The organism is Cyanobium sp. Lug-B, from assembly GCF_024345635.1.
Lineage (GTDB): Bacteria > Cyanobacteriota > Cyanobacteriia > PCC-6307 > Cyanobiaceae > Cyanobium > Cyanobium minutissimum.
In genome coordinates, this window is record NZ_JAGQBM010000019.1 from 1 (window position 1) to 47,873 (window position 47,873).

Below are 47,873 nucleotides of genomic sequence, written 5' to 3' on the forward strand. Positions count from 1 at the left end.
TTCTGTTGGCCAGCACATCGGACAGCGCAGCGGACAGCCCAGGGCAGCGGGCGGCTGAGGGGGCCGGCGGCAACGGCCAGGCCAGGCTCCTGAACAGGCACAGCGCTGGGCAGGCCAGGATGCGGGAATGCTGCAGCTCCCACCCTTGATGATCGGTCTGTTGTGAAATGGCGTCGTCGCCTCCGTCCGTTCTGGAAGGCCTATCTGTTGTGGCTGCGGGCGGACTGCGTTGATCTGAGCGCCGCTTTCGCGTACCACACACTGCAGTCGTTCTTCCCCGCCCTGCTGATTGCGCTGTCGGTGGCCTCGCGGCTTCTCGGCCGGGACGTGGAGCGTTTCGATCGGCTGATCGTGCTGGTGGGCCAGGTGCTGCCCGCGTCTGCCCTGCCGGGCTTCGAAGCCACCCTGCGGCGGTTCACCAACCAGGGATTCGGCGCCGGCATCCTCGGCCTGGTGCTTCTGGCCCTTAGCGCCAGCAACATCTATCTCACACTCCAGCGTGGGGCCGATCGGCTCTGGTGGAATCGGCCCTTCGGGTTCGACCACCTGCGCTGGCAGGAGCATGTGCGCCGGTTTTTGGCCCTGCGGTTGAAGGCCCTGGTGCTGCTGCTGTTCGTCGGCCTGCTCATCGTTGTCGACCAGCTCTTCAGCACGGTGCGCCTGTTCGGCTCCAGGGGCTTCCATGACCAGCTCCAGGCCTTCCTGCCCGGACCCCTGCTGCAGCTGAGCTCCCTGTCCTTCGGGCTGGATCTGCTCGTCTCCCTGCTGATCGGCTTCGGCGCCACCCTGCTGTTCCTCTGGATGCTGCCGTCGCGCCGGATCCCTTTCCGCCCGCTGATCCCCGGCGCCCTGCTGGTGAGCGGCAGCCTCACCCTCTCCAACCTGCTGCTGGGCAGGAGTCTGCTCGCCCTCGGGTTCCGCTTCCAGGCCTACGGGGTGGTGGGGGGCGTGCTGCTGCTGACGCTCTGGGTCTGGCTGGTGGGTGCTGTGCTGTACTTCGGCCAGTGCTTCAGTGTGGTGCTATCCGGCGGGGCGGCTGGGGGGCCATCGACACCTCTGCCCCGCTGAGGATCGGCCCGTTTCGGGTCAGGATGGAAGGGTCTGATTGGATGGACCCTTGGCCAAGCCTGCCCTCCGGATCCCCCCTCTGCCGGCCAGCCTGGCGCTGGTCTCGATGGCGGTGGGCGCGGTCGTGCTGATCGGTCTCACCACCCTGGCGTTGATTCCGCTGCTCGTGGGCCTGGGCCTGCTGGCGGCCTGGGTCGTGGCGGCCCTGCTGCTGGGCTGGGCTGGCCTCGAGGGCCTGGCGGCTCTGGAGCGCTGGATCGAGAACGATCCACGCTTCCAGCGCTGATGGAACGGCGCATCCCCTGGCTGTGGATCGGCGTGGCGGCGGCGCTGCTGTTGATCCCCACCTCCGCCGGCCGCCTGCTGCTTGACGTCATCGGCGGACTCACCCTCACCCTGCTGCTCCTGCCCCTGCTGGCGGGAGGAGTCGCCCTGATCGGCTGGCAGCTGCTTCGGCGCCGCCTGCGCACCTGTCCCAGCTGCGGCTTCGCCAGCCTCGGCACCGACGTCTGCCCGGCCTGCGGCAGTCCCTTCGCCGCTGGCGATACCCCTGCATCGGCGCCGGGGGAACCGTCCGGTTCCATCTTCTGGGGACCCCGCTCCCCTGCCGAGATCGATGCCCGCGACGTGACCATCAATGTCGACGCGGTCGATGTGGAGACCACGTCCAGCGGCGATACGGGTGGTCGCCAGGGTGATGGGTCCTGAGCCCTAACCAGCCGACTCCGGCACGGCCGGGCTGAGGCGAGCCAGCTCCAGCAGCCGACGTTCGCGCAGATGGAGGAACAGGGGCGCCCCGAACGCGAAGGCGATCGTCACGCAGCTCAGCAGGACCCAGCCCAGCCCCCGCATGCCGAGGCGGCGGCTCTCGCGCAACATCCAGATCGTGACGGCCGTTGCCCCGATCGCCAGATCGCTGGAGAGGGAGCGGGCGGCTGGATTGGCGTTGGCCTGGCGGATGAACAATCCCAGATCGAAGGCCGAGCCTGCGCTGCGGATGAACTCCAGATTGGCCAGCCAGGGGAGCACCCCACCGGCGACGGCCAGCAGCAGATAGATCCAGGCGATCCAGCTGAGGCCGCCGGGGCCGCTCCGGGTGGACGTGGCGTCGTCACTCATGGGGTGTAGGGCGTGGGGGCCAGATCTGGCTGGCCGGGATCCCATTGCATCACCTGCTGCTCCACCCGGGCCAGCACCGCCTCGCAGCGTTCGGCATAGGCCAGGGCCCGGCGGTAGAGACCGGCCATCGCCTCCACGTCCAGATCCTGGTCCTGCAGCTGGGCCAGGCAGAGCTCGAGAGCCGTCTGGGCTTCCCGGAAGCTCAGCCCCTGGGCCACGCCGCTCCCATCATCTTCCTCGTTCGCCCCGTGTCCTTGGGTTCCACCGGTCCGAGCGCCATCGGCGTCCAGGCCGGAGAGCTGGACCTTGGCCTTGGCGGAAGCGCCGGCTCGGGGGGAGGGTTTGGCCATGGGAGTGGGCAAGGACGGAAACGGTGGGAGCCAGCCGGAACGACGGGCAGATGGGAGAAAAGGACGCTGGGGCGCTGTCCCGGGCCCGGTCTCAGGGACCTGGCCCGTCCGGCTCGATGGCCTGCACCTGCAGGGTCACCCGACCATCCGCCAGCTCGGCGGTGATACCTGCCCCTGGCCGCACCTGGCTCACAGAGCGCAGCAGGCGACCATCGCCATACCGAAGCAGGCTGAAGCCCCTGGCCAGGAGATGCCGCGGCGAGAGCGCCTGCAGCAGCTGCCGTCGCTGGTCCAGCCACTGGCGCCGCTGGTTCAGCAGACGGATGGGGTGCAGCAGGTGCAGCTGCTCCTGCCGTGCGCTCAGCCGTTGACGGGCCGAGGCGACGCGGAGTGCCAGGGTCCGTTGCAAGTGGCCGCGTTCCTGCTCCAGGGCCCGGATCACCTGGCTGCGATCCGGCAGCAGGGCCACCAGGGCGGCCGTGGGCGTGGCCGCCCGGTAGTCGGCCACCAGATCGGCAATGGTCACGTCATCTTCATGGCCGATGCCGCAGATGACGGGCCAGCGACAGGCCGCCAGGCAGCGGGCCAGGGACTCCCCGTCGAAGACGGCCAGATCCTCCCGGCTGCCTCCGCCGCGGGCCAGCACCAGGGCCTCGATGCCGAGGTGGTCGGCCTGGGCGCCCAGGCTCTCGATGGCGGCCACGATCTGGGCTTCCACGTTCCCCTGCACGGGGATCGGCACCACCAGCAGGTCGGTGGCGGGCCAGCGTTCCCTGCCGGTGCGCAGCATGTCGGCCAGGGCGGCGCTGGGCACGCTGGTGAGCAGGGCGATGCGCCGGGGCCAGCGGGGCAGCGGTCGCTTCCGCTTCGGGTCGAGGAGCCCCTCCGGCTCCAGCCGGCTGCGCACCTGCTCGAACTGGCGCAGGACGGTGGTCAGGCTGGGGCGCACATCCAGCACCTGCACCGTGAGGCTGGCCCGAGCGGCCCAGAAGTTGAGCTTGCCGACCACCACCACCCCATCCCCCTCCTGGGGCACGAAGCTGAGCTTCTGCAGCTGGGACGACCAGATCACCCCCTGGATGCTGGCCTGGCCGTCGACGAGGGTCAGCCAGAGATGGCCCTTCTTCTGCTGGGGGCGCCCCACGGTGGCCTCCAGCAGGAAGCGGGGGGCGAAGCCCCGCTCCAGCAGGGCACAAATGGCCTGGTTGAGCTCGGCGACCGTGTAGCGGGGGATGCCGTCGTGCTGGCGGGGGGACGCACTGCTGCCAGGGACCGTGAGCATGGATTCAGTGCTTGAGCTGGCGGTAGCAGAGCCACCAGTAGAGGCTGAGCAGGCCAGCCACCAGGGCCACGGCCCGGCCCATGGGATGGTCGACGCGCAGCAGCCCGGCGCCGGCGATCACCAGGGCGCTGCTGAGCAGCCTGGCGCCGTCGCGACGGTTTCCCACATAGAAGCGGGGAGCGGTGGCGGAAGGGGCCATCGGAGGGCGCTGCGTGGCGAAGAGTTCAACCTAGGACCGCCCGGCGCAGCCTCCTGGCCCACGAAAAAGCCGCCGGTGGGCCGGCGGCCTGCCCCTTGGACGGGTCCCAGGGGCGATGGTGCTGGGGGAGACAGCCGGGCCTCAGCCGAGGCCGACCTGGGCCAGAATGCCCTGGCCGGTGAGAATTTCGGTCGCCAGCCCGATCACGAAGCCCATCATGGCCAGGCGGCCGTTCCAGGTTTCGGCGAAGTTGACGAAGCCGAAGCGGGGCTGGGAAGCGTCAGACATGGAAGGATCCCTCGGTGGAGTCCTGACTGTAACGAAACATGGAGCGGACTTGACAGTGGCAGGGGCTACAACGGCGGGTGTGGGTTGCACGGTTGACAGTCGGGCCTGGCCATGGCAATGAGGCCTCTGCCGGGGCAGGCCTCGGGCGCGGATGCCGGCCCCGGCACCGTCTGGGGGCCCGGGCTGGAGGAGCGCCGGCGGGCGCCCCGGACCCGCCTCCAGGGCCATCTCGCCGCCCCCCTGCCCAGGCAGAGCGAACTCGTGCTGGTCACCGACCTCGATGGCACCCTGCTGGAGGGGACCGTCCCGACCCGCCGCCGGCTCTACCGATGGCTGGCCTCCCAGCGCCACCGGGTGCTGCAGGTGTTCAGCACCGGCCGGGACCTGCGCTCCGTCGCCCGGCTGCTGGCTTCGGAGGCCGCCCTGGGACTCCATCCACCCCACGTGGTGATCGGCGATGTGGGCTGCACCGTGGCCTGTGGTGCCAGCCTCACCCCCCTGCCCCTGGCCCTGGAGCCGATCGAGGCCCTCTGGCGCGGCCGGGCGGAGAAGGTGCTGCCCCTGCTGGCGCTGCTGCCGGGGCTGTCACCCGAGCCCCTCAGCACCGACCGGCGCCTGGCCTACGGCATCGACCCCCTGCGGCTGGACACCAGTCGGCTGGCGGCCATCGAGGCCCACGGGGTGGATTGCCTGGTGTCCGGCGACAAGTACCTCGACGTGCTGCCGGCCGGCGTCAACAAGGGCAGCACCCTGCTGGGCCTGCTGGAGTGGCTGGAGCTGGAGCCCGCCCGGGTGGTCACCGCCGGGGATTCCCTCAATGATCTGGCCATGTTCGAGACCGGCCTGCAGAGCGTCATGGTGGGCAATGCCGAGCCCGGCCTGGTGCGGGCCCTGCCGGGGCTGGCCCGCACCTACCGCGCCCGCGCCCATGGCTGCCTGGGCATCCTGGAAGGACTGCGCCACTTTGGCTTCGGCCATCTGCTTGACGGTCTGCCCTAGGGAGGGCCCCCTCAGCGACGCTCCCCGCGCGCTTCCCGCGCCAGGCCCGCCTTGGTGCGGGCGCTGGCAACGCCCTGGCGGGGATCCTCGGGCCAGGGGTGGCGGGGGTAGCGGCCGCGCAGCTCGCGGCGCACCTCGGCGTAGCCCTGGCTCCAGAAGCCGGCCAGGTCGCTGGTGACCGCCGCCGGGCGTCCCGCCGGTGACAGCAGCTCCACCCGCACCGCCAGCCGGCCGTCCAGCACCGTCGGCCCTTCAACACAGCCGAACATCTCCTGCAGCTTCACGGCCAGCACCGGCGTGCCGCTGCCGTAGTCCAGCGGCACCCGGCGGCCGGAGGGCACTGGCTGGCTGAGGGGCAGCAGCCGATCCAGCTCACGGCGCAGGGACCAGTCCAGCTCCCCCCAGAGGATTTCCGAGAGGTCGAGCTGCTGCAGATCCTGGAGACTGCGCAGGCCGCCGAGGTGGGGCCCCAGCCAGGCCCCCGGGTCCTGCCCGAGCCGTTCCGGCGATCGGTCGGGCCAGGGCGCCCCCAGGTGCCGGTGGGCCAGCATCAGGCGCTGCTGCAGCTGGCGGCTGGTGCGGCACCAGGGGAGCACCTCCAGTCCGAGCCGTTCGAGACCCTCCAGCAGGGCCCGCTCCACCACCTCGCCGCTGGCATCCGGCCAGGGGCGGCGCTCCAGCACCAGCGCCCCGCTGCGCCGCAGCCGCTCGCAGCGCACCCGCTGGTCGGTGCCATCCCAGCGGGCTTCGGTCACCTCCTCGATCTCCTCCGCCACCAGCTCCTCCAGGCCGCTGCGGGAGAGGGCCACGGCCAGCCGCACCCGGGCCTCCTGCCCCTGGCCGTCGACGCTGGCGATCGCCAGGGCTTCGGCGGCGGCCAGGGGATCCCCCGGGGGGAGCACGGCGCCGCGACCGCTGCGCATCAGGAAGCGCCCATCGCCCCGGCCCCGGCCGAGGGCCAGCCGTTCCGGGTAGGCCCAGGCCAGCAGCTGGGCGGCACGAACGTCGTCAGACCCGTCCGGGGGATCGTCGCGGCCGCCGCTGCAGGAGCCATCGCGGGATGTGCCGCCGTCGACCACCGCCGGCTTCGACGCGGCCGACCCCTGGCGGAGCTGGCGCAGCAGCTGGGCCTGGAGGCTGCTCCAGGGGCCCCGGCCCGCCGACGGCCCGCTCCCCTCCGGCCCGGGGCGGCGCAGCAGCCAGTCGAGGCGCCGCATCAGATCGCTGCCGGCCTCGCGGCGATCGAGGGGATCGCGCTCGCTGAGCAGCACGGCCACCGCCGTGGCGAGCGACTCCCAGCCCCTGTCGGCGGCCCGCAGCAGCATGTGGGCCAGACGCGGATGCAGGCCGAGACGGGCCATGGCCCGCCCGTGCGGGCTGATGCGCCCCTGGCCATCGACGGCCCCGAGCTGCCGCAGCAGGCCCTGGGCCTCTTCGAGGGGCCGGCGGGGGGGCGCGGTGAGCCAGGGCAGGCCGTCGTCCTCCGCGGCACCCCATTCCGCCAGCTGCAGGGCGATCGGCAGGGGATCCACCTCGAGCAGCTCCGGTGGATCGAAGGTGGGCCGTCGCTGCTGCTCCGCCGGCGACCAGAGCCGTACACATCGCCCGGGCCCCAGCCGGCCGGCCCGACCCCGTCGTTGCTCGGCACTGGCCTGGCTCGCGGGCTGGGTGACCAGCCCATCCATACCCGTGGCCGGGTCGAAGCGGCTGCGTCGGCTCAGACCGCCGTCGATGACCAGGGTGACCGCCGCGATCGTGAGCGAGCTTTCCGCCACCGACGTGGCCAGCACCACCTTCCCCATCCCCCCCCGGGGGGCCGCGATCGCCTGGCCCTGGGCCGCCAGCGGCAGCTGGCCGTGCAGGAGGGCCACCTCCAGCCCCTCGCCCCAGGGGGTGGTCTCGATGGCCCGCCGTGCCGTCTCCAGCTCCCCCAGGCCGGGCAGGAACACCAGCGCGGTGCCCCTGGGCTCGGGTTCGACCAGCCAGTGGCCTTCCAGCGCCCGCAGCACCTGGCGCTCCAGCCGCTCGTCCGGCCGCGGCGGCTGGTAGGCCACCGCCACCGGATGACTGCGGCCTTCGCAGCTGATCACGCTGGCCCCATCCAGCTGGGCGGCCAGGGGCGCCAGATCGAGGGTGGCGGACATCACCAGCAGCCTCAGCTCGGGACGCAGCAGGCTGCGGGCCTGACGCACCAGGGCCAGGGCCAGATCCGCCTCGGCCTGGCGCTCATGGAATTCGTCGAAGATGACGCAGGCCACCCCGTCGAGGGCGGGATCGGCCTGGAGCCGGCGCAGAAACAGCCCCGCAGTGACCACCTCCAGCCGGGTGGCCGCCGAGGTGCGCGACTCCAGTCGCACGCTGTAGCCCACACGCCCGCCGACGTTTTCACCGAGGCTGGCGGCGAGGCGCTGGGCGGCATTCCGGGCCGCCAGCCGCCGCGGCTCCAGCAGCAGCAGGCGGCCCTCCGGGCCGAGGCTCTCCAGCAGGGCGAGGGGAACCCGGGTGGTCTTGCCGGCGCCGGGTTCGGCCTGGAGCAGGAGGGTGGCCCCGGGCCCGAGGGCCGCGGTGATGGCCGCGAGGCGACCGTCGATGGGCAGGGGCGGGTTCAGCGCACGTGGCGGATGCCATCCACCGGGTGGTAGGCCTCTCCGGTGGTTTCTTCGTAGACGATCGCCGGCAGGCCCGTCTCGAACATGGTCTGGAGGGCCTCCTTCAGGTACGGGTTCCAGCCGCCCGTGGTGACCTTGCCGTGGCGCACCGTCCAGTCCCAGGTGCCCTGGAGATCACGGGGAATGCGACCCTCCCGGTCGCGCCGGGCCACCAGGTCCTGGGATTCGACGATGCCGACCAGGATCGGATCCTTTCCGTAGGACGGCGTCAGGCTGAGCTCGAGCCGGATGGGGTCGTCCTTCACCATCTTGAGTCGAAACCGTGGCGGCAGCTTCAGTGCCCCGAGCACAGCCGCCACGATTCGCGTTCTCTGATCCACCATCGATCTCCGCCGGTTGGCGCATTCACCTCAGGGAGCCTATTCAGCGGCCGGCCGGCTGCGCTCAGTTGGGATCGGTGGGGAAAGCGGGCTGTTCGTTGTCGCCGCTGAAACGCACCGTCAGCAGGTCCTCCTGGGTGAGCTGGCCGTCCGCGTCCAGGAGTTCCGGGTGGATGGTGAGGCGACCGGTGCGATCACCGACCGGGCCACCGCGCTCCGTGGAGGCGGCTCCCGCATCGCCGGGACGGGGAATGGCGCGGAACCCCTGCCCCATGACCCGGAACGCCTGCCACAGCAGCACGAGGAAACAGGCCCCGTAGACGATCGGGAAGATCTGCGAGAGGAGGGAGGTCATGGCGCGATGGGAACCCCGCAGTCCGCGGACTTCCCCCCATCATCACCCGTCTGACGGAGCGGTGGTGGTGGCCAGCATCCAGGCCCAGAGGGAGGTGCAGGCGGCTCCGAAGGCGAGAAAGGCCAGCAGCAGGCGGCTTGTGTCCATGACCCGATAAAAAACTTTACAAATCATAGCCGGTCAGGCCGGTTTGCCTCCCCTTTCTCGTTCCCGGGGACTTGCCTACGGTTTTTCCATCTGAGCTTCTTCACGATGCGTTCCTCCCGCGTTCTTGCCGCGGCCGCCGCCGGGCTGGCCACGGTCACGGCGGCGGCCACCGCCACGGTCACGGCCACCACGGCCCTCGTCAGCCCGACCCTCACCTCCCCCGGACTGGCCCAGCCCGCCGCGGCCGTGCTCGGGCGGCAATCCTTCGTGGCGGCGGCGATCCGTCGGGCGGGCCCGGCGGTGGTCACCATCGACACCGAACGCACCGTGCAGTCGGCCGCCACCGGCGGCCTGCCCCGGGGCCTGCTGAACGACCCCCTGTTCCGTCAGTTCTTCGGCATTCCCCAGCAGGGGGCCCCCTCCCGGCGCACCGAACGGGGTCAGGGCAGCGGGGTGATCCTGCAGTCCGACGGGCTGGTGCTCACCAACGCCCACGTGGTGGACCAGATCGACCGGGTGACCGTGGGTCTCGAGAACGGCCGGCGCTACGAGGGGCGGGTCGTGGGTCTCGACAAGCTCACCGACCTGGCGGTGGTGCGGCTGGTGGGGGCGGGGCCCTGGCCGGTGGCCCCCCTGGGCAACTCCGATGCCCTTCAGGTGGGCGACTGGGCGATCGCGGTGGGGAACCCCTTCGGCCTCGACAACACCGTCACCCTGGGGATCATCAGCAGCCTCAACCGCAACGCCAGCAAGCTCGGCATCACCGACAAGCGGCTGGATCTGATCCAGACCGACGCTGCCATCAACCCGGGCAACTCCGGTGGGCCGCTGCTGAACGCCGACGGCGAGGTGGTGGGCATCAACACCCTGGTGCGCTCGGGGCCGGGGGCCGGCCTGGGCTTCGCCATTCCGATCAACCGTGCCCGCGGCATCGTCAATCAACTGGTGGCCACCGGCCGGGCCACCCACCCCATGATCGGCGTGGGGCTCGATGAGGTGCGGGCGGGAAGCGGCTCCGGCGTTTCCCAGGGAGCGGTGGTGGTTTCCGTTCAGCCCAATGGACCGGCGGATCGGGGCGGTCTGAGGACCGGTGATGTGATCGTCGCGGCCCAGGGAGCCGCGGTGAGGGACCCGTCCCAGGTGATCAATGCCGTCGAGCGGGCCGGGGTGGGGGGAACGCTCAATCTGACGGTGAACCGTCAGGGGGCGACGGTCAACCTGCGGCTCATCCCTGGCGACATGGCCCTGCTGCGTCAGGGATGAGGAAGAGGCCCGGGCTCGCCCTCAACAGGAGGCCCGAGCTCGGCTCTCACAGGACATCCATGCCCCCCTTGCTGCTGTCGGGACGGAGTGCGTCAAGCAGGCCGGCGTCCATCGTGAGCTCGGCGCCGAATCGGGCGGGAGACCCCAGCTGCTGGCGCATGACCCACTGGGTGGCCGCCTTCTGGCTCTGCCAGGCCTGCAACAGCTGTTTGGCCAGACCCCGCAGAACCTGGGGGTCGCCCGTGGCGTCGATGGCCCGGGTCATGCGCTCCAGCTCGAATTTCTGACCGAGGCTGAGGGCGAGGGGTTCGGACATGGTGGGCTGTGCGATGGGGCGTTTCTGACCGGCCCAAAGCTACGAACTGTTTCAAGATGCCACGTAGCGGCTGTTACAGGGCCTGCGCCATGGTCAGGAAATCCGCTCAACCCCTGCTTCTGGCCCGGTCCCTCTGGCGCAGGGCCGGGAAGGGCGCTACGGAGGACGCCCATCCTGCCCCCGACCTGTGGCGGCCCTGCCCTGAGAAGCCCTGCTCTCGGAGGCCCTGCCCCGGAGGCCCAGTTGCGTCAGTGGCGCTCGCGCAGCTCTTCCACGCAGCGGGTGACGCATTCACCGTCCTCCAGGGAGCAGGTGGTGATGCACTCGAAGTACACCTCCATGGCATCGCTGGTGCCGGAGGTCTCTTCGCGCTCCGCAGTCCAACCGTCGGTGACGACGTTCTGGATGGTCATCGCTGCTCCTGGATGGGTGACCCTGTCAGCCTATGCACACAGAAACGCCCACACCAGAGAAATGAGTCTTCCTGCCTAGGCAACCATGAAGTTGTATTTTGCGCCGCGCCGATGACGGCACCGCGTCAGCGGCCAGTCTTCCCTGCCGCTTTCCCCCCGGACGCTCCGCCGGCCTTGCCGGCGGCCTTGGCCTTCTGCTTCTGCCGCTGTTCCTCCCGTCTGGCGGCGAGGCGGCGCTCCTCCTCCAGCCGCTCGTTCTCCAGCGCCTCTTCCCGTTTCTTCTCCTGGTAGTAGGCGTAGTCACCGCGGTAGAGCACCAGTTCGCCGTCGCGCACCTCGACGATCCGGTTGGCCACCCGGCCGATGAAGAAGCGGTCGTGGGAGACCAGCAGAGCCGCGCCCTCGTAGGCCATCAACGCCTCTTCGAGCATCTGCTTGGCGGGAATGTCGAGGTGGTTGGTGGGCTCATCGAGCACCAGCAGGTTGCAGGGGGTGAGCAGCATCAGGGCCAGGGCCAGTCGCGCCTTCTCCCCGCCGCTCAGCTTCTCCACCGGCTTGAACACCGTGTCGTTGCTGAAGCCGAAGCTGCCCAGCAGGGAGCGCACCTGGGTCTGGGTCCAGTCGGGCACGGCCTCGAAGAGGGTGTCGATCACCGTCTTGGCCAGGTCCAGGGCTTCCGCCTGGTTCTGCTCGAAGTAACCGGCCACCACGTGGTGTTCCCCCAGGCCGGCCTGGCCCTCGAGGGGCATCTCGTAGCCCATCACCAGCCGCAGCAGGGTGGACTTGCCGGCGCCGTTCGGGCCGACGAAGGCGATCCGGTCGCCCCGCTCCACCTCCAGGTTCGCCCCCAGGAAGAGGATCTGGTCGTCGTAGCCGTGGGTGAGGTTCTCGATCGAGGCCACCACCCGGCCGGAGCGCGGGGCGGGGGGGAAGGCGAAACGCGGCCCGCCCACCGATTCCAGCGGCGCCTCGATCCGCTCCACCTTCTCCAGCAGCTTCTCGCGGCTCTTGGCCTGGGTGCTGCGGGTGGCGCTGGCCCGGAAGCGGTCGATGTAGGCCTGCTGGCTGCTCAGTTCCTTCTGCTGGCGCTCGTAGGCCGCCTGGCCGGCCTCCCGCTCCAGGGCCTTCTGCTCGAGGTGCTGGCTGTAGTTGCCCAGGTAGGTGCGGGAGACGCCCCGCTCCGTCTCAACGATCTGGTTGCAGACCCGGTCGAGGAAGGCCCGGTCGTGGCTGATCACCACCAGGGGAACCGTCTGATCCACCAGGTAGGTCTCCAGCCACTGGATCGTTTCGACGTCGAGGTGGTTGGTCGGTTCGTCGAGAAGCAGCAGATCCGGCTCCTGCAGCAGGATCTTGCCCAGGGCGATGCGCATCTGCCAGCCCCCCGAGTAGTCGCCCACCGCCCGCTCGGCCGACTCCGGCGTGAAGCCGATGCTGGGCAGCAGCTTGTCGATGCGGGCATCGAGTTCGTAGCCGTGCAGCGCCTCGAAGCGGCTCTGCAGCTGGCCGAGCTCGTCGATCAGGCGATCGAGCAGGGCCGGATCGGCGGCGGCCTCCTCGCTGGCCATCGCGTCCTCCACCTGGCGCTGGCGGTTGAGCACCTGGGCCGCCTCCCCGAAGGCCTGGAACAGTTCCTGGCGGACGCTGCGGGCGGGGTCGACGTCGAACTCCTGCTGCAGATAGGCGATGCGGGGATCCCCCTGGCGGACCACCTGGCCGCTGGTCGGCTCCTCCAGCCCGGCGATGATGCGCATCTGGGTGGATTTGCCGGCCCCGTTGACCCCCACCAGGCCGATCCGGTCCCCGGCCTTCACCTCCCAGGTGATGTCCTTGAGCACCTCACCGGTGGGATAGATCTTGCCGATGCGTTCGAGGCGCAGCACGGAGCGGAAGGCGGTCGCGGTGAGCGCATCATCCCCTGTCGGGGCGTCCTGCAGACTGTCCAACGGGTCCGGTCGCGTCGTCAGGATGATCAAGCGCCTTGAGCAGATCGCCGCCCTGGTGGTGGCGGCGGGCCTGGCGCTGACGAGCTACTGGCTGTTCTTCAGCTGGGCCCAGGGCGGTGGATCCCAGCGTCGGGAACAACCCCGCCGCCCCCCGCAGGAGGGCCTCCGCTCCCCGGCCTCAGAGTCCGCCCCGGGCCTTGATCAGCCACTGCTTGGTGGCGCCGTCATCGAGGCCGGCAAGATGGGCCTTCACCTCCTCCGGGCTGACCGGCAGGCCCTCCTGCTCGCCGAGGGCGACGATCCTGCGCAGGGCGCCGCTGGGGTCCTGAAGGGCCTGGCGGAACAGTGACTGGGTGAGCTCCACGTCGTTGCTGATGCGTCCGTAGAGCTCCGCTGCGTTGCCAGTGGAGTTGCCAGTGGCGTGGTCGGTGGCGTTGCTGGTCATCCTGGCCGGGATTCTTCCCTGACCTTATGGGCACGGGGCCGTGGGCGCAGCCCCTCGCGGGGGGTTCGTGAGGGACGGTGCGCGGCGGATCAGGCGGCGCGCGGACTGGTGTCCTCCTCGGCTCCGCTGGCGGAGGCGTCCTCCATGCTGCGGGCATCGAGGCAGAGCACCTTGCGCAGCTGGGCGTAGTTGGCGGCCAGGGACTGGCGCCCCTCCTGCTGGGCACCGAACTCGGCCCGCTGCAGCACATGGTGCAGGTGGGTGAGCAGGTAAGTGCTGATCACGGCCGACACCAGCACATCGCTGCGTTCCGCCGTGCTGCGCCGCCGGCTCTGGCGGGTCTTGGGCTGCAGGGGTGTCTCGGAACCGGTCGGACGGGACTGGGTGGAGCGGGCCATGGCGGAAGCGGCCGGTGGGCCGTCGGAGGGGACGGGGTGGGGGCGGGAGCGTGGAACTGGTGGGCCTGGGTCTGGGTGAGGGGCCTGGCTGAAGGGGATCCCGTGGGGGCGGGAAGGTCCACAACCCTACTTTTGGATACTACCCATGACGGTCACTGTACACTTTTTCCTATCCCGCCGGATCCCAGCGGCACCCTCTCTTCGGCCCCCACCCAGAGGCACCGTGCCCACCCGTCAGACCTCCTCCAGCGGCAAGCCCAAGTCGCCGCGGATCCAGGTCGTCCTGCCGGAGGAGCTCTGCGCCCGGCTGGCCGCCCTGGCGGAGAGCGAGTCGCGCACGGTCAGCAACATGGCCAAGGTGCTGATCCAGCAGGGGGTGGAACGGCTGGAGCGGCAGCGGACTCCCGAACCGGCCGCGGCCCCCTATCCGCTCGGGCCCGCCGTCGCCGCCGATCGCTTCCGCCGCGAACTCGAGCAACAGGAGCAGGCCGGCACCCGGCGGCTGCGGGGGGCACCGCGCCGACTGCGCCTGCGCCAGCCCCCCTCATCCCCCTGACGGGGGCGGCAGGGCCATCACCCCCAGCACGGCGGGCCGCCGGGCTCCGGTGACCGAGGGCAGGGACCCCGGATAGCCGCGGTGCCGCCACCAGGCCAGCAGGGCGAAGGCCAGGGCCTCCCGCTGGTCGTCGGCGATGCCCTGGGTGGCCAGGGGCAGCACCGCGGTGCCGTGGCAACGCTGGCGCAGCTGCTCCATCAGGAAGCCGTTGCGGGTGCCTCCGCCGGCCACCAGCAGTTCCAGGGGCCGGGGTCGGGGGGGGCGGGCCAGATCCTGGGCCACCACCGCCGCACTGAAGGCCGTCAGGGTGGCCAGGGCATCGGCCGGATCCACCCCGTCGCCGAGCTCGGCCAGGCGCCGCTCCAGGTCGGCGGCCCCGAACAGCTCCCGGCCGGTGGACTTGGGCGGCGCGGCCTGAACGTAGGGCTCCCTGAGCCACTGCTGCAGCCGCCACTCGTCGATGCGGCCCCGCCGCGCCCAGGCCCCATTGGCATCGAAGCCCAGGCGACCGCCGCTGAAGCGGGCCACCGCCAGATCCAGGAGCGTGTTGGCCGGGCCGCAGTCCCAGCCCAGCACCGGCGCCTGCCGATCAGGACCGGTGGTGGGAGGCAGCAGGGTGAGGTTGGCGATGCCCCCCAGGTTGAGCAGGGCCCGCCAGCCGCCGATCCTGCCCAGCAGGGCGGCGTCGGTGGCCGGCACCAGGGGGGCGCCATGGCCGCCCAGGGCCAGATCGATGCTGCGGAAGTCGAACACCACCGGCGTCCCCAGCAGCTCCGCCAGCAGCGGCCCCTGCAGCAGCTGCCAGCTGGCCCCGCGGCGCTCCGTTTCCGGCGGGCGGTGCCAGAGGGTCTGGCCGTGGCAACCCACCAGCTCGGCCCGGCCCTCCGGATCGCAGGCGCGGGCGGCCAGGGCCTGGTGCTCGGTGAGCTCCTCGGCCAGGTCCAGCAGGGCGGCGGCGTTCTGGGGAACCCCCTGACCGACGGCCACGAGCCGCTGGCGCAGTCCGGCTGGGTAGGGGGTGTGGGCACTGGCGAGGATGCGCCAGCGGGGCCGGGCCGGGCGACCCTTCAGGCTCACCAGCACCGCATCGATGCCGTCGGCGCTGGTGCCGCTCATCAGCCCCAGCACCCGCATGGCTGTCCTTCGCAAGGCAATCAGTGGGAAGGCAGGGCCTCGAGGGCCTCGCTGCTGCCCATCACCACCAGCAGCTCAGAGGCGTTGAGCACATGGGAGGCGGGCGGGTTGACCGTGAGCTGGTTGGCGGGGCCCGCCGCCAGCACGCTGACGTTGTAGTTCTTGCGCAGGTTCAGATCCCGCAGCGACTGGCCGACGAAGGAGCCGGGCACCTTGATCTCCTCGATGCTGTTGCGGTCGTCGAGCCGCAGCCGCTCCAGCAGGTTGGGCCGGACCAGCTCCATGCCCAGGCGGGTCCCCTGCATCTTCGAGGGGAAGACCACCTTGTCGGCGCCGACGCGGCGCAGCATCTTCTCGTGCAGATCGCTGGTGGCCCGTGCGATCACCTGCCGGACCCGGCTGCCTTCGCCGTCCTTGACGATCAGGGTGGCCGTGATGCTGGCGCCGATCGGTTCGCTGATCGCCACCACCACCGTGCCCACGTCCAGGGCGCCGGCGGCCCTCAGGGCCTCCTCATCGGTGCAGTCCACCACGCGGGCCTCCATGGCCGGATCCATCTGGCGGAGCTCATCGATGGCCCGCTGGCTGTTGTCGATCGCCAGCACCTCGGCCCCGTGGCGCAGGAGCTCCTTGCACACGGCACTGCCGAAACGGCCGACGCCGATCACGGCGTAGCTGTTGGAGGTGTCGGTCTCGCTCCCCTGCCACTGCCACCACTGATTCATGAGGACGACGGTTTCATGGGGATGAGGTTGTCAGGGGCATGGGCCGCGGATCGATGGAGCCCGGGCTCAGATGTAGAGCTCCTCGCGGGGGAAACCCACCCGATTCTGGGGCCGGCTGCCGTAGACGGCGGAGAGCATCAGGAGAATACCGATCCGGCCCACGAACATGCCCACCATCAGCACCAGCTGACCCCAGCGGTTGAGCTGGCTGGTCACGCCGACATCGAGGCCCACGGTGCCGAAGGCGGAGACGCAGGTGAACAGCTTCTCCAGGAAGGTGAAGGCCTCGCTCCCGGGGGTGCCGGCAGTGGTGTTGCCGAGCCCCAGCAACAGGGCCATCAGCAGGATGAACAGGCCTGAGCCCAGGGTGACGCCCACCGCCTTGAGGATCACCTTGAGGGGGATCTCCCTGTTGCGGACCACCACCACGTCGTGGCCGCGAAGGGTGGAGCGGGTGGCGGCGATCAGGGCCGCGAAGGTGGTGGTCTTGATGCCGCCGCCGGTGCCGCCGGGGCTGGCGCCGATGAACATCAGCATGATCATCAGCAGCAGTCCCGAATCGGAGATCGTCTCCAGGGACAGCGGCACGGTGTTGAAGCCGGCGGTGCGGGTGGTGATCGACTGGAAGATCGTCACCTGGAGCTTGTCCCAGAGACCCAGCTGCTCCACCATTCCCTCGGTGGCGAAGTGCTCGGTGAACAGCAGGCCCACCGCCCCCAGCACGATCAGCACGATCGTGGTGCGGATGACGAGGCGGGTGTGGAGGCTGAGACGGCGGAGGCGGGCCAGCCGGAAGCGGTTCACCCAGATGTCGTTGGTGACCCGCCAGCCGATGCCGCCCATCACGATCAGCAGGCCGATCACCCCATTGACGATCGGCTGGCTGCGGTAACCGACCAGGTTGTCGCGCCACAGGCCGAAGCCGGCGTTGTTGTAGGCGCTGATGCAGTGGAACAGGGAGGCCCAGAGTCGCTGGCCCTTGTCAGGAATATCGGTGAAGCCGAAGTTGTACAGCGTCAGTGTGCCGATGCCGATGACGATCCCGGCGATCAGGAGAATCTGGTTGAGGGTGGGGCCGATGCCGCCCACACCGAAATCGTCCAGGGCACGGCCTTTGTCGAGACGCTGGCGCAGGCCGGAACGCCCCTGGACGAAGCCCTGGAGAAAGGTGGTGATCGCCATCAGACCCAGACCCCCGGTGAGGATCAGCCCGGCCAGAGCCACCTGGCCGGCAAAGGTGAGTTCGGCCCCCACGTCGATGATCGACAGGCCGGTGACGGTGATCGCCGAGGTGACGGTGAAGAGGGCCTCCCAGAGGCCCACCTCATCGCTGGAGCAGAGCGGACTGGCCAGCAGCAGAGTGCCGAAGGTGATCACCAGCACGCCGGTCACCACCGTGAATTGCGGCACCGTCAGCCTGTGCCGCCAACCCTGCCGTCGAATCATTTGTTCGGCTGGGGGGTCATCCGCAGATAGGGACGGATCTCGGTGACGCCCTTGGGAAACTTCGCCCGGGCCTCGTCGGTGGGGATCGAGGGCACCACGACGCAGTCGTCACCCTCTTTCCAGTTCACCGGTGTCGCCACCTGGTGGTGGTCGGTGAGCTGCAGGGAATCGATCACCCGCAGGATCTCATCGAAGTTGCGGCCCGTGCTGGCGGGGTAGGTGATCTGCAGACGCAGCTTCTTGCTGGGGTCGATGATGAACACCGAGCGCACCGTGAGGTTGCTGAGGGAGTTGGGGTGAATCATGCCGTAGAGGCTGCTCACCTTCTTGTCGCTGTCGGCGAGAATCGGATAGTCGACCGTGGTGTTCTGGGTTTCGTTGATGTCGCCGATCCAGCCCTTGTGGCTCTCGGCGGAATCGACGCTCAGGGCGATCGTCTTGACATTCCGCTTCTCCCATTCGGCCCGCAGCCGCGAGACCTCACCCAGTTCGGTGGTGCAGACGGGGGTGTAGTCGGCGGGATGGGAGAAGAGCACCACCCAGCTGTCGCCGGCGAAGTCGTAGAGGTTGATCGGGCCGAGCTGGGACTCCTGAGTGAAATCGGGAACGGTGTCGCCCAGTTGCAGGGTCATGGGAGAGAAATTGGCGCCGGCCGATGCTGGCACAGCAGCGGGGCCGTCGGTCGTGGCCGCGGCGGTCCAGGACTGGAGCTCCTGGCGCAGGTGCTGCAGCCCCAGGTCGGCCGTGGCCGACACGAACAGCATGCCCGGCTCCAGGGCCCTGGCCCGCTCCAGCTCGCCGCTGGCGCAGCGGTCGATCTGGTTGCCGATCACCCGTCGGGGCATGGTGGCCTTCAGGGAATCGAGGATGGTGCGGACGGTGGCGAGCTGCTCGGGCCAGGCCGGATCCGCCAGGTCCACCACGATCAGCAGACCATCGGCGTCGAGGGCCTCCTCGAAGGTGGAGCGGAACGCCTCCATCAGCTGGGGCGGCAGCTCCCGGATGAAGCCCACCGTGTCGGTGACCAGCAGCGGCGGGCCGCCCCCGGCCGCCCCCCGTCCGATCCGGCGGGTGGTGGGATCGAGGGTGGCGAAGAGCTTGTCCTCGGCCAGCACCGCCTGGTCTCCGCTGGCGCCGGTGAGGGCGTTGAGCAGGGAGCTCTTGCCCGCGTTGGTGTAACCCACCAGGGCCACCCTGGGCAGATCGCGCCGGCCCTGGCGCAGCCGGGCCCGGTGGTCCCCCAGCCGCCGCACCTCCCGCTGCAGCCGTTCGATGCGGCGGGCGATGGCACGCCGGTCCTTCTCCAGCTGGGTCTCGCCCGGGCCCCGGGTGCCGATGCCGCCCCCCTGCCGCGACAGGCTCAGGCCCCGGCCGGTGAGCCGCGGCAGGCGGTAGCGCAGCTGGGCCAGCTCCACCTGCAGCCGTCCGGCGCCGCTGGCGGCCCGCTGGGCAAAGATGTCGAGAATCAGCTCACTGCGGTCGCTCACCGGCAGGTCGAGCAGGCTCTCCATGTCCCGGGCCTGGGCCGGCGTCAGTTCCCGGTCGGCCACCACCAGGCTGGCGCCGACGCGGCGGGCCTCCAGGGCCGCCTCCCGCAGCTTGCCCTCCCCCCAGGGGTTCCGGGTGACCGGCCCCTGGCGGCGCTGCTCCACCCGCCCCACCGGCACGGCACCGGCGCTGCGCACCAGCCCCTCCAGTTCGGCGATGCGCCGGTCGCTCAGGGCCCGGTCGCCGCTGGTCTGCACCAGCAGCAGCACCCGTTCGGGGCCCTCCGGGGCCGGAGCGGGTGCTGCCGCGGCCGGCGCCTCCTCGCCGACGAGGGTGGCGGGATCGTGGCCGCACAGGTCGGCCAGGTCCCCCTCCAGAACGCCCTGCCAGGCGCGGTCGCCGCTGGCGGCCGGGATGTGGATGGCCGCCGGCCAGCGTCCGCCGGCCTCCGGTTGCGGGCCGAAGCGCAGCCACAGCTCCGGGGCCAGGTCCATCCCCACCACCGCCTCCTGGGCGGTGGGCTGCAGCTGGGCCTGGCGGCCGGCGCCGGCGCAGGTGAGCAGGCGCAGGTTGTGGCCCTGGCGCCGGGAGGGGCCGGGCAGCTTCTCCAGCAGGCGAGCGGCGTGCTCCAGCTCCCCCACCCACAGCAGCCTGCAGAGGCCGCGCCCGTCCACCACCAGGGTGAGGGGCAGCTCCAGGCCCCGGCCCTCGGCCGCCAGGCGCTGCAGGGTGAGCAGGTCGGCCACCGCATCGGCGGGGTGGCGGCGGTGACAGATCTGCTCCAGACGCCGGCGCTCGGCGGGCCGCAGACCCGCCGTCCTGCCGGCCAGCACCCCTTGCCTCAAGGACGCCGCACCAGCAGACAGCGCACCCCGGCGGCCCGGGCCCCGGCCCCATCCTCCGGGCTGTCGCCCACGTGCCAGACCTGGGACGCCTCCAGGGCGAGGGACTCCAGGGCGATCCGGAAGGGCCGGGGTGACGGCTTGGCGGCCCCGGCGCTGCTGGAGACCACCACCGTGTCGAACAGATCGGCCAGTCCCAGGCCCTCCAGCAGCGGCTGCAGGCGACGGTCGAAGTTGCTGACCACGGCCAGGCGCAGCCCCGCCCCGTGCCAGCGGCGCAGCACCGCCGGCACATCGGGGTAGACGCGCCACAGGGAGGGGTCGGCGAAGCGATCGAACAGGGCGAGGTGCAAGGCCGTCGGGGCGGCGGTGCCCAGCACCGCATCGATGCGCTCGCCCCACCAGCGGCGTTCGGCCTCCAGCAGGCGATCGCCCTCCAGGCCGGGGAAGGCCAGGGGCGGGGCCAACCGCAGCACGCCCGGAAAGGCCCGGTCGATGGCCGCCGGGGCGGCGTCGATGCCGTGCTCGGCGGCCACGGCGGCATAGGTGGCCCCGACCGAGGTCCGCAGGCCGATCAGGGTGCCCATGGCATCGAGCAGCAGGCCGCGGGGCCGGGGCCAGGGTGGCGCCGGGGCGGAGGCCGTTGTCATGGTTTCCAGTCGGCCAGCCAGCCGGCGGCCACCCGCCACTGATGGGACCGGCCCGGCAGGCGGGTGAGGTAGGCGAGGCGACGCAGCTGGTAGGCGGCCGGCCCGGCCAGGGTGACGCCCGCGGCGGTGAGGCTGGCTTCGCCGACCCCGAGGCTCATCATCTCGCCCAGATCGTTCCACTGGAAGGGTTCCAGGGGTTCGCCCGCCAGGGAGCGGATCAGGTTGGCGGCCAGCACCGGGGCCTGCTGGAAGGCCACCTGGGCTGTGGCGGGAGGGGCGGGACCGGGGCCCTCGCCGGCCGTGTCCTGCGGGTCCACCGGGGCGGCCAGATCGCCGGCCACGAAGAGATCGGCGTGATCCCGCAGGCGCAGATCGGGTCCGCAGAGCAGGCGGCCACGGCTGTCGCAGGCGGGAGCGGGGTCGATCCGGGGGGGGCGGAAGCTCAGTCCGGCGGTCCAGACGACCGCCCGGACGGCCAGGGTCTCGGCGTGGGCAGGGCTGTCCCCGTCCGGATGGCAGCGCAGCGTGATCGCCCCGGCCTCCACCGCCTCCACCTGGGTGCGGGCGCGCAGCCGCACATCCCGGCGCTGCAGGGCCAGGGCGGCCTGCTCCCGGTTGAAGGCCCTGGCCTGGGGCAGCAGCTGGGGGCCCTGCTCGATCAGTTCGATCACGGCGCTGCCCTGGACCATGTCGGCGAGCTTGCAGGCCAGCTCCACCCCGGTGGGCCCGGCGCCCACCACGGCGATGCGCTGCAGGGGTCTGGGCTGTTGTCTGAGGTCGGCCACGAGGCGCTGGAGCCGCTCCACATCGGCCAGGCTGCGGAAGCCCAGGCTGTGGCGGTCGGCCCCCGGCACCGCGAAGGTGTTGCTCTCGGCGCCCGTGGCAAGCACGAGGCGGCCGTAGGCAATGGTGCGGCCGCCAGCGGTGTGGAGCCGATGGCCGCCTGTGTCGATCCGCTCCACCCGGTCCTGGAGCCAGGCCAGGCCACGGCCGGCCAGCAGGCCGTCGTAGCGGGGGGCGATCTCCCAGCCGCGCAGTTCGCCGCTGAGGAGCTCGTAGAGGAGGGGCAGGAACAGGAAGCGGTCGTTCGGCTCGATGAGCAGGACGGGGGGGTGGTGCTTCCGCTGGGCCAGGGCCAGGGCGGTGTACAGGCCGCCGAAGCCCCCCCCGACGATGACAACGTTGTTCTGCACGTTGTTCGGGACCGGGTTGTGGGCCGGATTCGGGTGCCCTTGCATGGCGTCACCCTAACCACATCGACCGGACCGCCGAAGGGCGATGATGGGTCCATGGTGTCCTTCCCTCTCACGGCGTCCACCAGCCCCGCGGGGGGTGCGGCAGACCGGACTGCGGCTCTCCAGGCACTGCCCCGCGATCGCCATGGCGCCGCCATCGATCTCGACGCCGCCCGGGCCGGCCTGGAGCCCCTCGATGCGATCGGGCGGATGCGCTGGGCCCAGGAGGCGTTCGCCGGCCACTTCGCCGTCACCACCAGCTTCGGCATCCAGTCGGCGGTGATGCTGCACATGGTCAGCGCCCTCGACGGCTCCGGGGCCTGGCCGGCGATCCCGGTGCTCTGGGTCGACACCGGCTACCTCCCACCCGAGACCTACCGCTACGCCGACGAACTCTGCGATCGCCTCAAGCTGGATCTGCATGTGCTGCAGGCTGACCTGAGCCCGGCCCGGATGGAGGCCCTGCACGGCCGGCTCTGGGAGACGGGGACGCCGGAAGACATGCGCGCCTACAACCGCATCCGCAAGGTCGAACCCCTCGACCGGGGCCTGGAGCAGCTGCAGGTGCACTGCTGGGCCAGCGGGGTGCGGGCTGGCCAGACCGACCACCGCGGCGCCATGCACTGCCTGGATCCGGTCCGCCAGCGCTGGTCGCTGCGGCCCCTGCTCGCCTGGAGCCGCCGCGATGTCTTCTATTACATGCAGGAGCACGAGCTGCCCCAGCATCCGCTGTTCGAGAAGGGCTATTCCACCGTGGGCGACTGGCACACCAGCGCCCCCGACGACGGCACCACGAACGGCCGGGCCACCCGCTTCGGCGGCCTGCAGCAGGAGTGCGGCATCCACCTCCCCGGCCTGATGGGCGAGGGCATCTGAGGTGGCGGGGCGTCAGCCCCGCTGGCTGCTGATCGGCAACAGCCGCTGGCACTGGGCTGTGGCCGACGGGGATAGCGGCGGCGGGTCTTCCGGGGCGGGCCTCCGGTTCGTCCACCTGCCGTCGCCGGCCTCGGCGGTGGAGCCGCCCCTGGCCTGGGCGGCGGTGGGCCCGGTGCCCCCGGAGGCCGCTCTGAGCGACGCATCGCGTCTGAAGCTTGAGGATGTGCCCCTGGCCGGATCCCCCCCCTGGCTCGGCATCGACCGGGCCCTGGCGGGCTGGTGGGCGCACCGGCTGGTGGGCGGCCCGGTGCTGGTGGCCGATGCCGGCACGGTGCTGAGCCTCACCCGGGTGGACGGGCAGGGCCGCTTCGCCGGTGGCCGGTTGATGGCGGGGGCCGCCCTGCAGCTGACGGCCATGGGGTCGGGTACCGCGGCACTGCCCAGCCTCGAAGGGGTCTTGGAGGCCGGCGGGGACGACTGGCCGCTGGCCACGGCGGCGGCCATGCGTCGGGGGGTGCTGGAGGGTCTGGCCGCGGCGGTGCGGGAGGCGGGCCGTCAGGCCCGGATGGGGGCGCCCGACTGCCCGATCGTGCTCACTGGCGGTGACGGGCCGACCCTGCTGCCGCTGCTGCGCCGCTGGCCGGAGCTGGGGGGGGACGCACTGAGGCACCACCCCGAGCTCTGTCTGGAGGCCCTGGTGGCCCTGTGTCCGGCTGGGCCAGAGGGCGCGCCTCAGGCCAGGCCCAGATCCGAGAGGATCTGATCAGCCATCTCCTCGGCCTTCACCTTGAGATAGATGCGCTCCAGCTTGCCGTCGGCGTCGACGACGAAGGTGTGCCGCATCATTCCCATGTACTCCTTGCCCATGAACTTCTTCAGTCCATAGCTTCCGTAGGCCTCGGCCACGGGACAGGGCTCGGCGTCGGTCAGCAGGGTGAAGGGCAGGTCGTACTTGGCGACGAACTTGCCGTGGCTGGCCGCCCCGTCCTTGCTGATCCCCAGCACCCGAATGCCGTGGGTTTCGAAGGCGCTCCAGCGGTCCCGGAAGTTGCAGGCCTCCTTGGTGCAGCCTGGGGTGTCGTCCTTCGGATAGAAGTAGATCACCACCCGCTGGCCCCGCAGCGCGGCGAGGGACACGGCTTCACCGCTCTGGTCGGGGAGGGTGAAGTCGGGGGCTGGATCTCCCACCTGCAGGGCCATGGGTCGAACCTTGGGTCGAATGACAACCATTTCACCCTAGGGGCAAGCTCCTGGATGGGGCCTCCCGTCGGGTCCCACCGCAGGCCCCGGGTCCCACACGCCCGGGCCCCGGCCGAGGGTGCCGCTTTCCGTTCTGTGTGGAGAGGCAAAGAAACTGCACACGAGATGTAGGCAGAATCACCTCCAATGCTTAGGTTGATAGCGAAGTCAACATCGCCTCCCGTGTTCAAGAGAATTCTCGCCGGTCTCTTTGTGGGAACGGCCGTCACGGCCTCCGTGCTTCCCGCCTCCGCGGCCGTGGACAACGATCTGCCTGTCCGCTGGAACACCGGTGGTGCCGTGTGGTCCACGCACCAGTCCGCCTTTGACACCTTCCTTGACTCCGGCGACATCACCGACCGCGGTCTGGAAGGTGGTCTGGCCCGCTCCGGCTGGACGTCCGACGAAGTCAAGTCGGGCATGACCAAGACCTACGCCGTCAATCTGGTGGGGGTGTCCCGCTTCCTGTACTCCGATGCGGGCGTGAAGTTCCTGAAGAACGCCACCAACAGCTACTTCCCGTACTACAGCATGAACACCTATGCGGTTCAGGCTCTGCGGTCGGCGATCATCTCCGATGCCAAGGACGGCTCGATCTCCTCGGCCGGCATCATGAAGGCCCTCCCCACCGACTTCCGTCTGGCTGATTTCTGCAACACCTACACCGGTGCGCAGAACATCTGTGCCGAAGGTCGTTGCGCACCCGGTACCGCCCAGTGCACCTCGCTGCTCTCCTGGTACGTCTTCCTGCCCGCCTGCATCCAGGCCAACCAGATGGCCGATCCCGTCGCCATGGTCCGCGAGACCCCCGCTGCTCCCGCTCCGATGATGCAGGAGCCCGTCCGCGGCCTCTGGTGAGCCACCGGGGGAGACGTTCTCCCCCATCCCAACGGACGCCCCGGCCTTGTGCCGGGGCTTTTTTCATGGTGCCCTCTTCACGGCCCCGGTTTCACGGCCCCGTGTTCATGGTTCCGGGCCGCGTCGGGCCACCAGCAGGGTGTGCCCCAGGGGCTGGGGCAGGGCGGCCCCGCGCCGCTGCCGGAACAGGGCTTCCAGGCGCCGCAGGCCAGCGGCCGGCAGCACGGCGGCCAGATGCCCGCGGTAGCTGGCCTGGCGGCCGAACCAGCGCTCCAGCACGGCGTCTCCCAGGGGAAGGTCGAGCGCCTCCTCCCAGAAGCGGCGCTGCACGCTCCATCCCATGGCTTCAAGGCCCTCCTGCACCCTCTCGGCCAGCTCCCCCTCCCCCGCCCGCCACTCCTGTTCCCGGGAGGCTGCGGTCTCGAGGGCGTCCCGGGCGTCGCCGGCATCGCTGCCGCCGAGATGGGCGCGCAGGCTGCCCGCCGGCCCCAGCAGGGGACGGGTGAACAGCAGGCGGAGCCCGGCGCCGGGGGCCGCCAGGGCCGTGAGCAGCTCCAGCCAGGCCCGCCGCTGCTCGGCCGTGCAGCTCCGCCAGGGCTGGCGGGCCGCGATCCATTCGAAGCGCCCCTCCCCCCGGGGCCATGGCTCCAGCTGGGCCTGCAGCGGCTCGGGCGTCTCCGGCGCCGCGGCCAGCAGGCGGGGGCGCCGCAGCTGATCCAGCAGCTGCAGCTGGGCCTGGAGGCGATCGTGCACCGCCGCCGATGGCGTGGCCAGCACCACCTCACCCTCGCTGGTCGCTTCGAGCGGATCAAGGGCCCAGAGCAGGGAGTGGGCCTCCAGCACCAGCACCCGGTCGAGGCGGCCGATGGCGGCGTCTTCCCAGAACCGGCGGCGCAGCCGGTCGAGCCGTTCGCCCTCCGCCCCCGCCTGGCGCTGCAGCCAGCGGTTGAGCAGGGGGTCGTCCGGGCTGCTGCTGAGCAGGTCGCCGCGGTCGTCGGCGGCCGTTTCGGCCGCGGCGGCCAGCTGGGCGGCCCGCCGCTGCTGCAGCCGTTGGCGCAGCCCCCCTTCCCAGCCCAGGGCCCCCGGCTGCCAGAACACCTCCCCCTGCAGGGCCCGGGGCAGGTACTGCTGGGCCACCCAGTGGTCGGCATAGGCGTGGGGATAGCGGTAGCCCACCCCGTCACCGAAGGCCTGGCCGTCCCGGTTGGCGTCGCGCAGATGGGCGGGCACCTGCTGGCGCCGGGCCTCGCGCACCGCCTTGACGGCATCGAAGAAGCCGAGGCTGCTGTTGCTCTTCTCGGTGCCGGCCAGGTAGAGGGTGGCGTGGGCCAGGGGGTAGAGCCCCTCCGGCAACCCCACCCGGTCGAAGGCCGCGGCGCAGGCCTCCACCACCACCATGGCCTGGGGATCGGCCAGGCCGATGTCCTCGCCGGCGGAGATCAGCAGGCGCCGCAGGATGAAACGCGGGTTCTCGCCGGCCTCCACCATCCGCGCCAGCCAGAACAGGGCCGCATCGGGGTCGGAGCCCCGGATCGACTTGATGAAGGCGCTGATGGTGTCGAAGTGGGCATCGCCCTGCTTGTCGTAGAGCACCGCCCGCTGCTGGATCGATTCCTCGGCGATGGCCAGGTCGATGCGGATCACCCCGTCGGCGTCGGCTTCGGTGGTCTCCACCGCCAGTTCGAGGGCGTTGAGCAGGCTGCGGGCATCGCCCCCCGCCACGTCCAGCAGATGGGCGGCCGCCTCCTCGGCCAGTGCGACGCGGCGCTGGCCGTAGCCGTGCTCGGGATCGGCCAGGGCCCGCTCCAGCAGCAGGCGCAGGTCCTCCGGCTCCAGGGGCTGGAGGCGGAACAGGCGGGAGCGGCTGACCAGGGCCTTGTTGACTTCGAAGTGGGGGTTTTCGGTGGTGGCGCCGATCAGGGTGACGGTGCCGTTCTCCACCCAGGGCAGCAGGGCGTCCTGCTGGGCGCTGTTGAAGCGGTGCACCTCATCGATGAACAGGATTGTGCGCAGGCCGTGGTGCTCCAGCCGCTGCCTGGCGGCGTCCACCTCGGCGCGCAGGTCCTTCACGCCGGCCAGCACGGCGTTGAGGCTGCTGAAGTGGGCCCGGGTGCTGCCGGCGATGATCCGCGCCAGCGTCGTCTTGCCGGTGCCGGGGGGGCCGTGCAGGATCAGGTTGCCGACGCGGTCGGCGGCGATGGCGCGACGCAGCAGCCGCCCCGGGCCCAGGATCGCCGCCTGGCCCACGAAGTCGTCGAGGCTGCGCGGCCGCAATCGATCCGCCAGCGGGGCGATCCTGCGCCTGGCCTGCTCGCCCTGATGCCAGAACAGATCACTCACCGCCCCATCATCTCGCCGGGAGAGCCTCCGGAGCGGTACGGTCTGGCGGAAGCCTTGTCCGTCGCTGAACCCGTGAACGGCCATCCGAGCAGGCCGCCTCTTCCCGGGGCACCCACTGGACGCCTGCGACGCTCCGGCACCACCCTTCCGGCGGCCGCGGCCGCCCTGCTTGGCGCCACCCTGCTGGGGGCCTGTCAGGCGGAGGCCCCCCCCGGACGGCCGCCACTCGCGGTGCGCGCCGAGCCGGCCACCCTGGCCCCCTTCACCGACAACGTCGACACGGTCAGCACCCTCGAGGCCATCGAGGAGGTGCGCCTGGCGGCCCAGGCCGGCGGACGGATCGAGCGGCTGCTCGTGGGCCAGGGCGACAAGGTGGCCGCCGGCCAGATCCTGCTGGTGCTCGACCAGGCCCAGGCCCGCGCCGATGTGGCCCGCCTGGAGGCGGAGGTCCAGACCAACAAGCTCAACTACGAGCGCTACGAATATCTGGTGCGGCAGGGGGCCGCCAGCGCCTTCCAGCGGGATGAGTTCCGCCAGCGGTACCTCTCCTCCCGGCAGGACCTGGTGGCCCGGCGGGCCGATCTGGCGTTCCGCGACCTCAAGGCGCCCATCGCCGGCACCGTCGGCGACGTGCAGGTGAAGCTGGGGGATGTGATCGCCGCCGGCGACCCCTTCACCACGATCATCCGCAACGACCGGCTGATGGCCCGGGTGGATGTGCCGGCGGTGTTCTCCAGCCGCCTGCGGGTGGGACAGGCGGTGATCCTCATGGATCCGGCCACCAACAAGCCGATGGCCCAGGGGGTGGTGGGTTCCCTCGATCCGGGCGTGGTGGCCGGCACCCAGTCCCTGCTGGCCAAGGCTGAATTCGCCAATCCCGGCGGGGTGCTGCGCACCGGATTGCGCACCCGCACCCGGCTGGTGCTCGACAGCCGCCAGGAGCTGTCGGTTCCCTTTGCGGCCGTCACCCAGATCTCCGGCCAGAGCTTCGTCTACGAGGTGGGCAGCCTGGCCGATCTGGAGCGGCGCCCCGGCCGCGCCGACCTGGCGGTGGCCCGCAAGCTCCCCGCCGGCACCAGCTTCGCCCTGCAGACCCCCGTGCAGCTGGGCCCCCTGCAGAACAACCGCTATCCGGTGCTCAAGGGCCTCCAGCCCGGCACCCGGGTGATCACCACCAACCTGATCAATCTCCGCAACGGCGCGCCCGTCAAGGTGAACTGAGCCCCGCCTGATGTCCCCTTCGAACACGTTCATCCTCAGGCCGGTGCTCACCACGGTGTGCAGCCTGCTGATCGTGATCGCCGGCCTGATCGCGATCCCCCTGCTGCCGATCGAGAGCCTGCCGGACATCGCCCCGCCCACGGTGCGGGTCACCTCCCGCTACGTGGGTGCCGATGCGGTCAGCGTCGAGCAGGGCGTCACCAGCGTGCTCGAGCAGCAGATCAACGGGGTGCAGGACATGGAGTTCATCACCTCCACCAGTGCGGCCGATGGCTCCAGCTCCATCTCCGTCACCTTCGCCAGCGGCAGCGACGGTGACATCAACCAGGTGAACGTCCAGAACCGGGTGTCCCTGGCCCAGCCGAGCCTGCCGGAGGAGGTGCGCCAGTCCGGCATCACGGTGAACAAGGCCTCCAACTCGATCCTGCTCGTCTACAACTTCACCAGCGAGGATCCGAACAACCAGTTCAGCCTGGAGACGATCAGCGGCCTGCTGGATCAGAACCTCACCGATGCGGTCCGCCGTGTGCCCGGTGTCGGTGAACTCACCTATTTCGGCAATCGGCAGCTGGCCTTCCGACTCTGGCTGGATCCGAATCGCCTGGCGGCCAACAAGCTCACCGCCGCCGATGTGGTCGCCGCCCTGCGCAGCCAGAATCGGCTGGTGCCAGTGGGTCGCATCGGCGGTGCCCCCTCCCCCGAGGGCCAGCAGTTCACCCTCACCGTGCAGCTGCAGGGGCGGCTGCGCAACACCGAGGAGTTCGGCTCGATGATCCTGCGCTCCACGGCCGACGGCGGCCTGGTGCGGCTGCGGGATGTGGGCCGGGTGACGCTCGGGGGCGAATCCTTCGACATTGAGGCCACGGACCTGCGCGGTGTTCCCTCCGTGGGCATGGCCGTCTACCAGCTCACGGGCAGCAATGCCCTCGATGTCTCCAGTGGTGTGGAGGAGGTGATCAAGGAGTTCGCAGGCACCATGCCGGTCGGCATGACGATCCAGAAGATCTACGACAACACCGAATTCGTCGAAGCCTCGATTGACGAGGTCACCACCGCCCTGCGGGAGGCGGTGGTGCTGGTGGTGCTGATCCTGTTCCTGTTCCTGCAGAACTGGAAGGCCACCCTGGTGCCGGCCATCGCTATTCCGGTCGCCCTGGTGGGCACCTTCCTGTTCGTGAAGGCCTTCGGTTTCACCCTCAACCAGCTCACCCTGTTCGGCCTGGTGCTGGCCACGGGTCTGGTGGTGGATGACGCCATCACCGTGATCGAGGACACCTCCACCAAGAAGGGCTCCGGTCTCAGTGCCCTGGAGAGCGCCAAGTCCACCATGGACGAGCTGTTCGGGGCGGTGATCGCCACCTCCCTGGTGCTGTTCGCAGTGTTCGTGCCGGTGCTGTTCTTCCCCGGGGCCACCGGGACGATCTACAAGCAGTTCGCCGCGACGATCATCTTCTCGATCCTGATCTCCACCTTCAACGCCCTCACCTTTTCGCCGATGCTCTCGGCCCTGCTGCTGGCCCGGGAGGGCGAGCCCCCCAGTCGGCGGACCTATGCGATCTCCGGTGTCTTCATCGGCTTCGTCTACGGACTGCTGGCCAGCGGCGGCGGCATCCTGGTGGCCCTCGGCGTGCTGGCCCTGGCCGCGGCGATCGGCTACGGCCTGCACCTGCTCACCGGCCTGCCGCTGCGGCTGCCCTTTGCCATCGGCGGTGCCGTCGCCGCCGTGATGCTCGGGAAACTGAACAGCCCGCTGGAGGTGCTGATCTACACGCTGATCGGCGGGCTGCTCGGCTGGGGCGCCCCGTTCATCTTCCGCCGCTTCAACGTCCTCTATGGCGGCGTCGAACGGCGGTACCACGCCGGGTTGGCCTGGGTGCTGGGCAAGCGCCGACTGATCATGGTTCTGCTGGCCGGTGGCATCGTGCTCACCGGTTTCGCCTTCACCTCGATCCCGACAGGTTTCGTTCCGGTGGAAGACCAGGGCTATGCCATCGGCATCGTCCAGGCCCCCGACGGCGCCTCCCTGGAAACGACGCGCCGCATCAACCAGCGGGTGGCCGAGATCCTGCGCAGCGAGAAGGACATCACCACGGCGGCGGTGTTCAGTGGTGCCAGCCTCGATGGCAACGCCCCCAACCGGGGCCTGTTCTTCTTCGGCACCCGCAACTGGAGCGATCGAACCAACGATGAGCAGTCGGTGGCGGCCATCACCCAGCGGCTGAACCGCAAGCTCTCGGTGATCCAGGAGGCCCGGATCATCGTGGTCGAACCCCCCGCCATCCCCGGCTACGGCACCGGAGCGGGCTTCGAGATGCAGATGCTCAACCGCAGTGGTGGTGCGCTGTCCTCGGCCGATTTCTTCGCCGCGGCCACCCAGCTGGTCAGCCAGGCCAACCAGAGCGGCCTGTTCGATCGGGTGTTCACCCAGTTCTCCCCCGAGGCCCCCCAGCTCCAGATCCTCGTCGACCGTGACCGGATGGCGGCCCTCGGGGTCGACTACGGCACGGCGATGCAGACCTTCAGCTTCAACATCGGCTCCTTCTATGTCAATGACACCTTCGATGCCGGCCGGGTGCGCCGCATCTTCGTGCAGGCCGATGAACGTTACCGCGCCGATCCGGAGCAGCTGAAGTCGCTCTATGTGCCCAATGCCAGCGGCGACCAGATTCCCCTGTCGGAGTTCATCACGATCGAACCGACCACAGGACCGTCGGTGATTCCCCGCTTCAACCTGTTCCGCTCGATCAAGGTGGAGGGCTCTGCCCTGCCGGGCCGCAGCTCCGGCCAGGCGATCAAGGACATCCAGGACATCTTCGACAACCTCTCCACCACCGGTGTCGGCTACGACTGGACCGGCATCTCGCGGGAGGAGGTGAAGGCCGGCGCGCTGGCGATCGTGATCTTCGCCCTCGGCATCCTCACGGTGTACCTGGTGCTCTCGGCCCAGTACGAGAGCTACAGCGACCCCCTGATCATCCTGATGACCGTGCCGACGGCCATGCTCGGCGCCCTGGCCTTTCTGGCCCTGCGGGGTGAGGTGCTCAACATCTACGCCCAGGTGGGTCTGGTGATGCTGATCGGCCTGGCGGCCAAGAACGGCATCCTCATCGTCGATCTCGCCAACCAGCGCATGCAGGATGGCGCCTCCGCGCTCGAGGCGGCGCGGGCGTCGGCCCAGTCCCGCTTCCGGCCGATCCTGATGACTGCCATCTCCTCCCTGTTCGGCTTCCTGCCCCTCGTTTTCGCCAGCGGCGCCGGTGCCCGCAGCCAGGCGTCCCTGGGTACGGTGGTCTTCGGGGGCCTGGCCGTGGCCACGGTGCTGTCCCTGTTCGTGGTGCCCGTGTTCTACGTCGTCATGAAGCAGCTCACCGCCGGATCCCCGCCCGTCGAGGCCGAAGCCACCTCGGGCCTGGGGTCCTGATGCCGACCCCCTGCCCACCGCTGAGCGGCCGCCGGGTGCTCTGCGCCGGGATGATCACCGGTCTGGTGGGTCTGGCCATCGCCCTGTTCCTGCGGTCCATCGTGGCCCACACCCCCCTGCGGGTCACGCCCCAGGCCCTGTTCTGGAGCACGGTGGTGCTCGGCGGCTTCGGTGTCGTGGCCGGCATGGCGGTGGAGGCGGTGCGCCAGCTGCAGGAATCCAACCCGGAGCCGGACTACCACCGGCACCACGGCCGGGGCGGCAAGCCCGGCCCACGCCCCTGAGGGTCCGCATGGCGCTCCGGACCAGTGGGGCGGACGGGCCTTTTCCGGTACCTTGCGGAGGTATGAACCCGGTCCGGTGCGCTGGCAGGCTCTTCCCTCTCTCCTTCCCCTGACGTGGCTGCTGGCCGCCTGCGGTTCCGCCGCCCCTGAGGCCAGGCCGCCCCTGGTGGTCCAGACGGTGACGGTGGGGGAGTTCCGCTTCACGCCGGGCATCGAGACCATCAGCACCATCGAGTCCACCTCCAACGTGGTGATGCGGCCCCAGTCCGATGGCCGGGTGGTGCGGATCCTGGCCAGTGAGGGCCAGCAGGTGAAGGCGGGCCAGCCGATCCTGGTGCTCGACAACGTGCAGGAATCGGCCACCCTCGATTCCGACCGGGCTGAGGCGATCAAGGATCGTGTCAACGCCGAGCGCTACGTCTTCCTCAACGAGCAGGGGGCCGTCTCGACCAAGGACCGGGATTTCTACATCACCCAGGCGATCCAGAGCCGCGACCAGGCCCGCTCCAGCGCCGCCACCCTCGGGTACAAGTTCGTCACCGCCCCCATCGACGGCCAGATCGGCAATCTCGACTCGGTCAAGCTGGGGGATTACGTGCGCCAGGGCCAGGCGATCACGGGCATCGTCAACAACGCCTCCCTCTGGACCCTGATGGATGTGCCGGCCACCCAGTCCAGCCAGGTGAAGATCGGCCAGCCGGTGGAGGTGGAGAGCCAGGGCAATCCGCCGGTGCGGGGCGTGGGCCGGGTGGTGTTCGTCTCCCCCTACTTCGCCAATGCCACCCAGTCCTCGGGCCAGCCCAACACGGTGCTGGTGAAGGCGGAGTTCCCCAATCTCACGGGGGTGCTGAAGACCGGCCAGTACGTCCGCAACCGCATCATCACCGGCAGCAGCGACCAGCTGGCGGTGCCGGTGGAGGCGGTGATGATGCAGGCCCAGCAGCCCTTCGTTTACCGGGTGCTGCCCCTCTCCACGGTCCTGCCCCAGATCAAGGCCTCGGATCAGCTGCTGCCCGCCCAGAAGCAGAAGCTGGAGAAGCTTCCGGGCACCACGCCGGTGGTGGTCCAGACGGCGGTGAAGCTGGGCAAGCTGCAGAACAACGCCTATCCGGTGCTCTCCGGACTGACCAAAGGCGATGAGGTGGTGGTGAGCAACACGGCCCTGCTGCGCTCCGGCATGCCGGTGCGGCGGGCCCCGGCCCCGGCGGCGGCCCCGGCCGCAGCCCCGGCGGCGAGCTGAACTCCGATGTCGTTCTCCGATAACTTCATCAAGCGGCCGGTTCTGACCACCGTCTGCAGCATCCTGATCGTGCTGGTGGGCCTGATCGCCATCCCCACGCTGTCGATCGAGAACCTCCCCAATATCGCTCCACCCCTGATCCAGGTGACCTCCAATTATGGAGGGGCCAATTCCCTGGTCACCGAGCAGGCGGTGACCAACCCGATCGAGCAGCAGATCAACGGAGTTCCGGGCGCGAATTATATTTCCTCCACCAGCAATATGTCGGGGACGAGCACGATTCAGGTCTTTTTCAACGAAGGCACCGATATCAACATCGACCAGGTGAACGTGCAGAACCGCGTTTCCCTGGCGATGCCCCAGCTGCCGCAGCAGGTGCAGGCCACCGGGGTTTCGGTGATGCAGAGCACCCCGTCGATCCTGCTGGCCTATCAGGTCACCTCAACGGAAGGCCAGTTCGATGCCTCCTATCTCAACGGCTTGATTTATCAGAATCTGTACTTCCAGCTGGAGCGGGTGCCCGGGGTGGCCACCGTCAACCTGCTGGGTGGCAGCAATCCGGCCTTCTGGCTGTTCGTCGATGCCAACAAACTCTCAGCCAACAACCTCACCGCCGACCAGGTGGTCAATGCGGTGGCCAGCCAGAACAGCGTCGCCATCGGTGGCCTGGTGGGCGGTCCGCCGGCGGCGGGTAACCAGAAGTTCGCCTACCCGATCCTGGTGGAGAACAACGGCAACCTGGTGTCCGTCGAAGAGCTCAACAACCTGATCGTCGGCCGCACCTCCACCGGCAACCTGCTGCGGCTCAAGGATGTGGGCGAAGCCACCTACGGCACCAACACCTTCGCCCAGCAGGCGGTGAGCATCGAAGGCCACCCCTCGATCACCGTCGCCGTCTTCCAGACCCCCGAGAGCAACGCCCTCGATGTCTCGAACCAGGTGGTGCAGGTGATGAACCAGTTCACCCAGGGCGTCCCCCCGGGCGTCAAGGTGTTCGAGATCTATAACATCGGCCAGTTCATCGAGTCGGCCGTGGAGGGGGTGGTGGACGCCCTCGGCCTGGCCATCGTGCTGGTGCTGATGATCCTGTTCCTGTTCCTGCAGGACTGGCGGGCCACCGTGGTGCCCAGCCTGGCGATTCCGATCTCCCTGGTCGGTACCTTCGCCTTCGTGAAGATCTTCGGTTTCTCGATCAACCAGCTCACCCTTCTGGGCCTGGTGCTGGCCACCGGCCTGGTGGTGGATGACGCCATCGTGGTGATCGAGGCGGTGGAGAAGAACCTGGAGAAGGGGATGCGCCCCCGCCAGGCCGCCATGGCGTGCATGGGGGAGCTGTTCGGCGCCCTGGTGGCCACCGCCCTGGTGCTGATGGCGGTGTTCGTGCCCGTGGCCTTCTATCCCGGCGGCATCGGCATCATCTATCGCCAGTTCGCTCTCACCATCGCCTTCTCGATCGCGATCTCCGCCTTCAACGCCCTCACCTTCTCCCCCATGCTCTCGGCCCTGCTGCTGCGGAGCCAGAAATCAGCGCCCCCCGGACGGGTGGTGGGCATCATCGGCGGGGTGGTGGTGGGCCTGGCCTTCGGTCGCTTCAGTGCCGCCTCCTTCGGCAGCATCACCTACGTGATCGGCGTGGTCGGGGGTGTGCTGGCCGGCGCCAATCTGGTCTGGATCTTCAACCGTTTCAACGCCTTCTTCACGCGGCTCGAGCGTGGCTATGCCGCTCTGGTGGAGGCCCTGATCGGCCGGCGCCGCTGGATCCTGGTGGGACTGGGCGCCGGCATCGCCCTCACCCTGTTCGCCTTCACCGCCCTTCCCTCCGCCTTCATCCCCGAGGAGGACCAGGGTTACGGCCTGGGCATCTTCCAACTCCAGAACGGTGCCTCCCTCAGCCAGACCCAGGGCACCGCCCTGGAGGTGGCCAAGGTCCTGAATGCCGAAGAGGAGATCATTGCCGGTTCGGTGGTGAGCGGCTATGGCTTCAACGGCGCCAGTCCCGACCAGGGGGTGTTCTTCTTCGGCTTCAAGCCGCTTGAGGAGCGCAGCCGGGCCGACCAGAAGGCGCCGGCGATCGTGAGCCGGCTCAACGCCAAGCTCAGCCAGATCAGCTCCGGCATGGCGGTGGCGGCCCAGCCTCCGGCGATTCCGGGGTTCTCGGCCCAGGGGGGCTTCTACTTCCAGTTCAACGACCTCAGCAACGGGGCGTTCACCTTCAACCAGCTCGATGACCAGGCCAAGCAGCTGATCCAGGCCGGCACGGCCAGCGGCGGCTTCTCCACCCTTTACACCCAGTTCATCCCCAGCGCGCCGGCCTTCGGGCTGAAGATCGACCGCTCGATCGTGGGCGCTCTCAACATCGACTTCCAGCAGGCGATGCAGACCATCGCCGTGCTGGCGGGCAGCAATTACTCGGGACTCACCTACGAGAGCGGCCAGGTGAGGAACATCTACGTACAGGCGGCGGCCGAGAACCGCAAATCCCTGGAGGACGTGCTCAGTTTCTACGTGCGCAGCAGGGACGACAAGCTGGTGCAGGTGTCGGAGTTCGCCACGGCGGAGCTCACCAGCGCACCGCCGGTGATCAGCCACTTCAACCTCTACCGCACGATCCTGATCCAGGGGGCCGAGGCGGTCGGCAAGAGTTCCGGGCAGGCCCTGACGCTGATCCAGGATCTGTTCCGTGCCCAGGACTTCAACAACATCGGCTATGCCTTCACCGGTCTGGCCGCCCTGCAGCTGTCGGCGGGCAACGCCAGTGTGCTGGTGTTCGGCCTCGGGATCCTGGTGGTCTACCTGGTGCTCTCGGCCCAGTACGAGAGCTACGTGACGCCGGTGATCATCCTGATGACCGTGCCCCTGGCCATGCTCGGCGCCCTGGTGTTCCTGGCGCTGCGCTCGATCGACCTCAACATCTATGCCCAGGTGGGTCTGGTGACCCTGATCGGGCTGGCGGCCAAGAACGGCATCCTCATCGTTGAGGTGGCCGAGCAGCACATGAAGGAGGGCATGACCGCCGCCGAGGCCGCCATCGCTTCGGCGGAGTCCAGGCTGCGGCCGATCCTGATGACGGCCATCGCCGCCCTGGCCGGCTTCCTGCCCCTGGTGGTGGCCACCACGGCGGGGGCCAACAGCCAGCAGTCCCTGGGCACGGTGATCTTCGGCGGTCTGCTGGTGGCCACCGTGCTGTCGCTGGGGGTGGTGCCCCCCTTCTATGTGGTGGTGAAGGCGCTGGAGGCCCGCTGGTTCGGCGAATCCGACCCTGAGGAGGCCGACCTGGCCCCCGCCGGCGACCAGCCCAGCGGCTCGATGTAACGAAACGTGGAGCGCTCCGCCGGCTCCATTGCGGTGGCCCGGCGAGGCCGTGAGGATCGTTACAGGAGATTGAGGAACCCTTCCATGCTGCCCACGCTTGCCGAACGGCTACGGGAGCAGCACGCCAAAACTCGGGGGCGGCACCCCTCGCGCCTGCCCTGGCCGGTGCCCGCCGAGCCGCCCACGGCCCTGCTGTTTCAGGCATGTCCAGATCTGGAGATCGTGGCCTTGTCGATTGGGCCGGCTGTGTCCGCAGCCGCCGCGATGGCCGACCCCGACCCGCTGCCCCCGGTGAACGCGGTCGTCGTCACGGAGATCGCCAGGCTTGAGCCCCTGCAGTCGGAGGTCGTGGAGCCTCAGAGGGGGTTGCCGGAGCACAGGGAGCCTGAGCTGGCGGTCACGCTGCCCCCGGAGCCTGCCGTGTCTGTGACAGCCCCCACGGTCCCGGAGCGGACAGCCTTGGCGGAGCTGCTGCTGCTGCTGGTCTGGGCCGTGCTGGTGCTGATCGATGGTGCCCTGGCCCTGGTCACCCTGACCAATGGCGCCGCGGGCCGGCAAAGGCGGCCGCCGGGGAGCGCCGCCACCGACCACCCGTCGCCGTCGTCGGCGCCACCCTTCCTGATGGCTGCCGCGGCGCCCTGAACGCCTGCGGCTGAGGTGCCGTCGATCAGCGGGACGTCGTCGAGCGTTTCTATCCCTGTCTGATGAAATGTTGCGACGTTGCTTTCAACGGTCGGGGCCATGATCGGCAGGGTCTGGAATGTGCTGATTCTGTGATGGTGGCCGCTTCTGGTAGCTTTCTTCTGCAGGAAGTGAGGGAATCATGGGTCGACAGGCATCGGCGACAGGGGCTGTTCTTGCCGCCCTTTTTCTCTCCTTCAGCGGGCTCGGCTTCAGCCCGGTGGCCTTCAGCCAGGGGACCCCTCCCGCCCGCAGTGTGAAGGTCGTCCAGGGCGACACGCTGGAGGCCATTGCTGCCCGTTATGGGGTGAGCGTGCAGGAGTTGATGCGGCTGAACAGGATCACCAAGCCGGAGGAGCTGCAGATCGGTCAGCAGCTGAAACTGCCGCCATCGAAGGGGCTCGTGCAGGTGCGCGCCGGAGACACCCTGGCGCTCCTCGCAACCCGCCATCGGACCACTGTGGCGGATCTGCAAAAGGCCAACCCCGGGCTCAAGCCCGACCAACTCAAGGTGGGTGCCTGGCTGAAGCTCCCTCCGGCATCCGCCGCCAAGCCCTCTGCCGCGGCCAAGACAACCGCGAAGCCCCCGTCCACCGGGAAGCCTTCCTCCACCGCCAAGCCCGCTGCCGCCGCCAAACCGGCGCCCCCCGCGAAACCGACATCCCCGGCCACGCCGTCGCCGCCGGCCACCGCCTCTCCGGCCCAGGCACCGACCACGCCGCCAGCCGTGACGCCTCCGGCGCCCAGCGCGCCCCCCGCACCGGTGCCCCCTAAACAGGGTGAGGCGGTGCGCTGGCGCTTCTACGGCAACACCCTCGTCGACTGGGGCGGCTGGAAGCTCCATCCCGGCGGGGTGCGGGTCACCCTGGTGCAACCCACCCAGGCGGACGTGGGTCCGACCCGGGCCCAGGCGACGGCGGTGGCGGTGCACTGCAGCAGCCTCCGCCAGGCCTGGCTGGTCAACGGCGCCTGGGAGCCCTGGACCGTGCCGCTGGGGCGGTCGCTGGGTCAGCAGATCGTGCTGGATCTCTGCGCCAACGTCAGCGACCCCACCGCCCCATCCACGGCACCTCCCGCAGCACCCTGAGGGCCGGTTCCACCAGGGGGCTGGAACGCGGTGATCCCGGTCACTTCCGGGCCGTTGATTTCCTGACCGTGGGCTAGTCTCACGACAAGTTTTTTGCTGCCGAACGGAGTGACGTACTGCATCGGCTACTGGCTGGAGAAGGGCCTGGTGATGGTCTCCGACTCCCGCACGAATGCAGGAGTTGATTACATTTCAAGCTACAGCAAGATGTATGTCTTCCAGCCGGCCTCCGACCGGCTGTTCGTCTTGCTCGCTGCCGGCAATCTGGCCACCACCCAGGCCGTGGTCAACTGGATCCAGCGGGATCTCGATCGACCCGACGAGGACTCCAGCTCGAACGGCAAGACGCTGCGCACCTGTGATTACCTGTTCGAGGCAGCCGCCTACATCGGCCGGGTGAGTGTGGCGGTGCAGCAGGAGAACGGCCCTGCGCTGAAGCAGGCCGGCGCCAGTGCCGGGGCCTCCTTCCTCCTGGGTGGCCAGATCGCCGGGGAGGCCCATGGGCTGTATCTGGTCTATGCCGAGGGCAACGCCATCAAGGCCACCCGGGAAACGCCGTACCTGCAGATCGGGGAGACGAAGTATGGAAAGCCCCCGCTCGACAACGTGGGCCATACCAACCTCTCCCTGGAGGATGCGGCCCGGCTGTGCCTGATCTCGGAAGTGCTCACCCAGCGCTCCAATCTCACCGTGGGCCCCCCGTTCGAGCTGGCCATCCTTCCCGCCGACGCCCTGGCGGTGGCCCACCGCGTGACGTTCGACCCCGAGGCGCCTGAGCTGGCCGCGATGGTCGAGACCTGGAGCGATGCCCAGCGGGAAGCGCTGCATCGCCTGCCCAGCTTCCCCTGGGAGCGGACGTCGCCGCACTGATCGCGCGATCTCCCGGCCCTCCGCGGAACCTTTCACCCTCCACCCCGTCTCCCACCATGTGGTCCGTGTCCGAATGGGTGTCCAACGGTCACCTGCCCACCGCAGAGGTGGTGCAGGAGCTGGTGGAGGAGGCCCATCGCCGCTTCGCACCGGTCGGCGAGGGCCAGGTGGCCGACTACATCCCGGCGCTGGCATCGGCGGATCCGGCCCACTTCGGTCTGTGCGTGTCCAGCTGCGGCGGGGCGTTGTTCGAGGCGGGGGAGGCCCGGGTCGCCTTCAGCATCCAGAGCATCTCAAAACCGTTTCTGTTCGCCCTGATCTGCCAGGCCATCGGCGAGGAGGAAGCGCGGGAGAAGCTCGGCGTCAACAGCACCGGCCTGCCCTTCAATTCCGTGCTGGCGGTGGAGCGCAGCGGCGACGGCCTCTCCAATCCGATGGTGAACGCCGGGGCGATCGCCGCCACCAGCCTGGCGCCCGGCGCCAGCAGCGAGGCGAAGTGGTCCTTCATCCAGGACGGCTTCTCCCGCTTCGCCGGCCGGCGGCTGGAGATCGATGCCGAGGTTTTCGCGTCGGAGCTGGCCACCAATCGCCGCAACGCCGGTCTGGCGACACTCCTCAGTGACCATGACCGCATCTGGTGGGATCCGGACGAGGCCACCGAGCTGTACACCCGCCAGTGTTCCCTGAGTGTCACCGCCGCCGACCTGGCGGTGATGGCCGCCACCCTGGCCAACGGCGGGCGCCAGCCGGTCACCGGGGAGCAGGTGATCGATGCCATCCACTGCCAGCACGTGCTGGCGGTGATGGTCACGGCGGGGCTGTACGAGACATCCGGCGACTGGCTCTACGCCACTGGCCTGCCGGGCAAGAGCGGCGTGGCCGGCGGCATGATCACCGTGGCGCCCGGAAAGGGGGGGCTGGCCACCTATGCGCCGCCCCTCGATGAGGCGGGCAACAGTGTGCGCGGCCAGCTCACGGCCCGTTTCCTCTCCGAGCGGCTGGGCCTCAATCTGTTCGCCTCCCGGCCGGAGACCAGCCACTGACCAGCCACTGACGGCTGGCGGCGCCGATCGTCGCCGGAAGCGCGACGCGTAGCATCCAGCCACCAGCGGGGGCCTGCCTGCAGATGTTCCAAACCCCCCAGCTGGTGCGCTACCTGCTCCTGGTGGCCTGCATCGGGGTCACGGTGGTGATCTTCAATTACTTCTCGGGCACGATTGCGGTCTTCACCGTGGCGGCCATCGTCGCGGCGCTGCTCAATGTGCCCGTGGGCTGGCTCAGCCGGGTGCTGCCGCGGGGCTGGGCGATCGCTGCCGTCTGCCTGGTCGCCCTGATGCTCCTGGTGGGCCTGATCACCGGAATCGGACTGCAGGTGCTCAACCAGGGCCAGGGCCTGCTGCTGGATCTCCAGGGCACTCTCCGGCAGCAGGACCTCACGCCGTTGCAGGCCTATCTGGAGCGCTATGGACTGGAACGGGTGACCAGCCTCCTGCAGCAGGGGCTGGTGACGGGACTGGGACTGCTGCAGAACGTCTTTTCCGGGGTGTTCACGACGATCTTCGGAGCGGTGATCAGTCTTTACATGCTGATCGATGGAGAGAAGCTCTGGCGGGGGTTTCTGAACCTGATTCCGGAGGTTCATCGTGAACGCTTTGCCTTGATCTTTCGTCAGAGTGTTGTCGGCTTCATCCGCGGCCAGTTGCTGCTGATGGTTTTTCTCATGGTCTCGATCGCTGTTGTGTTCCCTTTCCTTGGGGTGAAATACAGTCTGATACTGGCGGTGGCCATGGGCATTCTTGATGTCATCCCAGGGATCGGAGCCACCCTGGGCATCATCCTGATCTCGGTGATGGTGCTGGCTTCCCAGGGAGGGGAAATCGCGCTGCGGGCGTTCATCGCGGCCCTGCTCTTCGGCCAGATTCAGGACAACATCGTCCGACCCAGGGTGATGGGCCGGGCGATGGAGCTCAATCCCGTGATCCTTTTCCTGTCGCTGTTCATCGGTCAGCGGGTCGCTGGCCTGCTGGGGATTTTTCTCTCGATTCCCATCGCCGGGATGGTGGCCCTCTGGATCCAGTCGGAACGCCAGCAGCCGGTGGGCCCGGATCGGCTCGCCGGCAGTGACGACCGGGGCTGAAGCGGTCCCGCCCCTGCCGGTGCCAGAGGCCGGCTGTCATGATGCTGGGCCTGGCCTGGTCTGAACGCTCCATGACGGCGATTCGCGCAATCACCCCCGTTCTGCTCACCGCCCTGACCATGGCCGCGACCGGGGTGCCCGCCGCCCAGGCCAGCTGCCGCTTCCTGATGCCGCTCGGCGGTGGCGGCAATCCGGTGGTGTCGAAGCGGATCGGGCCGGACCGGCTCGTGGGTCGCACCAACTGGAACACCGACTTCGTCGTCGATCGCGATTTCCGCAGTTATCGCTTCTTCTTCACATCGGCCTCCACGGAGCGCGCCAGTTTCCCGGTGTCCGGTTTCATGGTCTTCACCGACGGCAGCAGCCTGCAGGTGATCAATGAGACACCCACGTTCGAGCCCGGCACGGGCCGGATGTTCGGGCCCTTCCAGGCCGTTCCCGGCAAGCGCACCCGGTTGATGAACTTCCGGGTGGGTTCCTCCACCACACCGGCGGCCCTCGGGTTCAGCTATCGGATCTCCGTTCAGGGCTGCACCTGAAGCCTTCCCCCTGATTCCCGCCACCCATGCAGTTCGAGAGCTTCGCGACGTTCAACATCGCCATCGTGGTGCTGGCGATCGGTCGCTGGCTGAACCGCAAGGTGGGTTTCCTGCGGGAATTCAACATTCCCGAGCCGGTCACCAGCGGCCTGCTTGTCTGTCTGCTGCTGGCCCTGATCCATGCCATCAATGGCACGGAGATCGGCTTCAATCTGCAGACGCGGGATTTCCTGCTGCTCTATTTCTTTGCGGCCATCGGCCTCAATGCCGACATCAAGACCCTGCTCTCCGGGGGCTGGCCCCTGCTGATCCTGGTGGGCACCACCGTGGCTTACATGGTGCTGCAGAACCTCACCGGGATCGGCATGGCGGCGCTGCTGGGGCTCAATCCCCTGGTGGGCCTGCTGGGCGGGTCGGTGTCCCTGCTGGGGGGGCATGGCACCGCGATCGCCTGGGCGCCGCGATTTGCCGAGAGCCACGGCATCAGCAATGCCCTCGAGATCGGCATCGCCTGCGCCACCTTCGGGCTGGTGCTGGCTTCGCTGATGGGCGGGCCGATCGCCCGGATCCTGATCCGCCGCCATCGGCTCAAGACGCCGCAGGCCCGGGGCGCAGGCCCTGACAACGCCTCCGCCTCCCTGGAGGGCGGCACCCCGGACGGGGCCGGGGAGCCGGTGACCTACTTCAGCCTGCTGGGCACCCTCTTCTGGCTCAACGTGAGCCTGGGCCTGGGGGAGCTGCTGCATGAGGCCCTGCGGGCGGCCGGCAGCAACCTGCCCCTGTTCGTCTGCTGCCTGTTCGCGGCCATCTTCCTCACCAACACCGTGCCGCGGCTGCTGCCGATCCGCTGCCTGGCCGCCCCCCGCTCGCTGGCCATCGTCTCGGAGATCTCCCTGGGCATCTTCCTGACGATGTCGCTGATGAGCCTGCAGCTCTGGACCATCGCCTCCCTGGCGGGTCCGATTCTGGCCATCCTGGCCGCCCAGTTCGTGGTGTCCTTCCTGTTCGCCCTGTTCGTGGTGTTCAAGGTGATGGGACGGGATTACGAGGCCGCCGTCATCTGCGCCGGCTTCGGGGGCATCTCCCTGGGGGCCACCCCCACGGCGATGGCCAACATGTCGGCGGTGGCCCAGACCTACGGCCCCGCCCACCGGGCCTTCATCATCGTGCCGCTGGTCTCGGGTTTCTTCGTGGACATCAGCAACGCCGTGGTGATCCAGCGCTTCCTCAACTGGTTCGGCTGATCCCGCCGCGGCCGGACGGGGCCGGGCTCGCACCTGAAGGTCTCAGAAGCGCAGCGTCGTGCGGACCAGGGCGGCCCACACGCTCAGGCTGGCCTCCCCCGAGGCGGCGGGAAACAGCAGGGCCTCGGAGAGCGTGGCGCTGCCGGTGAGGGCCCCGCGCGGCCGGCTCAGCCAGAACACCGCCGGCGTCACCGAGAGATCGTCACTGATCTGGATCCGGTAGAAGAGCTCCATGGCCAGGCCCCGGTCGTCGAGGTTGCCCCGGGCTGGGGTCTGGATCGCGCTGACGTGGGCAGGGGAGCCGACGGCGAAGCCCAGGCTGTTGCCCACCCCCAGCACATCGCTCCAGATCAGCCCGGTGTACCAGGAGCGGCTGCGCACCCCCGACAGGCCTGCCACCGGGAAGGAGCCGAAACGGAACGTGTCCCGCCCCCAGCCGGCGCTGATCGAAGGCAGCCATCCGGAGGTGCGGGGCTGCCAGTAGCCCGCCAGCGACCAGGATCCCAGGCTGCCCTCGCCGGCGCCCGCCGCCAGCTGGCTGGCCAGGGGCGTCCCCCGGAGCCGCACCTGGGGCCCGCTGAGGGTCCAGGCACCGGTGATGTTCCATTGCGGCCTGGTCAGGGCCAGCTGCAGGGTGCTGGTCTGGGAGGAGGCCCCGCCGAACAGGCCGCCCCCCTGGGGGGTCCCCCCGGCCCGGCCGGCGACGTAGGCATAGCCCAGGCTCAGCCCCCGCAGGTCGCCGCGGGGCTGCCACCAGATCCCGAAGCCGCCCCCGAGCCGCTTGCTGTAGGTGCCCGGTGATCCGGCGTACTGGAACAGATCGAGGATGGGCGACGGGTTGTAGACGCTTGGCCAGACCGGCAGCATGTCGAGCTGCATGACCCGGGGCCCGACGCTGAGGCGGATCTCCGGGCCCAGGGGCAGCTGCAGGTAGGCCCGGTTGATGCTCACCAGCCGGCCGGGGCAGCTCTCCTCCCCGGCGCCGCAGGCCGGTTCCTGGAAGGCCGCATCCAGGCGGCTCAGGGGGGCGGGCGGGTTGGAGAAGAAGCCGGAGGGGGCGAAATCGCCTGTGCGCAGGCGGACTCGGAGCAGGTCCTGGCCCGTGAAGCTGGTGTCGATGGTGAGGCGGGCCTCGTGGTTGAGGCTGACCCCGTTCAGCAGCGGCGACCCATCAGCGCTGTTGCTGGCGCTGTCCACCGCACTGCCGGTGGTCTGCAGCGCGCCCAGAACGGCGTTGATCTGCAGGTCGACCCTGGTGGTGGGGGCGAAGCGGGTGGCCTCCAGCGCTTCGACGCTGGCCTGGGGCCGCTCCGGCAGCCCCTCGGCCCGCAGCAGAGCGGGTGAGCAGCCGATCGTGGCGGCCGCCAGGCAGACAGCGGCGGCGCCGGGGGGCTTCACCGGGCCCGGCCGCTCAGGTGATCACGGTGGGGCGATCCATGCCGGTGCGCACCCGGATCTCGGCCAGGGCGTCGATGGCATCGATCAGATCCTTGAGGGCCTGCTGGGGGTCGAGGTCGAGGGCACCGCTGGGGGGCACGTAGCTCTCCAGGTAGACCCGCAGGGTGGCGCCCTTGGTGCCGGTGCCCGAGAGCCGCAGCACCACCCGGCTGCCGTCGTCGAGCAGCACCCGCAGGCCCTGGCCCTTGCTGACCGAGCCGTCCACCGGGTCGGTGTAGCCGAAGTCGTCGGCGGCGCGGATCGTGCGGCCGGCGAAACCCTGGCCCGGCAGGGCAGTGAGCATCCCGGAGACCCGGTCGTAGAGGCCGTGGGCGGCGTCGCTGGCCACGGCCTCATAGTCGTGGCGGGAGTAGTAGTGGCGGCCGAAGCGGCTCCAGTGGCCCGCCATCACCTCGGCCACCGAGCAGCCGCGCACCGCCAGGATCTGTAGCCAGAACAGCACCGCCCAGAGGCCGTCCTTCTCGCGGATGTGGTTGCTGCCGGTGCCGAAGCTCTCCTCGCCGCAGAGGGTGATCCGGCCGGCATCGAGCAGGTTGCCGAAGAACTTCCAGCCCGTGGGGGTCTCGAAGCAGGGGATGCCCAGCTCGGCGGCCACCACGTCGGCGGCGGCGCTGGTGGGCATCGAGCGGGCCACGCCCGCCAGGCCATCCGCGTAGCCGGGGGCCAGGGTGGCGTTGGCGGTGAGCACGGCCAGGCTGTCGCTCGGGTTCACGAAGCAGTGCCGCCCCAGGATCATGTTGCGGTCGCCGTCGCCGTCGCAGGCGGCGCCGAAGTCGTAGGCACCGCCGGCCAGCAGCAGGTCGGCCAGCTCGTGGGCATAGGTGAGGTTGGGGTCGGGGTGGCCGCCGCCGAAGTCGGCCAGGGGAACACCGTTGCGCACCGTGCCGGCCGGTGCACCAAGAAGCCCCTCGAACAGGCGGCTGGCGTACGGGCCGGTGACCGCATGCATGGCGTCGAAGGCGACGCGGAAGTCGCCCCGCAGCAGGGCGGCGATGCGGTCGAAGTCGAACAGCTTCTGCATCAACGCCACGTAGTCGTCGACGCCGTCGATCACCTCCACCGCCATGGCGCCAATGGTGGCCGTGCCAGGAACCTCCATGTTCAGGGGGTCGGCGTCCAGGATGCGGTAGCCGTCCAGGTTGAGGGTGGCGGCATGGATGGCATCGGTGACCGATTCCGGGGCCGGACCGCCGTTGGCGCCGTTGATCTTGACGCCGAAGTCGCCGTCGAGGCCGCCGGGGTTGTGGCTGGCCGAGAGGATGATCCCGGCCACGGCGCCGTGGCTGCGGATCAGGTGGGAGGCGGCCGGGGTGGACAGGATGCCGCCGGTGGTGGTGATCAGGCGGCTGACGCCATGGGCCGCGGCCATGCGGGCGATGACGCTGATCGCTTCGAGGTTGCCGTAGCGGCCGTCGCCGCCGACCACCAGGGTGCCGCCGGCGATGCCGGGCACCACCCGCAGGGAGGCCTCGATGAAGCTCTCCAGATAGTGGGGGGTCTGGAACTGGCGGGTGCTCTTGCGCAGGCCGGAGGTGCCGGGCTTCTGGTCGTCGAAGGGTCGCTCCAGCGCCACCTGACGCAGCTCGGTCGTCATCGCCATGGCCGGCGTCCTGGTGCTCGGGGGAGCCCCAAGCTACCTCCGCCGATTCGGGCGACCCTGGCCTGGTGGGTGCTCCGGCGCCTGATGGTCGCTGCGACGGGTCTGGCTAGCCTGGGGCCACCTTGCCGGCCACCCCATGGCGCTTCGGTCGCTTCCCTCCGCCCTGCGCCTGGCCGCTGGCGCCGCCTGCGTCGCCGCCGCCGGGGCGGTGGTGTTCGGCCAGACCTCGGTGCGGGGCGCGGTGATGGGGGCCCCGAAGGCCCTTCCCTATGCCGAAGCGGTGAGTCGCACCCACACCGCCGCCGAGGCGGTGCTGGCCGGGGCGGGTGCGGAAACCTGCCTGCGGGGCAAGCTCACCAATGCCCTGCTGGGCCTCTCCAGCAGCTGTGAGGCCCAGGGGGAGCGCAACCCCCTCTGCCAGCTTGCCGACAAGGCCGCCGTCGTCACCCCCATGAGCCTGGCCTTCATGCGGGACACGGCGACCCAGCTGCTGGCGCTGATCGATGGCGGCGCCACCCGGGCGGCTGTCTCAGGGAGCCCAGAGCCGGCTCTGACCCAGCCCTGACCCGAGCCACCATGGAAGTTCAGCACCCCTTGGATGACGGCCCCCTTACTCCTGAGCAGGCCCAGCTGCTGGAGCAGTTCCGCCAGCGCGTGGACGCGAGGATCAGCAGCCACGGCCTCACCAGCGACGATGTGGCGGCTCTGGTCAAGGAGCTCCGCGACCATCCCCAGGTGAGCCGGCAGCTGATGGCCGAGCTGGCCCACGAGCTGCAGCGGCTGCTGCCCGGTCAGCGCTTCAGTTTTGATTGGGATTGATCAGGTTCAGGCCCCCCTGCCTTGGGGCGGCATTCTCCGCCGGCTTGGCCACCGGCAACTGCAGGCGGCAGACGGCCGTGAGGCTGCGGGCGGCGCGGTCGATCGGTTCGCGCCGCTCGAAGCTGTTGCTGGCCGCCACCACCGAACGCTGACGGATCGTCCAGAGCACGTCCTTGCAGCTGGCGGGCAGGCGCGGATGGTCGAGCAGGGGGTTGGCCAGGCTGCGGGCCTGGTCGCAGGGTTCAGCGGTGTTCTCGCGGCTGCAGGCCAGGGTGATCAGCTGCAGGGAGCGGAACTCGGAGGAGGGGGGAAAGGGGGGCGGCTCCGGCGCGGCCCGCAGCGGTGACGCCACCCCCAGGGGCAGGCTCGCCAGCAGGGCCAGGTGCGGCAGGGCCGCTGCGAGGCGTCGGGGGGCCTGGGAGGTGGCGCGAGGGGACCGGTCCATGGCGGGCGGGGAGGTCACCCAATCATGGCCGCCGCCCCGGGATCCCTGGTGATGGCCGCGGAGCCGTCGCGCAGCAGCCGCTGGGAGGCCAGCCAGCGGCGGGCCAGCAGCGGGCCGCTCCAGCGGGCGGTGCGGGCCAGCAGTCCCCGCAGGCGGTGCCGGCGCCGCAGCAGATCAGCCCGGCGGGCCTCCTGTTCCTGCAGCGCCTGGATCCGCCGGATCTCCGGTTGCCGTTCGGCGACGACCGCCGCGGCAGCCGTGTCAATGGCCCCGGGCTCGCCGTCGCGCAGGGCGGGCCCCAGGTGCCGGGCGGCCACCAGGGCATCCCGCAGGGCCATGTTGATCCCCTGGGCCCGCAGCGGGCTCATCGGGTGGGCGGCATCCCCGAGCAACAGCAGTCCGGGCCGCTGCCAGTGCGGGCAGAGCCCCACCTGCACCGGCAGCCGCACCGGCCCCTGGACGGCCGCCACCGGCAGCTCCCGCAGCCGCTTGGCCAGGGCCTCCGGGGCGTCAGTGGCCCAGAGCTCCGCCCAGGCGCCGGGGCCGGCT

Annotated in this window: 48 protein-coding genes and 1 pseudogene; 23 read left to right on the plus strand and 26 right to left on the minus strand. The window is 70.0% G+C overall.

Annotation, left to right across the window (positions count from 1 at the left end):
* Nucleotides 1–162: 162 nt before the first annotated feature.
* Genes KBY81_RS06665 through KBY81_RS06675 form a run of 3 tightly spaced genes read left to right on the plus strand, consistent with a single transcriptional unit; the run spans nucleotide 163 to nucleotide 1,776 of the window.
* Entirely contained in the window at nucleotides 163–1,068 is a 906-nt protein-coding gene (locus KBY81_RS06665) for a YihY/virulence factor BrkB family protein (protein ID WP_254976023.1), read from the plus strand.
* A 49-nt stretch (nucleotides 1,069–1,117) separates the two neighbouring features.
* A complete protein-coding gene (locus KBY81_RS06670; protein WP_106222945.1) occupies nucleotides 1,118–1,354 on the plus strand; it encodes a glypican in 237 nt (78 codons plus the stop codon).
* Nucleotides 1,354–1,776 (plus strand): hypothetical protein, encoded by a 423-nt coding sequence (locus KBY81_RS06675; protein WP_254974171.1) that lies wholly within the window; start codon nucleotides 1,354–1,356, stop codon nucleotides 1,774–1,776. The genes KBY81_RS06670 and KBY81_RS06675 overlap by 1 nt, the downstream gene beginning before the upstream one ends.
* Before the next feature lie 3 nt (nucleotides 1,777–1,779).
* Here KBY81_RS06675 and KBY81_RS06680 read toward each other — a convergent pair whose 3' ends face one another.
* The 5 genes from KBY81_RS06680 to KBY81_RS06700 form a co-directional block, all read right to left on the minus strand.
* Entirely contained in the window at nucleotides 1,780–2,187 is a 408-nt protein-coding gene (locus KBY81_RS06680) for a DUF2834 domain-containing protein (RefSeq protein ID WP_254976024.1), read from the minus strand.
* Nucleotides 2,184–2,537, minus strand: coding sequence for an exodeoxyribonuclease VII small subunit (xseB, locus tag KBY81_RS06685; protein ID WP_254976025.1), 354 nt, complete (start codon nucleotides 2,535–2,537; stop codon nucleotides 2,184–2,186). The genes KBY81_RS06680 and xseB overlap by 4 nt, the downstream gene beginning before the upstream one ends.
* 91 nt (nucleotides 2,538–2,628) lie before the next feature.
* Entirely contained in the window at nucleotides 2,629–3,819 is a 1,191-nt protein-coding gene (gene xseA / locus KBY81_RS06690) for an exodeoxyribonuclease VII large subunit (protein ID WP_254976026.1), read from the minus strand.
* A gap of 4 nt (nucleotides 3,820–3,823) precedes the next feature.
* Nucleotides 3,824–4,018, minus strand: coding sequence for a hypothetical protein (locus tag KBY81_RS06695; RefSeq protein ID WP_254976027.1), 195 nt, complete (start codon nucleotides 4,016–4,018; stop codon nucleotides 3,824–3,826).
* 141 nt (nucleotides 4,019–4,159) lie between these two features.
* Nucleotides 4,160–4,306: a chlorophyll a/b-binding protein gene (locus tag KBY81_RS06700; RefSeq protein ID WP_015109196.1), complete on the minus strand. Its 147-nt coding sequence runs from the start codon at nucleotides 4,304–4,306 to the stop codon at nucleotides 4,160–4,162.
* Between the two features lie 111 nt (nucleotides 4,307–4,417).
* Between KBY81_RS06700 and KBY81_RS06705 the strand changes: the two genes are divergently transcribed.
* A complete protein-coding gene (locus KBY81_RS06705; RefSeq protein ID WP_219904533.1) occupies nucleotides 4,418–5,305 on the plus strand; it encodes an HAD family hydrolase in 888 nt (295 codons plus the stop codon).
* Between the two features lie 11 nt (nucleotides 5,306–5,316).
* On the opposite strand, the gene hrpB is transcribed toward KBY81_RS06705, so the two are convergent.
* The 3 genes from hrpB to KBY81_RS06720 all read right to left on the minus strand — a co-directional run bounded on the left by hrpB (nucleotide 5,317) and on the right by KBY81_RS06720 (nucleotide 8,649).
* The gene (gene hrpB, locus KBY81_RS06710; RefSeq protein WP_254976044.1) at nucleotides 5,317–7,914 is read right to left on the minus strand and encodes an ATP-dependent helicase HrpB; all 2,598 of its coding nucleotides are present in this window, start codon (nucleotides 7,912–7,914) and stop codon (nucleotides 5,317–5,319) included.
* Nucleotides 7,911–8,294 carry a hypothetical protein gene (locus tag KBY81_RS06715; protein WP_043326803.1) on the minus strand — a complete coding sequence of 128 codons (384 nt, stop codon included), beginning with the start codon at nucleotides 8,292–8,294 and terminating at the stop codon, nucleotides 7,911–7,913. The genes hrpB and KBY81_RS06715 overlap by 4 nt, the downstream gene beginning before the upstream one ends.
* Before the next feature lie 64 nt (nucleotides 8,295–8,358).
* Entirely contained in the window at nucleotides 8,359–8,649 is a 291-nt protein-coding gene (locus KBY81_RS06720) for a DUF2973 domain-containing protein (protein ID WP_106222952.1), read from the minus strand.
* A gap of 252 nt (nucleotides 8,650–8,901) precedes the next feature.
* On the opposite strand from KBY81_RS06720, the gene KBY81_RS06725 reads away from it, so the two are divergent.
* Nucleotides 8,902–10,059 (plus strand): trypsin-like peptidase domain-containing protein, encoded by a 1,158-nt coding sequence (locus KBY81_RS06725; protein ID WP_106222953.1) that lies wholly within the window; start codon nucleotides 8,902–8,904, stop codon nucleotides 10,057–10,059.
* A gap of 46 nt (nucleotides 10,060–10,105) precedes the next feature.
* On the opposite strand, the gene KBY81_RS06730 is transcribed toward KBY81_RS06725, so the two are convergent.
* From KBY81_RS06730 to KBY81_RS06750, 5 genes are all read right to left on the minus strand, one after another.
* Entirely contained in the window at nucleotides 10,106–10,375 is a 270-nt protein-coding gene (locus tag KBY81_RS06730; protein WP_106222954.1) for a hypothetical protein, read from the minus strand.
* A gap of 248 nt (nucleotides 10,376–10,623) precedes the next feature.
* Nucleotides 10,624–10,788 carry a hypothetical protein gene (locus KBY81_RS06735; protein WP_181280224.1) on the minus strand — a complete coding sequence of 55 codons (165 nt, stop codon included), beginning with the start codon at nucleotides 10,786–10,788 and terminating at the stop codon, nucleotides 10,624–10,626.
* Nucleotides 10,789–10,913: 125 nt separating this feature from the next.
* Nucleotides 10,914–12,671 (minus strand): ABC-F family ATP-binding cassette domain-containing protein, encoded by a 1,758-nt coding sequence (locus KBY81_RS06740; protein ID WP_106222988.1) that lies wholly within the window; start codon nucleotides 12,669–12,671, stop codon nucleotides 10,914–10,916.
* 241 nt (nucleotides 12,672–12,912) lie between these two features.
* A complete protein-coding gene (locus tag KBY81_RS06745) occupies nucleotides 12,913–13,179 on the minus strand; it encodes a hypothetical protein (protein WP_254976028.1) in 267 nt (88 codons plus the stop codon).
* An 89-nt stretch (nucleotides 13,180–13,268) separates the two neighbouring features.
* Nucleotides 13,269–13,577: a hypothetical protein gene (locus tag KBY81_RS06750; RefSeq protein ID WP_106222956.1), complete on the minus strand. Its 309-nt coding sequence runs from the start codon at nucleotides 13,575–13,577 to the stop codon at nucleotides 13,269–13,271.
* A 223-nt stretch (nucleotides 13,578–13,800) separates the two neighbouring features.
* Between KBY81_RS06750 and KBY81_RS06755 the strand changes: the two genes are divergently transcribed.
* Nucleotides 13,801–14,133, plus strand: coding sequence for a ribbon-helix-helix domain-containing protein (locus KBY81_RS06755; protein WP_254974159.1), 333 nt, complete (start codon nucleotides 13,801–13,803; stop codon nucleotides 14,131–14,133).
* Here KBY81_RS06755 and KBY81_RS06760 read toward each other — a convergent pair.
* The 7 genes and pseudogenes from KBY81_RS06760 to KBY81_RS06790 form a co-directional block, all read right to left on the minus strand.
* A complete protein-coding gene (locus KBY81_RS06760) occupies nucleotides 14,122–15,267 on the minus strand; it encodes an anhydro-N-acetylmuramic acid kinase (RefSeq protein ID WP_254976046.1) in 1,146 nt (381 codons plus the stop codon). The two genes, KBY81_RS06755 and KBY81_RS06760, sit on opposite strands and share 12 nt — an antisense overlap.
* Before the next feature lie 20 nt (nucleotides 15,268–15,287).
* Complete coding sequence (locus KBY81_RS06765; RefSeq protein WP_106222959.1) at nucleotides 15,288–15,992, minus strand: TrkA family potassium uptake protein; 705 nt, start codon at nucleotides 15,990–15,992, stop codon at nucleotides 15,288–15,290.
* A 66-nt stretch (nucleotides 15,993–16,058) separates the two neighbouring features.
* A complete protein-coding gene (locus KBY81_RS06770) occupies nucleotides 16,059–17,438 on the minus strand; it encodes a potassium transporter TrkG (RefSeq protein ID WP_254974152.1) in 1,380 nt (459 codons plus the stop codon).
* Nucleotides 17,435–18,070, minus strand: coding sequence for a peroxiredoxin (locus KBY81_RS06775; protein ID WP_245552650.1), 636 nt, complete (start codon nucleotides 18,068–18,070; stop codon nucleotides 17,435–17,437). The genes KBY81_RS06770 and KBY81_RS06775 overlap by 4 nt, the downstream gene beginning before the upstream one ends.
* A gap of 81 nt (nucleotides 18,071–18,151) precedes the next feature.
* A pseudogene (hflX, locus tag KBY81_RS06780) lies at nucleotides 18,152–19,420 on the minus strand (GTPase HflX); the annotation flags it as partial.
* 347 nt (nucleotides 19,421–19,767) lie between these two features.
* The gene (locus KBY81_RS06785) at nucleotides 19,768–20,418 is read right to left on the minus strand and encodes an HAD-IA family hydrolase (protein WP_254974151.1); all 651 of its coding nucleotides are present in this window, start codon (nucleotides 20,416–20,418) and stop codon (nucleotides 19,768–19,770) included.
* A complete protein-coding gene (locus KBY81_RS06790) occupies nucleotides 20,415–21,656 on the minus strand; it encodes an NAD(P)/FAD-dependent oxidoreductase (protein ID WP_106222963.1) in 1,242 nt (413 codons plus the stop codon). Before KBY81_RS06790 ends, KBY81_RS06785 begins: the two co-directional genes overlap by 4 nt.
* A 51-nt stretch (nucleotides 21,657–21,707) precedes the next feature.
* Here KBY81_RS06790 and KBY81_RS06795 point away from each other — a divergent pair, with 51 nt between their 5' ends.
* Together KBY81_RS06795 and KBY81_RS06800 are read left to right on the plus strand one after the other, a co-directional pair.
* Nucleotides 21,708–22,529 (plus strand): phosphoadenylyl-sulfate reductase, encoded by an 822-nt coding sequence (locus tag KBY81_RS06795; RefSeq protein ID WP_106222964.1) that lies wholly within the window; start codon nucleotides 21,708–21,710, stop codon nucleotides 22,527–22,529.
* A 1-nt stretch (nucleotide 22,530) separates the two neighbouring features.
* Nucleotides 22,531–23,292 (plus strand): type III pantothenate kinase, encoded by a 762-nt coding sequence (locus KBY81_RS06800; protein WP_254976029.1) that lies wholly within the window; start codon nucleotides 22,531–22,533, stop codon nucleotides 23,290–23,292.
* Here KBY81_RS06800 and bcp read toward each other — a convergent pair.
* On the minus strand, nucleotides 23,262–23,729 hold the full coding sequence (gene bcp, locus KBY81_RS06805; protein ID WP_106222966.1) for a thioredoxin-dependent thiol peroxidase: 468 nt from the start codon (nucleotides 23,727–23,729) through the stop codon (nucleotides 23,262–23,264). The genes KBY81_RS06800 and bcp overlap by 31 nt on opposite strands.
* Nucleotides 23,730–23,915: 186 nt before the next feature.
* Between bcp and KBY81_RS06810 the strand changes: the two genes are divergently transcribed.
* The gene (locus KBY81_RS06810; RefSeq protein WP_106222967.1) at nucleotides 23,916–24,626 is read left to right on the plus strand and encodes an alpha/beta hydrolase; all 711 of its coding nucleotides are present in this window, start codon (nucleotides 23,916–23,918) and stop codon (nucleotides 24,624–24,626) included.
* A 105-nt stretch (nucleotides 24,627–24,731) separates the two neighbouring features.
* Here KBY81_RS06810 and KBY81_RS06815 read toward each other — a convergent pair whose 3' ends face one another.
* On the minus strand, nucleotides 24,732–26,966 hold the full coding sequence (locus tag KBY81_RS06815; protein WP_254976030.1) for an AAA family ATPase: 2,235 nt from the start codon (nucleotides 26,964–26,966) through the stop codon (nucleotides 24,732–24,734).
* A 54-nt stretch (nucleotides 26,967–27,020) separates the two neighbouring features.
* On the opposite strand from KBY81_RS06815, the gene KBY81_RS06820 reads away from it, so the two are divergent.
* The 12 genes from KBY81_RS06820 to gltS all read left to right on the plus strand — a co-directional run bounded on the left by KBY81_RS06820 (nucleotide 27,021) and on the right by gltS (nucleotide 43,002).
* On the plus strand, nucleotides 27,021–28,187 hold the full coding sequence (locus KBY81_RS06820) for an efflux RND transporter periplasmic adaptor subunit (RefSeq protein WP_254976031.1): 1,167 nt from the start codon (nucleotides 27,021–27,023) through the stop codon (nucleotides 28,185–28,187).
* A 10-nt stretch (nucleotides 28,188–28,197) separates the two neighbouring features.
* A complete protein-coding gene (locus tag KBY81_RS06825) occupies nucleotides 28,198–31,608 on the plus strand; it encodes an efflux RND transporter permease subunit (RefSeq protein WP_254976032.1) in 3,411 nt (1,136 codons plus the stop codon).
* The gene (locus KBY81_RS06830) at nucleotides 31,608–31,892 is read left to right on the plus strand and encodes a hypothetical protein (protein ID WP_254976033.1); all 285 of its coding nucleotides are present in this window, start codon (nucleotides 31,608–31,610) and stop codon (nucleotides 31,890–31,892) included. The genes KBY81_RS06825 and KBY81_RS06830 overlap by 1 nt, the downstream gene beginning before the upstream one ends.
* A gap of 76 nt (nucleotides 31,893–31,968) precedes the next feature.
* Nucleotides 31,969–33,132, plus strand: coding sequence for an efflux RND transporter periplasmic adaptor subunit (locus tag KBY81_RS06835; protein WP_254976034.1), 1,164 nt, complete (start codon nucleotides 31,969–31,971; stop codon nucleotides 33,130–33,132).
* 6 nt (nucleotides 33,133–33,138) lie between these two features.
* The gene (locus KBY81_RS06840; RefSeq protein WP_254976035.1) at nucleotides 33,139–36,444 is read left to right on the plus strand and encodes an efflux RND transporter permease subunit; all 3,306 of its coding nucleotides are present in this window, start codon (nucleotides 33,139–33,141) and stop codon (nucleotides 36,442–36,444) included.
* 84 nt (nucleotides 36,445–36,528) lie between these two features.
* Nucleotides 36,529–37,086 carry a hypothetical protein gene (locus KBY81_RS06845; protein ID WP_254976036.1) on the plus strand — a complete coding sequence of 186 codons (558 nt, stop codon included), beginning with the start codon at nucleotides 36,529–36,531 and terminating at the stop codon, nucleotides 37,084–37,086.
* Between the two features lie 259 nt (nucleotides 37,087–37,345).
* Nucleotides 37,346–38,212: a LysM peptidoglycan-binding domain-containing protein gene (locus KBY81_RS06850; protein WP_254976037.1), complete on the plus strand. Its 867-nt coding sequence runs from the start codon at nucleotides 37,346–37,348 to the stop codon at nucleotides 38,210–38,212.
* A 108-nt stretch (nucleotides 38,213–38,320) separates the two neighbouring features.
* Entirely contained in the window at nucleotides 38,321–39,082 is a 762-nt protein-coding gene (locus KBY81_RS06855) for a 20S proteasome subunit A/B (protein ID WP_254976038.1), read from the plus strand.
* A gap of 56 nt (nucleotides 39,083–39,138) precedes the next feature.
* Nucleotides 39,139–40,125, plus strand: a complete 987-nt coding sequence (gene glsA, locus KBY81_RS06860; RefSeq protein WP_106222976.1) for a glutaminase A — start codon at nucleotides 39,139–39,141, stop codon at nucleotides 40,123–40,125.
* 83 nt (nucleotides 40,126–40,208) lie between these two features.
* Nucleotides 40,209–41,219, plus strand: a complete 1,011-nt coding sequence (locus KBY81_RS06865; RefSeq protein WP_254976039.1) for an AI-2E family transporter — start codon at nucleotides 40,209–40,211, stop codon at nucleotides 41,217–41,219.
* A 71-nt stretch (nucleotides 41,220–41,290) separates the two neighbouring features.
* Entirely contained in the window at nucleotides 41,291–41,758 is a 468-nt protein-coding gene (locus KBY81_RS06870) for a hypothetical protein (protein ID WP_106222990.1), read from the plus strand.
* A 26-nt stretch (nucleotides 41,759–41,784) separates the two neighbouring features.
* Nucleotides 41,785–43,002: a sodium/glutamate symporter gene (gltS, locus tag KBY81_RS06875; protein ID WP_254976040.1), complete on the plus strand. Its 1,218-nt coding sequence runs from the start codon at nucleotides 41,785–41,787 to the stop codon at nucleotides 43,000–43,002.
* A gap of 42 nt (nucleotides 43,003–43,044) precedes the next feature.
* Here gltS and KBY81_RS06880 read toward each other — a convergent pair whose 3' ends face one another.
* Nucleotides 43,045–44,400 carry a carbohydrate porin gene (locus tag KBY81_RS06880; RefSeq protein WP_254976041.1) on the minus strand — a complete coding sequence of 452 codons (1,356 nt, stop codon included), beginning with the start codon at nucleotides 44,398–44,400 and terminating at the stop codon, nucleotides 43,045–43,047.
* 13 nt (nucleotides 44,401–44,413) lie between these two features.
* The gene (locus KBY81_RS06885) at nucleotides 44,414–46,060 is read right to left on the minus strand and encodes an alpha-D-glucose phosphate-specific phosphoglucomutase (protein ID WP_396103666.1); all 1,647 of its coding nucleotides are present in this window, start codon (nucleotides 46,058–46,060) and stop codon (nucleotides 44,414–44,416) included.
* A 136-nt stretch (nucleotides 46,061–46,196) separates the two neighbouring features.
* Here KBY81_RS06885 and KBY81_RS06890 point away from each other — a divergent pair, with 136 nt between their 5' ends.
* Both KBY81_RS06890 and KBY81_RS06895 read left to right on the plus strand, forming a co-directional pair.
* Entirely contained in the window at nucleotides 46,197–46,625 is a 429-nt protein-coding gene (locus KBY81_RS06890) for a hypothetical protein (protein WP_254976042.1), read from the plus strand.
* Nucleotides 46,626–46,654: 29 nt separating this feature from the next.
* Nucleotides 46,655–46,879: a hypothetical protein gene (locus KBY81_RS06895; protein WP_219904538.1), complete on the plus strand. Its 225-nt coding sequence runs from the start codon at nucleotides 46,655–46,657 to the stop codon at nucleotides 46,877–46,879.
* Here the strand turns inward: KBY81_RS06895 and KBY81_RS06900 are convergent.
* On the minus strand, nucleotides 46,860–47,324 hold the full coding sequence (locus tag KBY81_RS06900) for a hypothetical protein (protein ID WP_146134670.1): 465 nt from the start codon (nucleotides 47,322–47,324) through the stop codon (nucleotides 46,860–46,862). The genes KBY81_RS06895 and KBY81_RS06900 overlap by 20 nt on opposite strands.
* A gap of 14 nt (nucleotides 47,325–47,338) precedes the next feature.
* On the minus strand, nucleotides 47,339–47,873 hold a 535-nt coding region (locus KBY81_RS06905; RefSeq protein ID WP_254976043.1), incomplete at its 5' end, for an FAD-dependent monooxygenase.

Coding starts and splice junctions, on each gene's coding strand:
- KBY81_RS06675 (WP_254974171.1), top strand. CDS start 1,354: ATGGAACGGCGCATCCCCTGGCTGTGGATCGGCGTGGCGGCGGCGCTG.
- KBY81_RS06680 (WP_254976024.1), bottom strand. CDS start 2,187: ATGAGTGACGACGCCACGTCCACCCGGAGCGGCCCCGGCGGCCTCAGC.
- xseB (WP_254976025.1), bottom strand. CDS start 2,537: ATGGCCAAACCCTCCCCCCGAGCCGGCGCTTCCGCCAAGGCCAAGGTC.
- xseA (WP_254976026.1), bottom strand. CDS start 3,819: ATGCTCACGGTCCCTGGCAGCAGTGCGTCCCCCCGCCAGCACGACGGC.
- KBY81_RS06695 (WP_254976027.1), bottom strand. CDS start 4,018: ATGGCCCCTTCCGCCACCGCTCCCCGCTTCTATGTGGGAAACCGTCGC.
- KBY81_RS06700 (WP_015109196.1), bottom strand. CDS start 4,306: ATGTCTGACGCTTCCCAGCCCCGCTTCGGCTTCGTCAACTTCGCCGAA.
- KBY81_RS06705 (WP_219904533.1), top strand. CDS start 4,418: ATGGCAATGAGGCCTCTGCCGGGGCAGGCCTCGGGCGCGGATGCCGGC.
- KBY81_RS06720 (WP_106222952.1), bottom strand. CDS start 8,649: ATGACCTCCCTCCTCTCGCAGATCTTCCCGATCGTCTACGGGGCCTGT.
- KBY81_RS06725 (WP_106222953.1), top strand. CDS start 8,902: ATGCGTTCCTCCCGCGTTCTTGCCGCGGCCGCCGCCGGGCTGGCCACG.
- KBY81_RS06730 (WP_106222954.1), bottom strand. CDS start 10,375: ATGTCCGAACCCCTCGCCCTCAGCCTCGGTCAGAAATTCGAGCTGGAG.
- KBY81_RS06735 (WP_181280224.1), bottom strand. CDS start 10,788: ATGACCATCCAGAACGTCGTCACCGACGGTTGGACTGCGGAGCGCGAA.
- KBY81_RS06745 (WP_254976028.1), bottom strand. CDS start 13,179: ATGACCAGCAACGCCACCGACCACGCCACTGGCAACTCCACTGGCAAC.
- KBY81_RS06750 (WP_106222956.1), bottom strand. CDS start 13,577: ATGGCCCGCTCCACCCAGTCCCGTCCGACCGGTTCCGAGACACCCCTG.
- KBY81_RS06760 (WP_254976046.1), bottom strand. CDS start 15,267: ATGCGGGTGCTGGGGCTGATGAGCGGCACCAGCGCCGACGGCATCGAT.
- KBY81_RS06765 (WP_106222959.1), bottom strand. CDS start 15,992: ATGAATCAGTGGTGGCAGTGGCAGGGGAGCGAGACCGACACCTCCAAC.
- KBY81_RS06770 (WP_254974152.1), bottom strand. CDS start 17,438: ATGATTCGACGGCAGGGTTGGCGGCACAGGCTGACGGTGCCGCAATTC.
- KBY81_RS06775 (WP_245552650.1), bottom strand. CDS start 18,070: ATGACCCTGCAACTGGGCGACACCGTTCCCGATTTCACTCAGGAGTCC.
- KBY81_RS06785 (WP_254974151.1), bottom strand. CDS start 20,418: ATGACAACGGCCTCCGCCCCGGCGCCACCCTGGCCCCGGCCCCGCGGC.
- KBY81_RS06790 (WP_106222963.1), bottom strand. CDS start 21,656: ATGCAAGGGCACCCGAATCCGGCCCACAACCCGGTCCCGAACAACGTG.
- KBY81_RS06795 (WP_106222964.1), top strand. CDS start 21,708: ATGGTGTCCTTCCCTCTCACGGCGTCCACCAGCCCCGCGGGGGGTGCG.
- bcp (WP_106222966.1), bottom strand. CDS start 23,729: ATGGCCCTGCAGGTGGGAGATCCAGCCCCCGACTTCACCCTCCCCGAC.
- KBY81_RS06810 (WP_106222967.1), top strand. CDS start 23,916: ATGCTTAGGTTGATAGCGAAGTCAACATCGCCTCCCGTGTTCAAGAGA.
- KBY81_RS06825 (WP_254976032.1), top strand. CDS start 28,198: ATGTCCCCTTCGAACACGTTCATCCTCAGGCCGGTGCTCACCACGGTG.
- KBY81_RS06830 (WP_254976033.1), top strand. CDS start 31,608: ATGCCGACCCCCTGCCCACCGCTGAGCGGCCGCCGGGTGCTCTGCGCC.
- KBY81_RS06840 (WP_254976035.1), top strand. CDS start 33,139: ATGTCGTTCTCCGATAACTTCATCAAGCGGCCGGTTCTGACCACCGTC.
- KBY81_RS06845 (WP_254976036.1), top strand. CDS start 36,529: ATGCTGCCCACGCTTGCCGAACGGCTACGGGAGCAGCACGCCAAAACT.
- glsA (WP_106222976.1), top strand. CDS start 39,139: ATGTGGTCCGTGTCCGAATGGGTGTCCAACGGTCACCTGCCCACCGCA.
- KBY81_RS06865 (WP_254976039.1), top strand. CDS start 40,209: ATGTTCCAAACCCCCCAGCTGGTGCGCTACCTGCTCCTGGTGGCCTGC.
- KBY81_RS06870 (WP_106222990.1), top strand. CDS start 41,291: ATGACGGCGATTCGCGCAATCACCCCCGTTCTGCTCACCGCCCTGACC.
- gltS (WP_254976040.1), top strand. CDS start 41,785: ATGCAGTTCGAGAGCTTCGCGACGTTCAACATCGCCATCGTGGTGCTG.
- KBY81_RS06885 (WP_396103666.1), bottom strand. CDS start 46,060: ATGGCGATGACGACCGAGCTGCGTCAGGTGGCGCTGGAGCGACCCTTC.
- KBY81_RS06890 (WP_254976042.1), top strand. CDS start 46,197: ATGGCGCTTCGGTCGCTTCCCTCCGCCCTGCGCCTGGCCGCTGGCGCC.
- KBY81_RS06900 (WP_146134670.1), bottom strand. CDS start 47,324: ATGGACCGGTCCCCTCGCGCCACCTCCCAGGCCCCCCGACGCCTCGCA.